The sequence below is a fragment of the Pseudomonas sivasensis genome (assembly GCF_013778505.1).
Taxonomy (GTDB): domain Bacteria; phylum Pseudomonadota; class Gammaproteobacteria; order Pseudomonadales; family Pseudomonadaceae; genus Aquipseudomonas; species Aquipseudomonas sivasensis.
This window is the reverse complement of the sequence record NZ_JAAOWU010000002.1, coordinates 57011-113475: the sequence shown is the minus strand read 5'-3', so window position 1 is coordinate 113475 and position 56465 is coordinate 57011. Positions and strand designations below refer to the sequence as shown.

Genomic DNA, 56465 nt, shown 5'->3' with positions numbered 1-56465 from the left:
TTTCAACGTCCTCGACAAGTACCATTCCCCTCCATTCAATGACTGTCGGGATAAGAATGACGGTGGCCATGGCGAATAGGCGTGACTGTCTTCCTTCAAAAGGAAGAAAGCGGCAGGTATGTCTGAACCCAGCAATAAAGGAGCTGTATTGCAGATAGCGTTCTGCTGCATCGAGCTTCTCAAACATGACGTAAAAGGTCAGCGGGATACTGAGTAGCATGATGCCCCCCGCGCACATGCCGATATATTCCAGAATCATTTAATTTTCCATCGCCCTGTAGAGGAGTGCACCCGTGTGCTCTCCTAACTTACTTCCAACCTTGCTTCCAACGAAGCCGCCTGCTGCAGTGCCGATGACCGCACATGCCAAGGCTCCTGTGCCCGCTGTAGGTATGCCAAAAATAATCATGCAGGCGCCCATGCCGATATAGAAGCCTGCAGATGCGCCGTAGGATGCTCCTCCGAGCCCAAGCGCTAACTTGGATCCTTCAACATATTTCGCTTGTGTACATTCTTGCTCACGCCCGGTGGAACACGCCTCTGCTATCTCCAATGCTGTCGACCCAACATCCAGCGCAAGACCAATGTAAGTGCCCTTCTTCAATATCTGCGACGCCTTGGCTATACGTTTTACCGTCGCTTCATACCCCTGAATCTCCCCATGATGCCAATAACTCTTAGTGGAAATCCCCAGCATCTTTTTAATCGAACCTTCGTTTTTCAGGCCCGTCCCCAACCGTGCCAACCCTGACAGTTGACCATCCAGCCTCGCAAACAACGCCCTACGCTTAACCAGAAATTCATTTCTCGCACTCACGGTACCGTTCCTCAGGTACTGCTTATGCAATTCATCGATTTCCTTGAGCGTCTGCTCTATCTGCGTCAGGTGCTTGCTCCAAGCACCGCTCACACTGCCGATGCCCAAAGACGCATGGGACATGATGGTCTGCAATTGATCGTAGTTTTTGATCATAAATTGATCAGCGGCGGAGTGTGCCAACAGCGCATGCTTGACGTTAGCGGCTGATTGCATCAAGCGAGCTTCTTCAGCGGTACAAGAAGCGGTCCGGCTGTCCCCGATAATGACCAGTTGCCCAGGCAGTACTACGGCGTTGCGAATGTGTTGGTTGAGGATGTCGAACTTGGTTTGGGTATTTGGGGTGAGAGAAAGGCTCAGTTTGAGCAACGGATAAGGCTTCGGCCGTTCATTGATAAATGCATAGGCTCCCTGCATCGCGTGCACCTCCAGGACTGTGGCGCACGACTATATGAAGACGCCAAGGCGGGTGTAAGACGCTGGCCGGGGCGCTGGTGGCGTTTCGGAAACGGACTACGAAAGATCAGGCTTGCACCTACCTTTTGTGGTGAGCGGGCTTGCCCCGCTATGGTGAAAAGAGGATTGTTGGGGGCCGGCGCGAGGCTACTGCGCACCCCCGAAGCAGCAAGTTCGGGGGAAGTACAACCTCCAATTGCTGCAGGTGATCAGCCTGGATGACGCGCCGCGTGTTTACGGCGAGTTTGATGCGGTTGTGCCGAAGAAGTTTGTGATTGATCCGCATAAGTTGTTTAGTGCGGCGTAGTTGATAGATAAGGGCGACTTAGAGTCGCCCTTTTTTATCGCAGATAAGTCTTATATAAAAAACCAACTGATAAACATGCCTGCAAAGGATAGGCAGGCAGTGAGTGTCGGTATCACCATCCAATACCTAAGGTGTCTTGGTATTCTTTCAACGTCCTCAACAAGCACCAGATGTTTCCATTGAAGTATTTTTGGAATAAGAATAATCGTCGCCATGGCGAATACGCGCTGGGGGCGTCCTTCAAAGTGTGAATTACGGAAGATATGTTTTTGCACGACTAGATAGGTGCTGTATTGCACATAGCCTTCTGCAGCATCCAGCTTTTTATACATGGCACAAAAGATCAGCGGAAAGCTCAATAGCATCAGGATGACTGAACCCATACCGAGGTAGAACCAGACCATTTAATCCCTCGCAGTCTTATAGATAAAATCGCCTGTGCTTTGCGCAAGTCCGGTTCCCAGCGCGGCTCCCCCTAGGCCGCCTGCGGCACCGCCGACGATGGCACATGCCAAGGCTCCGGCGCCAGCCGTGGGTATTCCAAAAACTAACATGCAGGCGCCGATGCCAATCGAGGCTCCAAGTCTTGCTCCCAAGTATGAGCCACCAACGCCAGCTACCAACTTGCCTCCTTAAACATTGAGCAACGGATAAGGCTGCGGCCGTTCATTGATAAATGCGTAAGGTCCCTGCATCGCGTACACCTCCAAGACTGAGGCGCAGGACCATAAGAAGGCACCTTAAGGGATGTAAGGCGTGTACAGGGAGGTTGGTAGCGTTTCGGAAACGGACTACATAAGTTAGGGCTGATGACTACAAATCAGCCCTACGCAGCGCAACGTTCATTGATGGTTGAACATGCATTTCAAGTTGTCATTAGCCTTGCAGTAGTTGGCTTCCCAGAACGTATTGGGCGCATGTGAGAACTGATGCACAGGTTTTAGTACCAGTCTCACGGCGTCATCGCCGGCCCCGGAGTAATCACAGATGACCGCAGGCATGCTGTTTCTCTCGTCGTTTATGGGCTTGTAGTTTGCCGCCGTGAATTCCAGGCTTGCCATGCGCAGTTCTTTAGCGGTCTCGTTCTCGCCGGCCCATTTCTGATCCAAAGGACCATCAGCCACATAGTGGTAGCCGCCTTTGTCCATCCGGTATTGCTTGATGTCGGCAGGCTTGGGGCAGGAAGAAGTTTGTGCAAAGACGTGACCGGTCACAGTGAGCATTGCCAATAGGCAAACAACACGGTTGAGGTTCATGAGAGAGACTCCCTTGTGCATTGGACTTGAATGCTGAGGGAGTTTTCATCAAGCATCTACTGTGAGAAATGACAGTGGCTTAGATTCAATTTTGATAAAAAACGGGGTGCTCAGAGCACCCTTGCGGCAATGGGCTCAGCGCGTTGCCAAAGCCCCCTGATAGACGGTCGGCCCCGTCGGTTGCTTGCTCACTGAGCCGCCTTTGCTCTCCGCACTCACCATCAACTCCACCGGTTTGCTGATCGAGGCCTGCTGCCTCGGGTTCAAGCCGATGATGCCTTCGCCATCCTCCGGTATCAGTCCAAGTGACACGGGCTTGCCGCCGTCGGGTATCGCCCACAGTTCCAGGCTCTGGTCCGGCGCGGGTGCGGTGATGGCGATGGGTTGCACTTCCAGGTAATCCTTGTGAGCCATGACCTGCGCCGCCGGCTGTTGGGTGGTGGTGATCAGGGTGGCGGCGGACTTGACGTTGTCCTGAGTGTAGAACGCGCCGCCGAGGCCGGCGATCACGGCCACGCAGACGCCGATAAACAGGCGTGGACGGCTCCAGAAAGGCGGCTTTGGCTCAATGATTGTGGGGCGTGTCGCGCTCATAACGTTGTTCCTGACAGGGCTTTCAGTGCTGTCATGGACTCTGGTTTGCGCGATGGGTTCCTGGCCCCCCTTGCAGGTCAAAGTGATGCCAATTGGCCCTGATACAGCACCGGTCCGGTGGGTTGCCCGGTGGGCGAGCCGCCGTGTGGTTCCAGGCTCACGGCCAAGGTCAGCGGTGCGGTAAGCAAGGCTCGCTGCGCTTCGCTCAGTTGGATTCGGCCTTTGCCCACTGCGGGCACCAGGCCCAGGGAGATCGGTTTGCCTCCGGGCTTGATGGCCCACAATTCCAGGTCCTGTGCCGACGTCACGGCGGCCAGTGACAAGGGTTCCACTTGCAGGTGGTCGGCAAAGGCCTTGATCTGCAACGCGGGTTGTTGGTTGGCGGCGACCAGTGTGGCGTTGTACTCCACACCCAGGTCGCGCTGGTACAACACGCCCACCAGCACTGCGATAACAATCCCGAACGCCGCCGCCCACAGTCGCAGGTTCGTCCACAACGGTTTCTTGGCCGGCATGTGCAGCACCTGCGGCTCGATCCGTGACTTGATGCCCGCCCACACATGCTCGGGCACCGGCCGCTCGGGCAATGCGCCGGTCATGCTGGCAAGCGCTTCCTGCCAATGGCCCAGTTCAACGCGCAGCGCGGCGTCTTCCAATAACAGCGCATCAAAACGCCGACGGGCGGTGGCGGGCATCAGTCCGATGGCGTAGTCGGCTGCCAGGGCGCGGCGCAGGGCTGTGGTTTTGTAGTTCATGATTCAAGGCACCTGCGCAGGCGCTCCATGCCGCGGCGAATCCAGGATTTGACCGAGCCCAGCGGCGCGGCCAAGTGTTCGGCCAACTCCGAACACGACAGGCCCTGGAAGTAAGCCACAGTGATCGATTGACGCTGCATGCCGTCGAGGGTGTCGAGGCAGCGGTTGAGCGCGCGGGCTTCGCGTTCGCTGTCGAGCCGTTCGTAGGCGCTGGGGCCTTCGTCGAGCAAGGCGTCCTGTTGACCGTCGGCCAAAGGCTGTTCGCGGCGTTTACGCAGTTGGTCGATGGCCAGGTTGCGGGTGATGTTGATCATCCAGGTCATCGGCGCCGCCAGGTGGGCTTCGTAGCGCGAAGCGTTGTACCAGATGCGTACGAAGGCTTCCTGCAGCACCTCTTCAGCCAGGTCCTGGCGTCCCATAAACACCATGGCGACCCCGTGCAGACGCGGCGAAACACTGCGATAGAGCGTTTCAAACGCTTGGCGATTGCCCAAGGCGCATTGGGCCAGCAGGGGCCGCAACGTGTCAGCATCAGTGAGCGTAATAGGGCTTCTCCAGGCTCTCGTTTGAGGGCGACGGGACTGCGCACGGTAGGCAGAGGTTAGTTCAGCTTGGGCATTCATTCCATCCAGCTCCGGGCAGCGTATGAAGCCTATACGTAGGGCAGGGCGATTCGGATGCGGGTGTGGGAACAATCCCCCGGAATGCCCAGTCAAACGCCTGCTTTCGCACCTATATCCAGAGGTTGTTTCAATGAAGATTTCACGCGGTTTCGCCCTTTCCTGCCTGATGACTCTGGCGGCCGGCCCCGTACTCGCCGCGGGCTTCAGCCTTGGTGATGCGGCCAATGCCATTTCCGGCATGCAGGGCGGTAGCAACAAAGCCGCTGCCGCCGCACCGTCGTCCGAGACGGCCGGTTTGCTGAGCGCGCTGACCTCGCAACTCAATATCACCCCCGAGCAAGCCGTTGGTGGCACCGGCGCGATGTTGGGCCTGGCCAAGAACAAACTGAGCGGCAACGATTATTCGCAACTGGGCAACAGTGTGCCGGGCCTGGATCAGCTGTCGGGCAACAATGCATTGGGCAGCCTCGGGGCCTTGAGCGGGATGCTCGGCCAGACCGGTGGCAGCAAGACCAGCGGCCTGGACGGCTTGCTGGGTAACGTGAAGAACACAAACGACCTCAACACCGCATTCAGCGCGTTGGGCATGGACAGCGGCATGATCGGCCAATTCGCTCCGGTGATCCTGCAATACCTGGGTGGCCAGGGCGCCAGCAGTTCGGTGCTGGGCAAACTGGCCCAGGCCTGGGGTACCGGCAGCTAAATACTCTGCGCGCGCAGTTGTTCGATGCGCGCGTCTTTCTCCTTCCAGAGCTGGTTGACCCAGTTCTGGACGGTCTGGCGAAATGCTGGATCGTTTTCGTAATCTCCCTGCCACAACGCCGGGTCCAGCTCACGGGTCTGGATGTCGATGATCACCTTCGGCACCGCGCCGCTGATCAAGTCCCAGAACCCCGGAATCTTCTGCTGCGGATAGACCACCGTGACGTCGAGGATTGCGTCCAGCTGTTCCCCCATCGCTGCCAGCACAAACGCCACACCGCCTGCCTTGGGTTTGAGCAACTGGGTGAACGGTGAGTCCTGCTGCGTGCGTTTGGTCTCGCTGAACCGCGTGCCTTCCAGGTAATTGACCACCGTCACCGGCTGGCGCTTGAACAGCTCACAGGCTTGTTTGGTGATCTTCAAGTCCTGGCCCGCCAGCTCGGGGTGCTTGGCCAGGAACGCCTTGGTGTAGCGTTTCATGAACGGGTAATCCAGCGCCCACCAGGCCAGGCCCAGGAAGGGCACCCAGATCAGTTCTTTTTTCAGGAAGAATTTAAAGAACGGCGTACGCCGGTTGAGCGCCTGGATCAGCGCCGGAATATCCACCCAGGACTGGTGGTTGCTGATGACCAGATAGGAGGTGTCCCTGCGCAAGTCGTCGCCGCCGCGAATGTCCCATTGCGTCGGGATGCAGCGGGCGAAGATCAGTTTGTCGATCTCGGCCCAGGTCTCGGCGATCCACATCACCGCCCATGACGCATAGTCACGGTAGCGCCCCGGTGCCACCAGCTTGAGCAGGGCGAACACCAGCAAGGGGCCGATCAGGATCAGCGTATTGAGTAACAGCAGCAGGGTGACCAAACAGCCGGTGAGCAGGCGGCGCATAAGCAACTCTTGGGATCTTGTGGGCGGATCATGATAAGCAAGCTGAGTCTAGAGGCCAAATCGCAAAGCGTCGGACGAATGTTTCACAATGTTCCGGGTATGTTGGGCTGACTAACTAACGGTCGCTTTTGCGGTCTAGAATCCGCCTACTTAATTCAAGGAAACCACCTACGTGAAATCTATCCTTGCCTTGCTTGCCCTCGTTGCGCTGCCTGTCATGGCGGCCGAACCGACCCTTTACGGTCGCTACGAATACATTCAACTGCCGGAGATCGGCGAAACCTTCAAGGCCAAGATGGACACCGGCGCGCTGACCGCCTCGCTGTCGGCCCGCGACATCGACACCTTCACCCGTGATGGCGATGACTGGGTGCGCTTCCGTCTCGGCGGCAAGGACGCCTCCGATAAGGTCTACGAACACAAAGTCTCGCGCATCAGCAAGATCAAGAGCCGCGCCGACGAAGACGACGACAAGGACGAAGCCAGCGTCGCCAAGCGCCCGGTGATCGACCTGGAAATGTGTCTGGGCAACGTCAAGCGGACCGTCGAGGTCAACCTGACCGACCGCAGCAGCTTCAATTATCCGTTGCTGATCGGCGCCAAGGCCTTGCGTGAATTTGGCGCAGCGGTAAACCCGGCTCGTCGGTACACTGCCGACAAACCGGACTGCTGATTTGAACCCATGCCCCACATCCTGATTGTCGAAGACGAAGCGGCGATAGCCGACACGCTGATATTCGCCCTGCAAGGCGAGGGCTTTACCACCACCTGGCTGAGCCTCGGCCAGGAGGCATTGGCCCATCAGCGGCAGACGCCCGCCGACCTGATCATCCTCGACATCGGCCTGCCCGACATCAGCGGTTTTGAAACCTGCAAGCAATTGCGCCGTTTCACCGAAGTGCCGGTGATGTTCCTCAGCGCGCGCGATGCTGAGATCGACCGGGTAGTGGGGCTGGAAATCGGCGCCGATGATTATGTGGTCAAGCCGTTCAGCCCACGGGAAGTGGCGGCGCGGGTCAGGGCGATTCTCAAGCGGGTCGGCCCCGGCGTTGCACCGGCGGTGTTCCAGGTGGACCTGGAACGCATGCAGATCACCTATCGGGGCCAGCCCCTGAGCCTCACGCGCCATGAATTCCGCCTGCTGCAGAGCCTGCTTGAACAACCCGAGCGGGTGTTCAGCCGCGAGCAATTGCTGGATGCCGTAGGCGTACCGGCGGATGCCGGCTACGAGCGCAATATCGACAGCCATATCAAAAGCCTGCGCAGCAAACTGCGTAGCGTCGCGGCGGACGCCGAACCGATCCAGACCCATCGCGGCCTGGGCTACAGCTACAGCCCGAGCAACAGCTGATGCGCCTGGGACTGCGGATTTTCCTGGTGTACGCGCTGTTTATCGGCCTCACCGGTTACTTCGTGCTCAGCACGGTGATGAAGGAAATCCGTCCCGGCGTGCGCCAGTCCACCGAGGAAACCCTGGTGGACACCGCCAACCTGTTGGCCGAGATCCTGCGCGATGACGTCAAAAACCGCACCCTCGGCCAAAGCCACTGGCAGGAATTGCTCAAGGCCTACGGGAACCGTCAGCCGGGCGCGACCATATGGGGCCTGCCGAAAAACCAGGTCAACCACCGCATCTATGTCACCGACGCCAAAGGCATCGTGTTGCTCGACTCCACAGGCGAAGCGGTGGGCCAGGACTACTCCAAATGGAACGATGTTTACCTGACGCTGCGCGGCGAATACGGCGCCCGCTCCACCCGCAGCCAACCGGATGACGCCACTTCATCAGTGATGCACGTAGGTGCACCGATCCGCGACAACGGCCAGATCATCGGCGTGGTCACCGTGGCCAAGCCCAACAGTTCATTGCAGCCTTATGTGGATCGCACTGAGCGGCGCCTGCTGTGGTACGGCGCCGGATTAGTCATCCTGGGCCTGCTGTTGGGCGCGCTGTTGTCGTGGTGGTTGAGCGTCGCGCTACGACGGCTGACGGCCTATGCCGAGGCGGTCAGCGAAGGCCGGCGCGCCGAGTTGCCTCACTACCGTGGCGGCGAGTTGAAGCAGTTATCCACTGCCGTTGAGCACATGCGCACGCAACTGGAGGGCAAGGCCTACGTCGAGCATTACGTGCACACCCTGACCCATGAATTGAAAAGCCCATTGGCGGCGATTCGTGGCGCGGCAGAGCTGTTGCAGGGTGATATGACCCGCGAGCAGCAGCAGCGTTTTGTCGGCAATATCGACAGTGAAAGCGCACGCCTGCAGCAGTTGATCGAGCGCTTGCTGAACCTGGCGCAAGTGGAACAACGCCAAGGCCTGGAAGAGCAGGTGAGTGTCCCGCTGGCAGCCTTGGTCGACGACGTGCTCAAGGCCCAATGTGCGCGGATCGAAGGCGCCGGCTTGCAAGTGGAGCAGACGATTGCGGCGGATGTGAAGGTGTTCGGCGAGCCCTTCCTCCTTCGCCAGGCACTGGGCAATCTGCTGGAGAACGCCTTGGATTTCACCCCCCCTGGCGGGCTGTTGGCATTCGCTGCACAGACGCACCATAACGATGTGCAGGTGAGCCTGTTCAACCAGGCCGCACCGATTCCCGACTATGCGTTGCCGCGCCTGAGCGAACGTTTTTATTCCCTGCCACGCCCGGCCAGCGGACGCAAAAGCACGGGGCTGGGCCTCAACTTTGTCGAGGAAGTGATGAAGCTTCACGGCGGCGCATTGCAGATCGGTAACGTCCCCGGCGGCGTGCGCGTAGAACTGCATCTCCACACAGTCTCCACATTGCCCACATAAATCCCCCACATGCGCGGCCCACTCTCTCTCCATCAAAACAGGGAGAGACCCATGAACCGCAGCCTGCTTTTCAAACTTGGCGCGATTGCGCTGCTGATCCTGCTGTTGCTGATTCCGTTGCTGATGATCAACGGCATCATCAGCGACCGCCAGCAACTGCGCGACGGCGTACTGATGGACATCGCACGCAGCTCCAGCTACGCCCAACGCCTCACCGGCCCGGTGATGGTGGTGCCGTATCGCAAGACCGTGCGTGAGTGGAAGCTCAATGAAAAGCTCAACAAGCGCTACGAAGAAACCCGTGAAGTGCGTGGTCGTTTGTATTTCCTTCCGGAGCGTTTTGAACTCGACGGCAAGGTGCAGACAGAACTGCGCGCACGGGGCATTTACCAAGCTCGGCTGTTCCACGCCGACAATCGCATCAGCGGGCGTTTTGTGCTGCCGGAGCAATGGGGCATCACCGAGAACTATGCCGATTACCGCTTTGAACCGGCGTTTCTGGCGGTGGGCATCAGCGATATTCGCGGTATCGAAAACGCGCTGAAACTGGAGCTGGGCAGCCAGCGCCTGGAGTTCTCGCCGGGCAGTCAGGTCGGTTGGTTGGGTGAAGGTGTACACGTCGAACTGCCGGCGCAGGACAACAAGAAACCGGCCGCCATGGACTTCGCCTTTGACCTGCGCCTGCAGGGCACCGAGCAACTGCAAGTGGTGCCGGTGGGCAAGACCAGCCAGGTCTCACTCGCGTCCAACTGGCCACACCCGAGCTTTATCGGCAACTTCCTTCCGGCTCAGCGTGAGGTCACCGACCAGGGCTTCACCGCCAACTGGCAGACTTCGTTCTTCTCCACCAACCTTGAAGAAGCCCTGCGTGGCTGCTTGTCCGAAAACAGCTGTGAGGACTTCAACAGCCGCAGCTTCGGCGTGAACTTCATCGATCCGGTGGACCAGTACCTCAAGAGCGACCGTGCGATCAAATACGCGCTGCTGTTCATCGCCCTGACCTTTGCCGGCTTCTTCCTCTTCGAAGTGCTCAAGAGCCTGGCAGTGCACCCGATTCAATACGCCTTGGTGGGTGTGGCGCTGGCGTTCTTCTACCTGCTGCTGTTGTCGTTGTCCGAGCACTTGGGTTTTGCCCTGGCGTACCTGATCTCGGCGAGTGCCTGTGTGATGTTGATCGGCTTTTATGTGTGCCATGTGCTGCGCAGCGTCGCCCACGGCCTGGGGTTTTCGGCGGGGTTGGCGGCGTTGTACGGCTTGTTGTACGGGCTGTTGAGCGCCGAGGATTACGCGCTGCTGATGGGCTCGCTGCTGTTGTTCGGCCTGCTGGGAACAGTGATGGTGCTGACGCGCAAACTGGATTGGTATGGCGTGGGCAAGCGCAAGGTGGTCGAGCCGTTGGCGTTTGATCTGGAGGCGGTGCAATGAGTGGGTTACGAGAGGATCGGCAAGAGCGGTCGCGGTTGGTGGAGAAAATTAACGCGCTGTTTCCCGCTGTTGTGGTGAGTGAGGTTTGCGTGGTGAGCGGGCGGGCTGTGGAGAGTGAGCGGTCTGTGGTGAGTGGACGGTCTGTGGAGGGTGGACGGTCTGTGGTGAGTGGATTTTTGGGGTGAAGGGGTTGTCTGTGGAGAGTGGATTTTTGGGGTGAAAGGGCTGTCTGTGGAGAGTGGATTTTTGGGGTGAAGGGGTTGTCTGTGGAGAGTGGATTTTTGGGGTGAAAGGGCTGTCTGTGGAGAGTGGATTTTTGGGGTGAAGGGGCTGTCTGTGGTGAGTGGATTTTTTGGGGTGAACGGGTTGTCTGTGGTGAGCGGGCTTGCCCCGCGCTGGGCTGCGAAGCAGCCCTAATCCAGACACCGCGTTTTTTCAGCAATACCCGATTGGCAGGTTTTGGGGCCGCTTCGCAGCCCAGCGCGGGGCAAGCCCGCTCACCACGGACAGCCCACTACCACAGACCGTCCACTCACCACAGGAAAGCTGAGCGGTTTGCTAGACCGGCGGCTGGGTCTCCAGCATCGAAGGTCGCTGGCTGACTTCGGCGTACCAGCCGGCAAGCTTGGGGTTGTCGACTCGCCACTGCATGTCCGGATGACGGAAGTCGAGGTAGCCCAAGGCGCAGGCCACGCTGATCGAAGCAATGTCAAAGTGGCTGGTCAGCTCGGCGATGGCATCCTGTTCCAGCTCGGCGAGGGCGCGGCGGATCTTGTTGCGCTGCTCGTCGAGCCAAGGCGCCCAATGTTTCTCCACCGGACGCAGGGTCGATTCATAACGCACCAGCACGGCGGCATCCATGATGCCGTCGGCCATCGAGGCCAGGGTCAGGCGGCGCCAGCGGGCCGCGCCGTCGCGGGGGATAAGTGGGTTGCCCACATGCTGGTGGTCGAGGTAATCAAGGATCACCCGACTGTCGTGCAACGCGCTGCCGTCCGCCAGGCGCAGCGCCGGGATCTTACCCACGGGGTTGCCTTGCACCACCTGCGCGTCCGGGTTGACCGGGGTCGGCATGCACCCTTGCAGGGCCACGCGATCCTGCTGGCCGGTTTCGATCAGCAGCACGCGGACCTTACGAACGAACGGTGACGCGGGGTTATGGAACAAGGTCATGCTGGGAGTGGACATGGGCAAACCTCAAAATTGACTGTGGCTAGCCTAGAGGGTTGCGCGGTGGCTGGCGAGGGGGAGTGCGGGTGTTTTTGAGGGCCTCATCGGGGCAAGTCGAATCGTCGCACCGCCCCTCCCACGGTTGACCGAGTTGTCATGACGAACGCGGAACACCTGTGGGAGGGGCTTGCCCCCGATAGCGCCCTCAGCCACGCCGCTTGAACAACGCCCACATGCCAATGGCGGCCGGTATCCCCAACCCCACCCAACTCAACGAATCCCACGGCCCATCACCCAGCAACGCCGCAAACAACCCGGCGGCGCTGAGCAGGCCAATCCCCAGCGGGATGCCAAATACCTTCCAGAAACTCGACTGTCTTGGCTTCATGCCTTGCCCGCCTTGCGCCGGACGATCCACAGATAAATCCCGCTGATCAGCACAACGATGGTCAACACATCCAGCACCGCCCAAAGGATTTTCATCGGCATGCCGCCGTAGTCACCGAAGTGCAGCGGCTGAGACATGCCCATGGCGTCCATGTACCACGGCCGTTCGGCAACGGCGGTGACGGCCAGGGTGCTCGCGTCGATCAGCACCGGCGTGAGCAGGTGCGAGGTCAGGTGGGTGCTGCCTTTCATGAACACCGCGTAATGATGCTCGCTGGAAAAGCGTGTACCAGGAAAGGCGATAAAATCCGGCTGCATACCAGGGGCGGCCTTGGCGGCGATGGTCAGCAGTTCCGTTGCTGGGGCACGCTGGGTCAGCGGCGGGGCATTCTTGTACGGTTCGATCATCGCGCTGAGGCTGTCCTGACGCCACGCGGCGATGATCAGGTCGGCGCAGGCGCTGATCACGCCGGTCACGCCCACCACCAGCGCCCAGGTCAGGGTGACCACGCCGATCAGGTTGTGCAGGTCCAGCCAGCGCAGGCGGGTGGATTTGTCCTGGCGCACAGTGGCGAACTTCAATCGGCGCATAAACGGCAGGTACAACACTGTGCCGGAGATGATCGCCAGCACAAACAACACGCCCATGAACGCCAGCAGCAACTTGCCCGGCAGCCCGGCGAACATGTCCACATGCAGACGCAGCAGGAACAGCGTGAAACCGCCATTGGCCGAAGGCATCTCCACCGACTCGCCGGTGCGCGCGTCGAGCATAAAGGTGTGGGACGAATTGGGCTCAGTGCCCGCAGTAGCGGCCATGATCGCGATCACACCGTTCTTGTCGTCCTCGTCCCACGCCAGGTATTGCATGGCTTCACCGGGGCGATGGGCCTGCGCCTTGGCGACCAGTTGCTCAAGGTTGAGCTGCGGCGTATCGGCAGGCATCTGCGCCAGTATGGGCTCGTTGCCCAGCAGATGGTCGATCTCATGGTGAAACACCAGGGGCAGGCCGGTGAGGGCGAGCAGCAGGAGGAATACGGTGCAGATCAGGCTGGTCCAAGTGTGGATGAAGGACCAGCGGCGGATGGTTTTGCTTTTCATTTTCTAACCTTCAGACACACCAAAGCCGCCCCAAGGAGGCGGCCTGGTTGTTAACTCAGCCGATTACCACTGGTAAGTGGCGCTGGCGACTACGCTGCGTTGGTCGCCGAAGTAGCAGTAGGAACCGTCACAGGTGGAAATGTAGTCCTTGTTGAACAGGTTGGTAGCGTTGAGTTTTACCGACGCGCCTTTGAGGCTGTTATCGATTCGGCCCAGGTCGTAGTGCACCGCGCCGTCGAATACGGTGTAGGCATTGGCTTTGCCGGTCCAGGTGTTGCCCTGGTCGCCATAGGTGTTGCCGGTGTAGCGCGCGCCGAAGCCGATACCGAAACCATCCAGTGGGCCGGTGTGCCAGGTGTAGTCGGTCCACAGCGAGGCTTGCTGATTGGGGATCAGTTGCAGGCGGTTGCCTTTATAGATGCCGGTTTGCACCTCGGACTTGGACAGGGTGTAGGCGGCAATCACCTTGAGGTTCTCGGTCACGTCAGAGACGGCTTCCAATTCCAGACCCTTGACCTTCACTTCGCCGGCCTGGTCGGTGATCGACTCGTTGCCTGCGCCGGTGCGGGTTACCAGTACGTTTTTCTGAGTCAGGTCGTAGACCGCCGCGCTCAGCAAGGTATTAGAGCCGGGCGGTTGGTACTTGATCCCCAGTTCCCATTGCTTGCCTTCGGTGGGTTTGTACGATTTGACCGGGTCGGTGCTGGCGTTGCTCGCTGGCTGGAAGGATTCGGCATAGGACAGGTACGGTACAAAGCCAGAATCGAATACATAGCTGATCGCCGCGTTGCCACTGAAGTTCTTGCTGCGGTCGGTGTTGGTCGCGTCTAGTTTGTTGAAGTACGTGGTGCCCTGGTGTACCCAATCTTCACGGCCACCCAGCGTCAGGCGCCACTTGTCGAGGGCCATCTGGTCTTGCACATAGAGGCCGGTCTGCACGGTTTTCTGGTTGTAGTCGTAGTAAGGCGTCACGCCGACCGGACGCACAGTCGGCGCGGTGTTGACCGGATCAAAGATGTTGATGTTCGATGCGGTGCCGTAGATGGTCCGGAACGAGGTATCGGTGCGCTGATGATCCAGGCCCAGCAGCACGGTGTGGATAATATCGCCAGTGGCGAAGTCAGCCTGGAAGTTGTTGTCCACTGCGAACTGACCGATGTTCTCGTCAACGTTCGTCGAAGAACGGGCGATATTGCCCGCCGCGTCAGCTGGTTGGTAGATATAAGAACCGACGGTCAATTGCTGGAACGACAGCTCAGACTTGGTATAGCGCAGGTTTTGTTTGAACTGCCACGTATCGTTGAAGCGATGTTCAAACGCGTAGCCCAGCGCGTAGTAGGTACGGTCGTAGAACTCGTAGTCCGGATCGCCCAGGTTCTTGTGGTGGGATACTTCGCCCAAAGACGATTTTATTTTGGTGCCCTGGATCGGCAGGAACTGGCTGGTGGTGCCGGTATCGTCGCGGGTGAACTGCGAGAGCAAGGTAAATTTGGTATCGGGGTCGATGTTCCAGGTCAGGCTCGGCGCAATGTTGTAGCGCTTGTTATCGATATGGTCGACCTGGGTGCCTGCATCACGCACCACACCGCTGACGCCGTAGAGGAACTGGCCTTCATCGTCGATCTTGCCGGTGCTGGCGAAGTTGATCTGGCGGTAGTTGTCGCTGCCGTATTGCACCTGGATCGCATTGCTCTGTTCAGCGCTGGGGCGGCGGCTGACCATATCCAGCAGGCCGCCGGGCGGTGTCTGGCCATACACCGAGGAGGCGGGACCGCGCAGCAGGGCGAGACGGTCGAGGTTCCAGGTTTCGGCTTTCGGGTTGGCGTAAACGCCGCGTGGCAGTGGCAGGCCGTCGAGGAATTGGGTCGGTTCGAAGCCGCGCACGCGCATCCAGTCGTAACGGGTATCGCTGCCATAGCTGGCGGAGACGATGCCGGGCATGTACTTCACCGCGTCATCCAGGTTCTGGACGTTGCGGTCCTGCATCTGCTCGCGGGTGGCGACGGAAATCGAACGCGGTGCCTCGACCAGTGCCGTGTCAGTCTTGGTACCGGCGGCTGTGCGGTTGGCCAGGTAGCCCTCGACCGGACCCCAGGCAGTTTCGGTATCGCCCTGACCAATGATGCTGGTCTCTGGCAACGCCACAACCCCCTCAGGAATCGCCACCAAGGTAAACGTCCCCGCACCACCCTGTTCCAATTGCAACCCAGTCCCACGCAACGCCTCGCGCAGTGCACCTTGTGCATCGAACTGGCCCTGGACCGGCGCCGAGGTCTTGCCGGCGGCCAGCGACGGGTTGAGGGTCAGCGCGAGGCCGGCCTGGCTGGCGATTTGGTTCAGGGTGGTGGCCAGCGGTGCAGCCGGCAGGTTGTAGGCGCGCACGCTGGACGCTTGTTCGGCGGCAAACAGTGAAGGGCTGGCCAGCGGGGCGCTGAGGGCTATAGCCACGGCTAACAGGCTGGGGCGCAACAAGGTGTCTAGCGAGCGGGACATGGGGCGGCTCCTGAATGGAAGTAATTCGCAATTGCCTATGTGCCGAACGAGAATCGAGAAGTGATAGGGCAGGATCAAAATATTTTTGCGGTGGGTGTGAGGGCCTCATCGGGGGCAAGTCGAATCGTCGATAGCGATAGCCCAGCCACCCCAGAACCTAAGGCTTACCCGTGACCGTTACCCACCACGGCGTGTGCTGCTCGATCTGCACCGGCAGGGTCGGCAGCAGAGCGTTGAGCGCAAGGGTGGTGTCGTGCAGCGGGAAGCTGCCGGTGATGCGCAGGTCAGCCACGTTTTTATCCACACCCAAGTAGCCGGTGCGGTAGCGGCTGAGCTCATCCACCACATCGCCCAGGCGGGCGTTGTCGACCACCAGCATGCCGCGGGTCCAGGCGTCGGTGGCAGGGGTGACGGCCAGCGCTGGGCCGAGGCCGTCGCCACGCATCAGCACTTGCTGGCCTTCCTTGAAAATCTGTTCTTGATGCAATGCTTGCGGCTGCGCCGCGACTGCCGATTGCAAGACGCTCAACCGCGTGGCGTCGTCTTCGCGCCTGACGATAAACCGCGTGCCCAGCGCCCGCAGGCTGCCGTCGCGGGTTTGCACGTAGAACGGGCGCGCGTCGTTGTGGCCGGTCTCGACGAGGATTTCGCCTTCCTGCAACACGATCAGCCGGCGTTTTTCATCAAAGCGTACGTCGATGGCGCTGTGGGTATTGAGGTTGATCTGCGTGCCGTCCGCGAGTTTCAGCGTGCGCTGTTCGCCAGTGGCGGTGCGTTGGTCGGCCAGCCAATAGTGGATCGGCACATAACGCTCGCCGGCAAACAACGCCAAACCGCACACCAGCGCGATACTCGCCAGGCCAGTACCGAGCTTGCGCACCCGTTGGCGAATACCTTCACGCGATTGCAACAACGCCGCCCGCGCCGGGCCCGAGGCCACGCCAAAGCGCTGATCGAGCATCCCCAGCTGGCGCCAGGCGCGAGCGTGTTCTTCATTGCTGGCCAACCATTTGCTGAACTCTTCACGTTCCACCGCGCTGCCGTCGCCGGAATCCAGGGACAGCTGCCAGGCAATCGCCGCATCCAGCACACGGGCCGAGACTGGTTTTGAGCTGATCGCACTCACAACGGTTCGCCATACAACGCGATGTAGCACTGGCGAATGCCCTGGGCCAGGTATTGGCGCACACGGGGTACTGACACGCCGAGGCGCTGGGCGATTTCCGCGTGGCCCAGGCCGTCGAGGCGGTTATAGAGGAACGCGGCGCGGGCCTTGCTCGACAGCTTGCCGAGCAGGCGGTCGATGGCCTTGAGGTCTTCCAGGATAAGTTGCTGTTCTTCCGCAGAAGGGTGTTCGCTTTCCGGGACTAGCATTAATTCGGCGAGATAGGCCTGTTCCAAGGCGGCGCGACGGAAGTAGTCGAACAGCAAGCCTTTGGCGATCGCCACCAGAAATGCCCGTGGCTCGCGGGGGGCGCGCAGCTCGTCACGGCCCAGCAGGCGCATGAAGGTGTCCTGACTCAGGTCTTCGGCGCGACTCGGGCAGGCCACATTACGCCGCAGCCAGGCCAACAGCCAGCCACGATGGTCGCGATACAACGCGCCAACAAGCTCACTGTGTGGGTTCTGGACCGACGACAAGGCATCACCGAATAAACAAGGGGTTTAAACTAACGAGAATTATTCGCGATTGTGTCAGAGGCGTGGGATGGGCGCAATTGGCGTCCGTCGGGTTGAAGGCTTAATGACATCTCATTGGTAGATGAGCGTTGCCTGGTGAGACGGGCTCTTTGTGGTGAGGGCTTTCTGTGGTGAGCAGGTTTTCTGTTGTGAGGGGGCTTTCTGTGGTGAGTAGGTTTTCTGTTGTGAGGGGGCTTTCTGTGGTGAGTAGGTTTTCTGTGGTGAGCGGGCTTGCCCCGCGCTGGGCTGCGAAGCGGCCCCAACACCTGTCAATGGGTTATGACTGAAGAAACGCGGTGCCTGGATTGGGGCTGCTCCGCAGCCCAGCGCGGGGCAAGCCCGCTCACCACAATGAAAGCTCATTCACCTAAAGGTCATTTATTTAAGTGGTTAGAAAGAGGCGCTTGCTTGCGCCGTTTCCATTGGCTCAAGCGTGGTGAGCAGGCTTTCTATGGTGACTGGGCTTTCTGTGGTGAGTAGGTTTTCCGTGGTGAGCGGGCTTGCCCCGCGCTGGGCTGCGAAGCGGCCCCAACACCTGCCAATGGGTTATGACTGAAGAAACGCGGTGCCTGGATTGGGGCTGCTCCGCAGCCCAGCGCGGGGTAAGCCCGCTCACCACAATGAAAGCCCTTTCACCTAAAGGTCATTTATTTAATTGGTTAGAAAGAGGGCGCTTGCTTGCGCCGTTTCCATTGGCTCAAGCGCTCCTGAAGCGCCTTCGGGGAGTCGATCTGCTGTTGTCGTGCACGACTGAATAAGATAAGCATCAGCTCCGCCGTGGCCAGGGCGTCGGCGCTGGCGTGATGGCGTTCGCCCACGTGCAGTTTGAAATGGTTTATCCAGTCGTCCAGTCCGGCTTCGCGGATAGGCGCCTCGGGGCACAGCAGTGGGGCGATGTCAGCCACATCCAGAAACGGATGCGCCAGGCGATAACCCAGGCTGTCCTTGAGTGCGCGACCGAGCATGTGCTGGTCGAACGGTGCATGGAAGGCCAGCAATGGGCTGTCGCCGACAAATGCCATGAAGTCCAGCAGCGCTTCCACCGGATCACTGCCAGCGGCGATGGCGCTGGGCCCCAGACCATGGATCAACACGCTGGGGCTGAGCTTTGTTTCGGCGCGCTGCAGGGTGCGTTCGAACAGCTGTGAAAAGTCCACCGCGCCGTCTTCGATCACCACCGCGCCGATGGACAGCACTTGGTCACGGTTGAGATTCAGGCCGCTGGTTTCCAGATCCACCACCACCCAGCGTTGGGTACGCAGTGGGTTATCGCCCAATGCCGCGGGCTTGGACAGTTGCTCCAGGCGCCGTTGTTGCGCGGCATCAAGGCCAGGTTTTTTCGCACGTAACCAGTCGAATAAACTCACAGTTGATACCGCAACGTCAGGCTGCTTTGCAGGCGTTGGGCCTGGCGCAGGGATTCGCGCAGAATGCGCCGGTCCAGGTGGTTGAGGCTATCGGGGTCGACGCGGTTGGAATACGGCTGGTTCTCGCGGGTCTGTAACTGGTGCTGCTGCATGCGGGTTTGCTGGATAAAGTGGTACGCCTCTTCATACGCGGCGCCGTCCAGCGGCTCGATGACTTCCTTGGCTACCAACTGGCGCAGACGCTCCAGGGTGTTGTTGGCGTGGATGCCATTGGCCAGCGCCAGCAGGCGCGCGCCGTCGACAAACGGTGTGAGGCCCTGCACCTTGAGGTCGAGCGTGGCTTTTTCACCGCTTTTGCGTGTCAGCACGAATTCGCGGAAACGTCCTACAGGTGGCCGTTGGCGCAAGGCGTTCTCGGCAAGCATGCGTTGAAACAGCCGGTTATCTGCGACCTGATCCAGGACGTTTTGGCGCAGAAAATCGCCCCCCTGTTCATCGCCCCACACCACCCGCAGATCAAAATAGATGCTCGAACCCAACAGGTTCTCCGGCGTTGCTTCACGAATAAACGCCGCAAACCGCCGCGCCCATTCCGCCCGCGATAGGCACAGCTCGGGGTTGCCGGCCATGATATTGCCCTTGCACAGGCTGAACCCGCACAGCGCCAAGCTCTGGTTGATCTGCTGCGCCAGGGGCAGCAACCGACCGCGAATCTCGGCGGCCTCCACCGCGTCCTTGGCCTCGAACAGAATGCCGTTGTCCTGGTCGGTGTACAGCGTCTGCTCGCGGCGGCCTTCGCTGCCGAAACACAACCAACTGAACGGCACGCCGGGGTCGCCTTTTTCGGCGAGGGTCAACTCGATTACTCGACACACCGTGTGATCGTTGAGCAGGGTAATGATGTGAGTGATCTGGGTGGATGACGCGCCATGGGCGAGCATCCGCTCGACCAACTGGCCAATCTCGCCGCGAATTGCCACCAGGTTCTCCACCCGGGGCGCATTGCGGATGGTGCGGGCCAGGTGCACCAGATCGACCCGTTGCAGGGAAAACAGATCGCGTTCGGATACCACGCCACACAGGCGCTGGTCCTTGACCAGGCACACATGGGCGATATGCCGTTCGGTCATGGCGATGGCGGCGTCGAATGCGCTGTGGTCCGGGGTCAGGAAAAACGGCGCCTGGGTCATGTGACTGTCGATCGCCTGGGTGAAATCGCTGGTGCCGTCGGCGACCACTTGGCGCAGGTCGCGCAGGGTAAAAATCCCCAGGGGCGACTGATGGACGTCGACGATCACAATGCTGCCCACCTGTTGCTCGTGCATCAGCGTCACGGCTTCGCGCAGCGGCGTGTCCGGGCTGCACATTACCGGGTGGCGCATGGCCAATTCGCCCAGACGGGTATTGAGCGAATACTGCGTGCCTAGGGTTTCCACGGCTTTTTGCTGCACTTGCTGGTTGACCTGATCCAGCAGGCTGCTGACGCCGCGCAGGGCAAAGTCGCGAAACGGGCTGGAGAGGGCAAACAGTTTGATAAAGGCGGGCTTGTTCAGTTGCAGGCAGAAGGTGTCTTCGGCGGCTTTATGCTCGGTGCGCGTGGCTCGTTCACCTAAAAGCGCAGCAAGGGGGAAGCACTCGCCAGTGGTGATTTCGAAGGTGGTTTCTGCCGAGTCCGGTCGTTCGCCCACGACGCGGCCTTGTTTGACGATGTAAAAGTGCTCCACCGGCCCGCCCGACGGCTTGAGAATGCTCTCGCCAGGGCCGAAGAAACGTAATTGACACTGTTCAACCAGAAATGCCAGGTGCGCATTTTCCATTTGATTGAATGGCGGGAAACGTTGCAGGAATTGCAAAGTGCCGTGGATGTTCTGCAACACGGCGGTTTTACCCGCCTGCGTGAAAGCATCAGCTTTACTCATAACAGTGACCGCAGTTTTTTTGTCGTTATCGTCCTGCATGGTCGACTCCTACGCGATAGGTGCCCATTGGACGTAAGTCTAGGTCGATGAAAACAGCGTAGAGCTAGGGAAAAACCTTACATGAATATCGTCCAAACCCCGTGGAACACCCACTAGTCAAACTTTCCGACGAAGTGCACATTGATCGCCCTTCCGCAGATGTCTGACGAGTGTGCTGGGAGATTGATGAAAATTGTTGAGAACCGTATGTCCGACCACGATATTTTGAGTGATGCCGAGCGCGAGGCCCTGAGCGCCGTGATGCTGGAGCCTGATTTACCGCCGCAACGCGTGCTGATTGTCGATGACGACAAGGATGCGCGAGAACTGCTGGCGGAGATCCTTGCTCTGGACGGTATTCGCTGCATGACTGCCGAGAGTGGTGAGGCAGCGTGGAATTTGTTGAAATCCAGCAGCTCCATCGGTTTGCTGATCACCGACTTGCGCATGGCACCGAGCAATGGCCTGGAGTTGATCCGCCAAGTGCGCGAATCCACCCGCGCGGCGCTGCCGATCATCATCATGTCGGGGGACGCCGAAGCGCCGGATGTGATCGATGCGATGCATTTGAGTGTGGTGGACTTTTTGCTCAAGCCGATCGACAGCGTGAAGTTAGCCAAACTGGTCAAGCGCGAGTTGGGGATGGCTTCCTGATTTTTGCGGTATCTGCACGGGCTTCATCGGGAGCAAGCCCCGTCCCACAGTTGACCGCGTACATCCACAACACAGCCCCAAAGAAAAAGCCCTGATCTCTCGATCAGGGCTTTTTCATTTACAGGCCGTTTTTAGCCTTGAACTCCCGACGCCGACGGTGCAACACCGGCTCGGTGTAACCGTTGGGTTGCTTGGTTCCTTCAATCACCAACTCCACCGCTGCTTGGAACGCGATGTTGCTGTCGAAGTCCGGGGCCAGTGGGCGATACAGCGCGTCCCCTGCGTTCTGACGGTCCACCACTGGCGCCATGCGCTTGAGGCTTTCCATCACCTGGGCTTCGTTGACGATGCCGTGGCGCAACCAGTTGGCGATGTGCTGGCTGGAAATACGCAGGGTGGCGCGGTCTTCCATCAGGCCCACATCGTTGATGTCCGGCACTTTGGAGCAGCCGACGCCCTGGTCGATCCAGCGGACCACGTAGCCGAGGATGCCCTGGGCGTTGTTGTCCAGCTCGTTGCGGATTTCTTCCTCGGACCAATCGGTGTTGCTGGCCAGGGGGATGGTCAGGATGTCGTCCACCGAGGCGCGCTCGCGCGTGGCCAGTTCGGCTTGGCGGGCGAATACGTCAACCTTGTGATAGTGCAGGGCGTGCAGCGCAGCCGCCGTAGGCGACGGTACCCAGGCGGTGTTGGCACCGGCCAATGGGTGAGCGATTTTCTGTTCGAGCATCGCGGCCATCAGGTCGGGCATCGCCCACATGCCTTTACCGATCTGTGCGCGGCCTTGCAGGCCTGTGCTCAAGCCGATATCGACGTTCCAGTTCTCGTAGGCGCCGATCCATTTTTCGGCCTTCATGGCGGCCTTGCGCACCATCGCGCCCGCTTCCATGGAGGTGTGGATTTCGTCGCCGGTACGGTCCAGGAAGCCGGTGTTAATAAACACCACGCGCTCGCTGGCCGCCTTGATGCAGGCCTTGAGGTTGACCGTGGTGCGGCGCTCCTCGTCCATGATCCCGACCTTGAGGGTGTTGCGCGGCAGGTTCAGCACGTCTTCGATGCGACCGAACAGCTCGTTGGTAAACGCGGCTTCTTCCGGACCGTGCATTTTCGGCTTCACGATGTACACCGAGCCGGTGCGGCTGTTCTTGCGGGTGTTGTTGCCGTTGAGGCTGTGGACCGCCGCCAGGCTGGTGACCAGGCCGTCGAGGATGCCTTCCGGCACTTCATCGCCGTTCTTGTCGAGGATCGCGTCGATGGTCATCAAGTGACCAACGTTGCGCACGAACAACAGCGAACGGCCATGCAACGTCACGTCCTGACCGTCGATGCCGGTGTAGACACGGTCAGGGTTCATGGTACGGGTGAAGGTCTTGCCGCCCTTGGCCACTTCTTCGGCCAGGTCGCCTTTCATCAGGCCGAGCCAGTTGCGGTAGATCACCACTTTGTCGTCGGCATCCACGGCGGCGACGGAGTCTTCGCAGTCCATGATGGTGGTGAGCGCAGCTTCCATCAGTACGTCTTTCACGCCGGCGGCGTCGGTCTGGCCGACCGGGGTGCTGGCGTCGATCTGGATTTCGAAGTGCAGGCCGTTGTGTTTGAGCAGGATCGCAATCGGCTCGGCCGCCGGGCCCTGGAAGCCGATCAGTTGCGCATCGTCACGCAGGCCGCTGTTGCTGCCGCCTTTGAGGCTGACGATCAACGTGCCGTCGCCGATCTTGTAACCGGTGGAATCGACGTGGCTGCCGGCGCTGAGCGGCGCGGCTTCGTCGAGGAAGGCACGGGCGAAGGCAATCACTTTGTCGCCACGCACTTTGTTGTAACCCTTGCCCTTCTCGGCGCCGTCGGCTTCGCTGATGGCGTCGGTGCCATACAGCGCGTCGTACAGCGAACCCCAACGCGCATTAGAGGCGTTGAGGGCGAAACGGGCATTCATTACCGGTACTACCAGCTGTGGGCCGGCCATACGGGCGATTTCGTCATCGACGTTTTGGGTCGAAGCCTGGAAGTCTGCGGCTTCTGGCAGCAGGTATCCGATGTCTTGCAGGAAGGCTTTGTAGGCCACCGGATCGTGAGCCTGGCCGGCATGGGTCTGGTGCCAGGTATCGATGCGCGCCTGGAAATCGTCGCGTTTGGCGAGTAGGGCTTTGTTCTTCGGTGCCAGGTCATGGATGACCTTGTCGGCGCCGGCCCAGAACTGGTCGGCAGTGATGCCGGTACCGGGAATGGCTTCGTTGTTCACGAAGTCGAACAGGACTTTGGCGACCTGCAGGCCACCGACTTGAACGTGTTCAGTCATTGCTTGCCTCACTCTGCGGAGCTTATGCGCTTTTTCAGATTTTCATTATGTAGTGCACGGTTGGGCATACTACATGATGACTTGCGGTTGTGAAAATTAGACTAAATACGTCGTTTAGCGACCCACTTTGGTCGTACGGTCACAGCGGAGAACAGGATGTTCTCAAAAAACTATTAGATTGTTCCAGATAAATATAAAAATGGTACACGATTTGTTTTCGTGGGCCCCCGGGTCCACCTTGTAGATTGAATTCAGAGGGCTTCGCCATGGACCATCTTGTACTCACAATTATCGCCGCCGACAAACCCGGCCTGGTCGAGCGCATCGCGCAGAACATTGCCGCCCACGGTGGCAACTGGCTGGAAAGCCGCATGGCCCATATGGCCGGGCAGTTTGCCGGGATCCTGCGGGTCAGCGTACCTACGGAAAGCCGTCAGGCGTTATTGGGGGCGCTGGAGGACTTATCCACACACGGCATTCGCGTGTTGGTGGGTGAGGGAAGCACTGGGCAGGCCTCGGCGTCCAAACCAATTGTGATGACATTGGTGGGCAATGACCGTTCGGGCATCGTGCGTGAGATCACGGCGTTATTGAGTCAGCAGGGCGTGAACCTGGAGCGCTTGAGCACGGATGTGCGCCCGGCCCCTATGAGTGGCGACCCGCTGTTCACAGCTGAAGCGTTGTTGCAGGTGCCACCATCGTTGTCCCTGGAGAGCTTGCAGCAATCCCTGGAAACCTTGGCCGATGACTTGATGGTGGAGCTGCGTAACGAGGAATAATTTGTCCACAAGGTTATGCATGGAAATCTTGCATGGGCCTGTGGATAACCTTGGGGTGAATGCCTGCAAGCCATGCGGGCTGTGGCTTGCAGGATGCTGTACGTTATTTGATCAGCGTTTGCGCACGGTCAGCCAGGCGTCCACGCTGTAGACCACCAACCCAGCCCAGATAAAGGCGAAGGCAATCAGCGTGCTTGGCGCCAGGTGTTCGCCGAACAGCAGTACGGCTTCGAGCAACACCAGGGTCGGCGCGACGTACTGCAAGAAACCCAGCGCGGTGTACGGCAAATGCCGTGCGGCGGCGTTGAAGCACACCAGCGGGATGAGCGTTACCGGACCCGCGGCCACCAGCCACCAGGCTTCGGACGTACTCCAGAACGCCAGTTGCGCACTGTGGGCGGAGGGGTTGAACAGCAGCCACGCGACGGCAATTGGCACCAGCATCCAGGTTTCCACCACCAGCCCTGGTAGCGCCTTGACCGGTGCCTGTTTGCGGATCAGGCCGTAGAACCCAAAGGTCAGCGCCAGCACCAACGACACCCACGGCAAACTGCCCACTTGCCACACCTGTTGCGCCACGCCCACTGCGGCCAGGCCCACGGCAGCCCATTGCAGGCGACGCAAGCGTTCGCCGAGAAGCAACATGCCCAGCAGTACATTCACCAACGGGTTGATGTAGTAACCCAGGCTGGCTTCCAGCATGCGGCCACTGTTCACCGACCACACATACGTCAGCCAGTTACCGGCAATCAACGAACCGCTGAGGGCAAGGATCGCCAGGCGCTGGGGGTTGTCGCGCAGCTCGCGGAACCAACCGGGATGCTTCCACACCATCAACAGCAAGCCGCCGAACAACGCCGACCACAGCACACGGTGAACGATGATCTCGGCGGCGGGTACGCTGGCGATGGCTTTGAAGTAGAGCGGGAACAAGCCCCAGATGACATAGGCGCTCAGGCCCAGGATGTACCCCTTGCGGGGGTTGGCGGCGTGCATTGCAGAATCCTTGCTTAGGCAGCTAACAAAGCGCGATTGTAAGGATATTTGTCAGGCAATGGGACTGGCTTGGTAATGCGGTCTGCTTTGTGTAGGAGGGTGCAAGCCCCCTCCCACGTTCACAAGCAATCAGAAGAGTTTGAGCGGCTCTTCATTGAGCGCCGAAAGCTGCTCGCGCAGTGCCAGCACCTGATCACCCCAATAACGCTCGCTGCCGAACCACGGGAAGCTGTGGGGGAAGGCGGGATCGTCCCAACGCCGCGCAAGCCAAGCGCTGTAGTGCATCAGGCGCAGGGCGCGCAGCGGTTCGATGAGTGCCAATTCCCGCGGGTCGAAATCGTGGAACTCTTGATAGCCGTCCATCAACTCGGACAGTTGGCCCAGGCATTCCTGACGGTCGCCAGCGAGCATCATCCACAGGTCTTGCACTGCCGGTCCCATACGGCAGTCATCCAGGTCGACGATATGGAACATCTCGTCGCGGCACATCATGTTGCCGGGGTGGCAATCGCCGTGCATGCGGATGTTCTTGTGCGGTGTGGCCTTGTAGACCTCTTCCACACGCTTGAGCAGGTCGCGGGCAACGGACTCGTAGGCCGGCAGCAGGCTTTTGGGAATGAAATTGCCTTCGAGCAGCGTGTTGAGTGAATCGTGACCGAAGTTCTTCACGCCCAGGGCTTCACGGTGTTCGAACGGGCGGGTCGAACCCACCGCGTGCAAACGGCCGAGCAGTTGCCCGAGTCGATACAGTTGATCAAGGTTGCCGGGCTCTGGCGCACGGCCGCCACGGCGAGGGAACAAGGTGAAGCGGAAACCGGCGTGTTCGAACAGGCTCTCGCCGTTGTGGATCAATGGCGCGACTACTGGCACTTCGCAGTCGGCCAGCTCGAAGGTGAAGCGGTGTTCTTCAAGGATCGCGTCGTTGGTCCAGCGTTGAGGGCGATAGAACTTGGCGATCAGCGGTTCACCGTCTTCGATACCCACCTGATACACGCGGTTTTCGTAGCTGTTGAGCGCCAGAACACGAGCATCGCTGAGGAAACCGATGCTTTCGACGGCGTCGAGCACGAGGTCAGGGGTGAGGGTTTCAAACGGATGGGCCATGGGAACTCCTGCGGGCAGCAGGGCGCCGCTTCCGGCCGGGTATGGTAACGCACCAAGCCTGAGATAGGGGGCGCCTGTGCCATTGTCATCGGGGGCAAGTGCCCTCCCACAGGTGACCGCGTTTATCCTGTAGGAATGCGGTCTGATGTGGGAGGACGCTTGCCCTCGATAGCGGCCTATCAGGCGCCGACAATCCCTCCATCATCTCGCCGAATCGCTATCACCGACGAACGCGGCTTGCCATTCGGCAGATGCTCCGGCCAAGTCGAGCCGCCGGTTTCCCCCGGATGCTGAATCCCCACAAACAACGTTTTCTGATCTGGTGAGAAGCTGATACCCGTCACTTCACACGCCACCGGCCCGACCATGAAGCGGCGGATTTCTCCGGTGACTGGGTCGGCGCAGAGCATCTGGTTGTTGCCCATCCCGGCAAAGTCGCCCGCGTTGCTGTAATCGCCATCGGTGAGGATCCACAGGCGTCCGGCCTTGTCGAAGCCCAGACCGTCGGGGCTGTTGAACATGTTCTGCGGGTTGATGTTGGACGATCCGCCCTTGGGCTTGCCCGCGTGCACCCCGGGGTTGCCGGCGACCACAAACAAATCCCAGCTGAAATCGGCCGCACCGTGGTCATCGGCATTGGCTTTCCAGCGCAGGATCTGGCCGTAGACGTTCTTTTCCCGTGGGTTGGGGCCGCCTACCGGTTGGCCGTCTTCGCCGCGCTTGGCGTTGTTGGTCAGGGTGCAGTAAACCTGGCCATCGGTGGGGCTGACCACGATCCATTCCGGGCGGTCCATGCGCGTGGCTTTGACCACACTGGCGGCCAGGCGCGCGTGGATCAGCACTTCTGCCTGGTTGGCGAAACCGCTGCTGGCATCGATACCGTTTTTTCCATGGGTCAACTCGACCCACTGGCCTTTGCCCTTTGGATGGTCGGCATCGCCGTTGCCCGCGTCGAAGATCGCCACGTACAAGGTGCCGTGGTCGAGCAAGTCTTTGTTGGCCTTGGGGTTCTTGTGGTTGATCTTGTCGCGGCTGACGAACTTGTAGATGAACTCACCGCGCTCGTCGTCGCCCATGTAAACCACCGCGCGGCCGTCGCGGGTTTCAGCGAGGGCGGCGTTTTCGTGCTTGAAGCGGCCCAAAGCCGTGCGTTTGGCCGGGGTGGATTGCGGGTCGAATGGGTCGATTTCCACCACCCAACCATGACGATTGAGTTCGTTGGGGTTCTTGGCCAAGTCGAAGCGTGGGTCGTGCTGGTGCCAGTTGATGTCTTTACTGGCGGCCACCACGCCGTAGCGTTTCTGTGCGGTGTCGAAAGTTTGTTGTGGGTTGCTGCTGCCGAAGCAGTCGGTGAAGTTCTCTTCACACGTCAGATAAGTGCCCCAGGGTGTCTTGCCGTTGGCGCAGTTCTGGAAGGTACCGAGGGCTTTCTTGCCGGATTTGTCGGCGCTGGTTTTCAGCCAGTCGTGGCCAGCAGCGGGGCCGCTCAGGCGGATTGGCGAGTTGCCGTGGATACGGCGGTTGTAACGCGAGTCCTGGACGAACTGCCAGGTGTCACCCTTGCGCCGCACTTCAATTACCGACACGCCTTCGCTGGCCTGGGCCTTGTGCACATCTTCCGCCGATTGCGGCGCGCCGCCGTGGGCGTAGAGATAGCGGTAATTGGTGTATTCGTTGTTGATCGCCATCAGCGCGCGGTTGTCGTCGCCGGGGAAGGCGAACAGGCTCATGCCATCGTTGTTGTCGCCGAATTGTTGTTCCTGGGCCTTGGCCGTGCCGTTGCCGGAAGGGTCGAAAGCCGGCGCGCTCTTGTGCAGCGGTTGGCCCCAACTGATCAGCACCGAGGCGCTGTAGCCCGGCGGCAAGGTGATGGTGTCGCTGGTGGCGGCAGCGATGCTGGCAAACCCCAGCAGCGGGCTGGCGGACGCGGCGTTCACGGCCAGGGCGCTGCGGCTCAGGAGGTTGCCGCCCAGGAACATCGCGGCACCGCACAGGGCGCCGGCGCCGATGAAGCGGCGGCGGGTGAGGCCAACCATCTGTTCAAGGTCGGTGGCTTGGTTTTCTTCTAATAGGCTCATCTCAGGCTCCCTGCGGTTTTTGCAGACACCATAAGGAGCGGGTGTGACGAAGTTGTTGCAGTTTGAAGAACTCTGCGGCTCAGACCGGTGTGCCGAGCAGCACATGACTGGGGGCAAATTGCACTTGGATCGCCTGGCCTTCGGCGGCGTCCAGGGCGATGAGTACGTCGGGCTGCGCCAGGGCGCATAAAACCTGGCCATTGGGCAGGGCGATACGCACTTCGCTGGGACCGTCCTCGGCGTGGAGAATGGCGTCTAGTGTCCCGCTCATACAATTGTGTCCGAGTGTTACGGCGCCATCCGGTGCCAGCAATTCCAGCCAGCCAGCCTTGATCAGCGCGACGACTTCCACGCCGATCTCCAGCTCCAGCCGTTGTGTGCTGTCGTGGGTGATTTGCGCGGCGAGGGTCAATCCACCCGCGAGTTGCAAATGAATCAGGTCGTTGCGGCCATGGCTTTCAATTCTGATGACCAGGCCATGCAACTGATTGCGCGCGCTGGTTCGTAGCATCAGACGGCCCAGCAGATTGAAGTCACTGGCGGCTTCGTCCGAGCCCAGCACCTCAGCCTGCAAGGCTTGCAGGCGTTGATAGAGGCGCAATACCCGTTCCCCTTCAGCCGTGAGCCTGGCGCCGCCGCCGCCTTTGCCGCCGACGCTGCGTTCTACCAGCGGTTTTTGCGCGAGGTTGTTCAGTTCATCAATGGCATCCCAAGCGGCCTTGTAGCTCAAGCCAGCACTCTTGGCGGCGCGGGTGATGGAGCCCTGTTCGGCGATATGCCCCAGCAGGGCGATGCGTTGGGGGCGGCGGACGATATGTTGGCTCAGTAAAGTCGGAAGAGACATGGGCATACGCTGTGTTGGGATGAGCGGACGTTGCGGCTGTGAGGCATGAGAGTCAAGTGCCGGGCTTGGGTGTGCGGGCCAAGCAGTACACGTCCACCTGTCGCGCGCCGGCGTTGATCAACAGCCGCGCCAGGCTGTGGGCGGTGGCGCCGGTGGTGAGCACGTCGTCCACCAGCGCCAGGTGGCGGCCTTGTACAAGGGCGTCAGGGGTCAGGGCGAAGGCGTTGAGCAGGTTGCGTTTGCGCGCCTTGGCGTCGAGGGTCTGTTGCGCCATGGTTTCATGGGGGCGTAATAACAGGTGTTCATCGTAGGGGATATTCAGGTCGGCACTGAGCCAGCGCGCCAGCATCAGCGCCTGGTTATAACCACGCTCGCGCAAGCGCTGGCGGGCCATGGGTACCGGCAGCAGAACGTCTGGGCGGGTGAGTTCGTTGTTGTCGAAGCGATCCCGCAGGTGTTGCCCCAGCAAGTGCCCCAGTAGATGCCCGAGGGGCCAGCGCGCCTGGTGCTTGAAGCGACTGATCAAGGTGTCCACGGGAAAGCTGTAGGTCCAGGGGGCGATTACTTGTTTAAAGGCGGGGGGGTGTTTCACGCATTGGCCGCAGATCAAACCGTCCATCGCCAAAGGTAGCGCGCAGGTCTGGCAGTGCTCCATCAGCCAGGGCAGCTCGGTTTCGCAGACGTTGCACACACAATCGTCTGTTTCTGTGGCCTCATCGCAGATTAAACAGGTGCGTATGTTTTTTAACCAGATGTAAACTTCGTGTTTGTATCTTGGTTGACAGTGCATGAATCTTCCTTAAATATGCCGAGCATCCGTGTCGCGCCTGTGGGTATTGCCCTTCCCGCAGCGTTTGCCAAAGCATAATCAAGGAATCGCCCATGAGCGCCAGCATCACCGCCACCTTGCGTCACGATTGGTCCCTGGCTGAAGTCAAAGCACTGTTTGTGCAGCCGTTCAATGACCTGTTGTTCCAGGCGCAGACCGTACACCGTGCGCATTTCGACGCGAACCGTGTGCAGGTGTCGACCCTGCTGTCGATCAAAACCGGCGCCTGTCCGGAAGATTGCAAATATTGTCCGCAGTCGGGCCACTACAACACTGGCCTGGAAAAAGAAAAGCTGATGGAAGTGCAGAAGGTCCTCGAAGAGGCTGCCCGCGCCAAGGCCATCGGTTCGACGCGCTTCTGCATGGGCGCCGCCTGGAAACACCCGTCGGCCAAAGACATGCCGTACGTGCTGCAGATGGTCAAAGGCGTGAAGGCCATGGGCCTGGAAACCTGCATGACCCTCGGCCGTCTTGACCAGGACCAGACCGAAGCCCTGGCCCAGGCCGGCCTCGACTACTACAACCACAACCTGGACACCTCGCCGGAGTTCTACGGCAGCATCATCACTACCCGCACCTACAGCGAGCGCCTGCAAACCCTGGCCTATGTACGTGATTCGGGGATGAAGATCTGTTCCGGCGGCATCCTCGGCATGGGCGAGTCCCTCGACGACCGTGCCAACCTGCTGATCCAGTTGGCCAACCTGCCGGAGCATCCGGAGTCGGTGCCGATCAACATGCTGGTGAAAGTGGCCGGTACGCCGCTGGAAAACGCCGAAGACATCGACCCGTTCGACTTCATCCGGATGCTCGCCGTGGCGCGCATCCTGATGCCTCAGTCCCATGTGCGGCTGTCCGCCGGCCGTGAAGCCATGAACGAGCAGATGCAGGCCCTGGCGTTTTTCGCCGGCGCCAACTCGATTTTCTACGGCGACAAACTGCTGACCACCGCCAACCCGCAGGCCGACAAGGACATGCAACTGTTCTCGCGCCTGGGCATCCTGCCGGAAGCCCGTGAAGAGCACGCCGATGAAGTGCATCAAGCGGCGATTGAGCAGGCGTTGGTCGAGCAGAAGAGCAGCGAGCAGTTCTACAACGCTGTCGTCTGATTGAAATGAAAGGCCAATGTGGGAGGGGGCTTGCCCCCGATTAGGGAGTGTCAGTCGATAAATAAAGTGACTGGCCCACCGCTATCAAGGGCAAGCCTCCTCCTACAATTTGATCGAGTTAATCCTGCTAGTCCGAGGCCTGCATGTCTTTTGATCTATCCGCGCGCCTCGCTGCCCGCCGTGCCGAACACCTTTACCGTCAGCGGCCACTGCTGCAGAGCCCCCAAGGCCCTGAAGTGGTGGTCGACGGCCAACCGTTGCTCGCCTTCTGCAATAACGACTACCTGGGCCTGGCCAATCATCCTCAAGTGATCGAAGCCTGGCGTGCCGGTGCGTCCCGTTGGGGCGTGGGCGGTGGCGCATCGCATTTGGTGGTCGGGCACGCCACGCCGCACCATGAACTGGAAGAGGCCCTGGCTGACCTGACCGGTCGCCCCCGTGCGCTGCTTTTTACCACGGGCTACATGGCCAATATGGGCGCAGTCACGGCGCTGGTGGGGCAGGGCGATACGGTGCTGCAAGACCGTCTCAATCACGCGTCCTTGCTGGATGCGGGCTTGCTGTCCGGTGCGCGGTTCAATCGCTACTTGCATAACGACGCCGCCAGCCTGGCCAAGCGCCTGGAGAAAGCCACCGGTAATACGTTGGTGGTCACCGATGGCGTGTTCAGCATGGACGGCGATTTGGCCGACTTGCCCGCGCTGGCCCGTGAGGCCAAGGCCAAAGGCGCCTGGCTGATGGTGGACGACGCCCATGGTTTCGGCCCGTTGGGGGCCAACGGCGCAGGGATCGTCGAGCATTTTGGCTTGAGTCAGGAAGACGTGCCGGTACTGGTCGGCACCCTGGGCAAAGCCTTCGGCACCGCCGGCGCGTTTGTGGCTGGCAGTGAAGAATTGATCGAAAGCCTGATCCAGTTCGCCCGGCCGTATATCTACACCACCAGCCAACCACCCGCGTTGGCCTGCGCCACGTTGAAAAGCCTGGAGCTGCTGCGCACCGAACATTGGCGGCGTGAACACCTCAATGGCCTGATCCGCCAGTTCCGGCAGGGCGCCGAGCAGCTCGGCCTGGACTTGATGCACAGCTTTACGCCGATCCAACCGATCCTGATTGGCGACAGCGCCAGAGCCGTGCGTTTGTCCCAGATGCTGCGCGAGCGCGGCTTGATGGTCACCGCGATCCGACCACCAACGGTACCCGTCGGCAGCGCCCGTTTGCGCGTGACATTGACGGCGGCCCACAGCGAGGCGCAGGTGCAGCTATTGTTAAACGCATTGGAAGAGTGTTTCCGCTTGCTAGGCGCCCTGGAGCCCGACCATGCGTGATCGACTGATATTGCTGCCCGGCTGGGGCCTCGGCGTATCGCCGCTGGAACCTTTGGCCGCCGCATTGCAAGGGCTGGACGAACATTTGCACGTACAGATCGAGCCGTTGCCGGTGCTGGACTCCAGCGATCTCGGCGAATGGCTGGATGAACTCGACGCCACATTGCCGGATAACGCCTGGCTCGGCGGCTGGTCCCTGGGCGGCATGCTGGCCTCGGAATTGGCGGCGCGACGTGGCGAACGCTGCTGCGGGTTGCTGACCCTGGCGAGCAATCCATGTTTTGTCGCCCACGAGGGTTGGCCGAGAGCGATGCCTGCGCAGACGTTCGATTCCTTCCTCGCCGGCTGCCACGCCGATTCCCAGGTCACCCTCAAGCGCTTCGGATTGTTGTGCGCCAAAGGTGCCGAAGACCCTCGCGGGCTGGCGCGTTTGTTGGTCAGCGGCGCGCCGCAGACGCTGTCCGGCGCGTTGATGACCGGTCTTGAACTGCTTGCGCAATTGGACACCCGCGAAGCCTTGCTGGCCTATCGCGGCCCGCAGTTGCATCTGTTTGCCGGTATGGACGGGTTGGTGCCTGCCGAAGCCGCCAGCGACCTGCTGACGCTGCTCCCCGATGTTGAAATCGGTCTGATTGAACAGGCCGGTCACGCTTTTCTTCTGGAGGATCCCCACGGAGTAGCGGGGGCCATCCAGGCTTTTTTGCATGAGTGCGTTGATGACTGATTTATCCCACCCCCCTCTGCCGGGTGCCTTGCCGGACAAGCGCCAAGTAGCGGCGTCATTTTCCCGTGCGGCGGCCAGTTACGACAGCGTCGCCGAGCTGCAGCGAGCGGTGGGGCATGAACTGCTGTCGCGCCTGCCGTCAGCGTGCGCGCCACGACGTTGGCTGGATATGGGATGCGGCACTGGGTATTTCAGTCGCGTGCTGGGTGAGTTATTGCCGACCAGCGAGGGCGTGGCGCTGGATATCGCTGAGGGCATGCTCAACCATGCGCGGCCTTTAGGCGGCGCGGCGCATTTCATCGCGGGAGATGCCGAGCGTTTGCCCGTGCACGATGCAAGCTGCGGGCTTATCTTCTCCAGCCTTGCGGTGCAATGGTGTGCCAACTTCGATGCAGTGCTCAGCGAGGCCCATCGCGTGCTGCAACCGGGCGGGGTATTGGCCTTTGCCAGTTTGTGTGTGGGTACATTGGATGAGCTGCGCGAAAGCTGGCGCGCCGCCGATGGCCTGGTGCACGTCAATCGCTTCCGTACCTTCGAGGCTTACCAACAACTGTGTGCGGCCAGCGGCCTGCGTGTGGTCAGCCTGGAGCGCCAGCCCCATGTGCTGCATTACCCGGATGTACGCAGTCTGACCCATGAATTGAAGGCTCTTGGTGCACACAATCTCAACCCCGGACGCCCCGGAGGGCTGACGGGCCGCGCGCGAATTGTTGCACTGGTCGAGGCTTATGAGCGATTCCGCCAGTCCCAAGGCCTGCCGGCGACTTATCAAGTGGTGTACGCCGTACTGGAGAAACCTCTATGAACGCCGCTTATTTCATTACGGGCACCGACACCGATGTCGGTAAGACCACCATCGCCGCCGGCCTCCTGCATGCAGCCGGCCAAGCCGGCAAAAGCACCGCCGCTGGTAAACCTGTCGCCTCCGGTTGCGCAGTAACCCCCGAGGGCCTGCGCAATGCCGATGCATTGGCGCTGCTGGCCGAATGTTCATTGCCGTTGAGTTATGCCGAGGTCAATCCGGTGGCTTTCGAGCCCGCCATCGCCCCGCACTTGGCAGCAAGGGAGGCAGGGGTTTCGCTGACGGTGCAATCGCTGCTCAAGCCCATGCAGCAGATTCTGGCGCGGCAAGCGGATTTCACCTTGATCGAGGGCGCAGGTGGCTGGCGCGTGCCGTTGGCTGACCAGGCCAATCTGTCGGACCTGGCCATCGGGCTCAAACTGCCGGTGATCTTGGTGGTAGGCGTGCGCCTGGGCTGTATCAGCCATGCTTTGCTCACCGCCGAAGCCATCGCAAGGGATGGTCTGTCGCTGGCGGGCTGGGTGGCGAACATCATCGACCCCAAGACCTCCCGTCTGGAAGAAAACCTCGCCACCCTGGCCGAACGGCTACCTGCTCCGTGCCTGGGTCGAGTGCCGAAACTCAAGCACGCCAGCGCCGAAGCCGTGGCGCAATACTTACAGTTGGACTTGCTTGACTGATTTTGGCTATCGCTAAGGCATTATGCCATTAGTGTTTTTGACGGGCGTTTTGCCAGGTTCTCTGCTTCAATCAGCATTCACGATTCTCTAAAGGCAGGCTTACGCCATGGAAATCTCTGGAAGCAGCGCGTTTTATTCGGGCCTGAACACCATTCAGTCCGGGCAGAGCCGTGTCGACCAGGCCGCTGGCAAGATCGCCAGCGCAGCCACCAGCCAACCTTCCGATGCCCAGAATGATCGCTTGCAGGCGATCAACCGTGGCCAGCCGACCGATTCCGCCAGCAATATGGTGGAACTGGCAGAAGGCAAGTTTCAGGTGGAGCTAGGCGTCAAGGTCGCCAAGGCTTCCGACGAAATGCTCGGCACCTTGATCGACACCTACGCCTGATCTGCTGGCGCTCGAAATGTGAGAGGGGCTCGTCCCCCTCCCACATTTGTCCTGTTTTATTCTGATCCCTCTCTACACTCTCCCCGATGTGGCATCTCGCCTCAGGCCTTGTTGCGCCTGGGTTGACGTGCGTCATGACAGACGGCATCTGCCCGACGCTTGACATCCCCAGGTCGTAAACGTATGTTTCAAACACCTGTTTGACCGCCACAACAAATCCACGCGGTTGTTCATTCCAGCTACATCAGCAGAGGTTTATCGCTATGCCTGACTACAAGGCCCCCTTGCGTGATATTCGCTTCGTTCGTGACGAACTGCTCGGTTATGAAGCGCACTATCAGAGTCTGCCGGCTTGCCAGGACGCTACTCCGGACATGGTTGACGCCATCCTTGAAGAAGGCGCCAAGTTCTGTGAACAAGTGCTGGCACCGTTGAACCGCGTGGGCGACATCGAAGGGTGCACCTGGAGTGAGTCAGGCGTTAAGACGCCGACGGGTTTCAAAGAAGCCTACAAGCAATTCGTCGAAGGCGGCTGGCCTAGCCTGGCCCACGACGTGGAGCACGGCGGCCAAGGCCTGCCGGAATCCCTGGGTCTGGCCGTGAGCGAAATGGTCGGCGAAGCCAACTGGTCGTGGGGCATGTACCCAGGCCTGTCCCATGGTGCGATGAACACCATCTCCGAGCACGGCACCCCCGAGCAGCAAGAGGCCTACCTGACCAAGCTGGTATCGGGCGAATGGACCGGCACCATGTGCCTGACCGAGCCACACTGCGGCACCGACCTGGGCATGCTGCGCACCAAGGCCGAGCCTCAGGCCGACGGCTCCTACAAAGTCTCCGGTACCAAGATCTTCATCTCGGCCGGTGAACACGACATGGCCGACAACATCGTCCACATCGTATTGGCCCGCCTGCCGGACGCACCGGCCGGCACTAAAGGCATCTCGCTGTTTATCGTGCCCAAGTTCATGCCTAACGCCGACGGTTCGGTGGGTGAGCGCAACGCGGTGACCTGTGGTTCCCTGGAACACAAGATGGGTATCCACGGCAACGCCACCTGCGTGATGAACTTCGACGCGGCCACCGGTTTCCTGATCGGCCCGGCGAACAAAGGCCTGAACTGCATGTTCACCTTTATGAACACCGCTCGCCTGGGCACTGCGCTGCAAGGCCTGGCCCATGCCGAGATCGGCTTCCAGGGCGGCCTGAAATACGCCCGCGATCGCCTGCAAATGCGCTCCCTCACCGGCCCGAAAGCACCGGACAAGGCCGCTGACCCGATCATCGTGCACCCAGACGTGCGCCGCATGTTGCTGACCATGAAAGCCTTCGCCGAAGGCAATCGCGCAATGGTGTACTTCACGGCCAAGCAAGTGGATATCGTCAAGTACGGCACCGATGACGAAGCCAAGAAACAGGCCGATGGCCTGCTGGCTTTCATGACGCCAATCGCCAAGGCCTTCATGACCGAAGTCGGTTTTGAATCGGCCAACCATGGCGTGCAGATCTACGGCGGTCACGGCTTCATCGCCGAGTGGGGCATGGAGCAGAACGTGCGCGACAGCCGCATTTCGATGCTGTACGAAGGCACCACCGGTATCCAGGCGCTGGACCTGCTCGGCCGTAAAGTGCTTATGACTCAAGGCGAGGCGCTCAAGGGCTTCACCAAGATCGTGCACAAGTTCTGCCAGGCCAATGAAGGTAACGCGGCCGTTCAGGAGTTCGTTACACCGCTGGCTGCACTGAACAAAGAGTGGGGCGAGTTGACCATGAAGGTCGGCATGGCCGCGATGAAAGACCGTGAGGAAGTCGGTGCCGCTTCGGTGGATTACCTGATGTATTCCGGTTACGCCTGCCTGGCTTACTTCTGGGCCGACATGGCACGCCTGGCGGCCGAAAAACTGGCTGCCGGCACGACCGAAGAGGCGTTCTATACCGCCAAGTTGCAGACTGCGCGCTTCTACTTCCAACGCATTCTGCCGCGTACTTTGGCGCACAAAGCCACCATGCTGTCGGGCGCCAACAACCTGATGGACATGAAAGAGGAAGACTTCGGCCTGGCTTACTAAGCCTCACCGGGTTTGCCTGAACCGCCGCTTCCCTCGGAAGCGGCGGTTTTTTATGGGCGATAAAAAACACAGCGCAGCGCTCAGGGATTGTCGCCGCCTGCCGTTACAGTGATGGCAATGTGATACGTGACAGGCAGGGTGTGCTTAACTGTCCGCGCTAAGGCACATAGCCATCATTTTTGCGGGTCGGAGTTCTACCCTTGTCACGCGTGTCCGCTGTTCGTTTCAGTCATTTCCTCCCTTCGTTGCTGCTCTTGCTGGCCGGGCTCTCGGCTGCGTACGTCAAGGACCTCAACGTCTTCTTCACGTCACTGTTCAATGTGTTGCCAACCTTGGTGCTGTTGCTCGGCGGTTCGTACTGCGCTGTGTATCGGCGCCAGCGTGAGCTGTTTTTGATGATCACGGTGTACATCGCCTACTTCCTGCTCGATACCCAGACCGATTTCTATCGCGACAACGGCCGCGTGCGCGAAGACGCTGCCGTGGTGTTTCATCTGTGTTGCCTGCTGTTGCCGCTGCTGTTCAGCATCTACGCGCTGTGGCAGGAGAAAACCCATCTGTTCCGCGACTTCGTGGCCCGTTGCGCTGTGGTACTGGCGATAGGCAGCGTGGCGCTGGCCCTGGAGCAAAGTTATCCCCAAGCGGTGTTGAACTGGCTGGCGGAGATTCGCTGGCCGGCGCTGCACGGGACCTGGATGAGCCTGATCCAGTTGTCGTATCCGATGTTCCTGATCGGTTTTCTCACCCTCGCCGCCCAATACTGGTACCAGCCGCGCCCGCTGCACGCGGCGCAATTGGTGGGATTGCTGGGGCTGTTCTGGATGCTGCCGAAAACTTTCATCCTGCCGTTCACCCTGAACATCATGTGCAGCCAGGTGATGTTGATGATCGCGGCCGGCGTGGCCCATGAGGCCTATCAAATGGCGTTCCGCGATGAGCTGACCGGCCTGCCGGGACGCCGCGCCCTCAACGAGCGCATGCAGCGGCTGGGGCGCAACTATGTGTTGGCGATGACCGACGTCGACCACTTCAAACGGTTCAATGACACCCATGGTCACGATGTGGGTGACCAAGTGCTGCGCCTAGTGGCGAGCAAGTTGTCCAAGGTCAATGGCGGTGGACGCGCCTACCGCTACGGCGGTGAAGAGTTCGCCGTGGTGTTTGCCGGCAAAACCCTGGATGAGTGCATGCCGCACCTAGAGGAAATCCGCGAAATTATCGCCAACTATGACATTAAGCTGCGCAACTCGGACCGTCCCCAGGATGATCAACAAGGCCGTCAGCGCCGGGCGGGCAGCGGCGCGACGAGTGTGTCGGTGACGGTCAGTATCGGCGTGGCCGAACGCCAGGCCGAGCAGCGCAGCTCCGAAGAAGTCCTCAAGTCCGCCGACCAGGCGCTGTATGCGGCCAAGGGCGCCGGGCGTAACTGCGTGATCGCCGCCGGGCAGACGCGCCGTGGCGCGGTGCGTATGGACAGCGCTGCCGGTTAAGTAATGGCGGTGTATTCAGCGGTTCTACAGTGATTGTTTGCGACGCTGGCCAGCAGTAGGTTGAGACCATCTGCTGCCGGAGACATGACCATGCCTGAGTACAAAGCTCCCCTGCGCGACATGCGCTTTCTGATCGACAACGTATTTGATTTCCACGGTCACTACGCCACGCTGGGCGCAACCGACGCCAGCCCGGACATGGTCAGCGCTATCCTCGAAGAGGGCGCCAAATTCTGCGAGAACGTGCTCTCGCCACTCAACCGCAGCGGTGATGAAGAGGGCTGCCATTTCGACAATGGCGTCGTGACCACGCCCAAGGGCTTCAAGGAAGCCTTCGCCCAATACGTCGAAGGCGGTTGGCACGGTGTGGCGTCGGATCCGGCCTACGGCGGCCAGGGCTTGCCGCAATCGTTGGGCCTGGTGCTCAGCGAGATGATCGGCTCCAGCAACACCTCATGGGGCATGTATCCGGGCCTGACTCACGGCGCGATGTCGGCGATCCACGCCCACGGGACGGAAGAGCAGAAGGCCACGTTCCTGGGCAAACTCACCGCAGGCGAATGGACCGGCACCATGTGCCTCACCGAAGCCCATTGCGGCACCGACCTGGGCCTGATCAAGACCCGCGCCGTGCCCCAGGCCGATGGCAGCTATGCGATCACCGGCAGCAAGATCTTCATCTCGGCCGGTGAGCACGACATGAGCGCCAACATCATCCACCTGGTGTTGGCCAAACTGCCGGATGCACCCGCGGGCACCAAAGGTATCTCGCTGTTTATCGTGCCCAAGTTCCACGCTGACTCCGGCGAACGCAACGCGGTGCACTGCGGCTCCATCGAGCACAAGATGGGCATCAAGGCCTCGGCCACCTGCGTGCTGAACTTCGACGGCGCCAAGGGCTTTTTGATTGGAGAGGCCAATAAAGGCCTCAATTGCATGTTCACCATGATGAACCACGCGCGGCTGGGTACCGGCATGCAGGGCCTGTGCAACGGCGAGGCGAGCTTCCAGGGCGCGATCAAATACGCCAACGACCGCCTGCAAATGCGCTCCCTGACTGGCGCCAAGGCGCCGAACAAAGCCGCCGACCCGATCATCGTGCACCCCGATGTGCGTCGTATGCTGCTGACCATGAAAGCCTTCAACGAAGGCAATCGCGCGCTGACCTACTTCACCGCGCAATTACTCGACACTGCACACCTGAGCAGCGACGCCGCTCAACGCCAGGAAGCCGAAGACCTGCTGGCGTTCCTCACGCCGATCTGCAAAGCCTTTATGACCGACACCGGGCTGGAAGTGACCAACCACGGCATGCAGGTATTTGGCGGCCATGGCTATATCCGCGAATGGGGCATGGAGCAGTTGGCTCGCGATGCGCGGATTGCGCCGATCTATGAAGGCACCAACGGCATTCAGGCACTCGACCTGCTGGGGCGCAAGGTGCTGGGCAGCCAGGGCAAGTTGCTGCGCGGGTTTACCAAGATTGTGCATAAGTTCTGCGCCGCGAATGCCGAACATCCGCAGTTCAAGGCCTATGTGGCGCAGCTCAATCAGTTGAACCAGGAGTGGGGCGAGTTGACCACCCAGGTCGGCATGGCCGCGATGAAAAATCCCGACGAAGTGGGCGCCGCTGCCGTGGATTACTTGATGTACAGCGGTTACATCGTCCTTGCCTACCTGTGGCTGCGCATGGCGATTGCGGCGCAGGCCCATGACGATGTCGAGTTTGCCAAGGCCAAGCTGGCCACGTGCGAGTTCTACTTCAAGCGTCTGCTGCCGCGTACCACAACCCACCGCGCCGCTGTGCAAGCGGGCAGCGAATGCCTGATGAGTCTGCCAGCGGAGGCATTTGCACTGTAGTGACTTAAAAATACCAATCAGTCACAAGTGGACCCTATGTGTCTGAAAAGTTGTTCGGGTACACTCGGAGCCTGTAAAACCGATCCTATCGAATCACTTTTCCCGTTCTCACGAGGTTTGCCATGGCTGATTACAAAGCGCCGCTGCGTGATATGCGCTTCGTCCTCAACGAAGTTTTTGAGGTCGCCAATACATGGGCCCAATTGCCGGCATTGGCAGACAGCGTTGACGCCGAAACTGTCGAGGCGATCCTCGAGGAAGCCGGCAAAGTCACCGCCAAATCCATCGCCCCGCTGAGTCGCGGTGGCGATGAGCAAGGCTGCCGCTGGGACAACACGGCGGTGTTTACCCCGGACGGTTATCCACAGGCCTACAAAACCTACGCTGAAGGCGGCTGGGTCGGTGTCGGCGGCGATCCGGTGTTTGGCGGTATGGGCATGCCCAAGGCGGTGTCGGCCCAGGTTGAAGAGATGATCAACTCGTCGAGCCTGGCGTTTGGCCTGTATCCGATGTTGACGTCTGGCGCGTGCGTATCGATCAACACCCATGCCAGCGAAGAGCTCAAGGCTGCCTACCTGCCGAAGATGTATTCCGGTGAATGGGCCGGTTCCATGTGCCTGACCGAGGCCCATGCCGGCACAGACTTGGGGATTATCCGGACCAAGGCCGAGCCTCAGACGGACGGCTCCTACAAAATCAGCGGGACCAAGATCTTTATCACCGGTGGCGAGCACGACCTCACCGAAAACATTATCCATCTGGTCTTGGCCAAGCTGCCGGATGCGCCGGCCGGGCCTAAGGGGATCTCGCTGTTCCTGGTGCCCAAGTTCATGGTCAATGCCGACGGCAGCCTCGGCGCGCGCAACCTGGTGAGCTGTGGTTCCATTGAACACAAGATGGGTATCCAGGCGTCCGCTACTTGCGTGATGAACTTCGACGAAGCCGTGGGTTACCTGGTGGGCGAGCCTAACCGTGGGCTTGCGGCGATGTTCACCATGATGAACTACGAGCGTCTGGGTGTGGGTATCCAGGGTCTCGCATCCGGCGAGCGTTCCTATCAGAACGCGATTGAGTATGCGCGTGATCGTCTGCAAAGCCGCTCACCGACAGGCGCTCAGGCGAAAGACAAAGCCGCTGACCCGATCATCGTCCATCCGGACGTGCGCCGCATGCTGCTGACCATGAAAGCTGCGAACGAAGGCGGCCGCGCGTTCTCCACCTACGTGGCAACGCAGCTGGATATCGCAAAGTTCAGCGAAGACGCCGCAGCCCGTGAGCGTGCGGATAACCTGGTGGCATTGCTGACGCCGGTGGCCAAAGCGTTCCTCAGCGACCTGGGCCTGGAAACCACCGTGCTCGGCCAGCAGGTGTTTGGTGGCCACGGCTACATCCGCGAGTGGGGCCAAGAGCAACTAGTGCGTGATGTGCGCATCACCCAGATCTACGAAGGCACCAACGGCATTCAGGCCCTGGACTTGATGGGGCGCAAGATCGTGGGCAGCGGCGGGGCGTTCTACACCTTGTTTGCCGACGAGATCCGCCAGTTCATTGCTCACTCGAACGCCGACCTGGCTGAGTTCACCAAACCGCTGAGTGCGGCGGTGGACAACCTCGATGAGTTGACGGCCTGGGTGCTGGATCGCGCCAAGACCAACCCGAACGAAATCGGTGCGGCCTCAGTGGAGTATTTGCATGCGTTTGGATACATGGCCTACGCCTACATGTGGGCGCGTATGGCCAAGGCCGCATTGGGCAAAGAGGCTGAAGAAGACTTCTACGCCAGCAAGCTGGGGACCGCGCGCTTCTACTTTGCGCGCCTGCTGCCGCGTATTCACTCGCTGAGTGCGTCGGTAAAGGCCGGTAGCGAATCACTGTTTTTGATGGATGAGGCACTGTTTTAAGGGGGGCGAGGGCGTGTAAGCATTCTCTTACATGACGTGCTGCTATTCGTCCTCTATCGCCAAATTGGATCCACGGATAATCTACTTCACATGGACGTCGCGCAGGAAGCGCAAAGAAACAACACGGACACGTAGGATTCTGCCAGGACGGCGGAGTGAAATGGATGTCAGGGAAACAGTCTGCAAAGCCCCGCTTCGGCGGGGTTTTCTTTTGCCCGCGAAAAAGTCAGGCCGGCGCCTGCGGGGCATTCATCACGTCTTCAAGCAAGGTGCGCAGCAGCGCCACTGTTGCTTGCTGGCGCTGCACGTCACGGCACACCAAGCCTACTTTCAGCGGCACCCTCGGTTCACTCAAGGGTTTCCACAGCAGCATCTGGCTGTTGTGTTCGTCCTGGGAGCGCCCCGGCAGCACCGTTGCCAGTTTGGTATGGGGCAGGCTGTCGAGAATCCCCACCATGGTGTTGAGCTCAGCCTGGACTTGTGGCCGTCGCCCAAGGTTGGCGAGTTGGCCCTGCCAGATCTGCCTGATTTGAAACTCTTCCCCCAGCAACAACATCGGCAACTCGGCCGCCTGTTTCAGCGAGACTTTCTTGAATTCGCGCAGGGGATGATCGTCCGGAATGACCACTTTCAACTCATCTTCATACAGCAGCACGCCATGTAATCCCGGCTGACGGGGTGGCAGGTAACTGATGCCGATGTCCAGCGAACCATTGAGCAGCCGCCGTTCAATCTCAAGCCCGGTCAATTCGTAAATCTGCACCACCAGATGCGGCTGGGCCTTGCGTACGCGCTCAAGCATCTGCGGCACCAGGCTGGTGTGCACGGTTTGCAGCACGCCGATAGCCAAGGTGCGCAGGGCCTGGCCCTTGAAGTTGCGCAGCGCTTCGACGGCTTGCTGCATGCCATCTATCAACGGCAACGCGTGGTTGTACAGCGTGTGAGCGGCCAGGGTTGGCAGTAGACGTTTGCTGCTACGCTCGAACAAGCTCACATCCAGGTTCTGCTCCAGTTGGCGAATCTGTTGCGACAAAGCTGGTTGGGAAATCGACAGACGTTCGGCGGCACGGCCTACATGGCCCTCTTCATACACCGCGACGAAATAACGCAGTTGCTTGAAATCCATAAGTCTTTCTTATCGAAAAAGCTGAAAAATCGAAATGGCTGTTAGCCCTTTAGGCGCCTAGTCTAGCGCCTATTCGCAGGGCTTACAGGGCCAGATCAGGCAATGAACAATGTTTGTGTTGATAGCGTTTACATAGGCAATTCAAAAAATTCACAGGCAGTCTTCGCGACTTGCTCGGTTGCTATCGGGGGGGATCTGTGAACTTGTTCTCTATTCGCCGCCCCGCGCCTAGCCTGGACGATTTGGTCTTGGATACGCAGCACGATGATCCGTCCAGCGAATCCTTGATGCCCACGGTGGCGAGGCCGCCGCAAGTCTTCGTGCGTGGCCAAGGTTCCTGGTTGTGGGACAGCGACGACCGCGCTTACCTGGACTTCAGCCAAGGCAATGGCGCCAATAGCCTCGGCCATAGCCCCCAGGTGTTGATCAAAGCGCTGAGTGACCAGACCCAAGCGTTGATCAACCCCGGCGTGGGTCTGCATAACCGTGCCCAACTCAACCTCGTCGACCGTTTGTGTCACCGTACCGGCAGCGACCAGGCTTATCTGCTCAACAGTGGCGCGGAAGCCTGTGAAGCGGCGATCAAGCTGGCGCGCAAATGGGGTCAGCTGCATCGTGGTGGCGCGTACCGCATCATCAGTGCCAGCAACGGTTGCCATGGCCGCAGTTTCGCGGCGCTGGCTGCATCGGCCGGTACTTTGGAAAACCGTTTCGAACCGCAATTGCCTGGTTTCAGCCATGTGCCTTTCAACGACCTGCCGGCGCTGCACGCTGCTGTCGATGCTCAAACCGTAGCCATCATGCTCGAACCGATCCAGGGTGCCGGCGTAACCCCTGCGACGGAGCGCTACCTCAAGGGCGTTGAGCGCTTGTGCCGTGAACTGGGGATCCTGCTGATCCTTGACGAAGTGCAGACAGGCCTCGGTCGTTACGGCACGTTGCTGGCCGAACAACAGTACGGTGTACGCGCCGACATCATCACCCTTGGCAAAGGTCTGGGCGGCGGCGTGCCCCTGGCGGCGCTGCTGGCACGTGGCAAGGCGTGTTGTTTCGAAGTAGGTGAATTGGAAGGCACTCATCACGGCAATGCGTTGATGGCGTCAGCCGGCGCGGCGGTGCTCGATACGGTGCTGGAGCATGGCTTTCTTGAGCATGTGCGCGAGTCCGGCCTTTATCTTGGCGAAGGCCTCACCCGTCTGGCCTATCGCTACGACCACGGCCAACTGCGCGGCCAGGGCCTGATGTGGGGGCTGACGTTGTCGGATGATTCTGCCGATGCCGTAGTAAGCGCCGCACTGCAAGAAGGCCTGATCCTCAACGCCCCGCAACCTGACTGCCTACGCTTCACGCCAGCGCTGACGGTGAGCAAAAGCAACATTGACGAAATGCTCCTGCGCCTTGCTCGCGCGTTCTCCCGCGTGCGTACCGCACAGCTGCAATGCCGCAAGGGCATCGCTGTTTAACCCCATTTTTCTGAACCGTCTCGCGGTATACGCGGCGCCTCCAGCCTGATTCTTTTGGCTGGGGGCGTTTTTTTTGCCTGCTCGTTACAGGATGGCTCAATGCCAGAATTCACTGAACCCTCACGAATGGCAAAGGTCGATTAGCTACACGGCTCGCACGAGCCGATTTTTTGGAGCTGACCCATGGACATCATTCGTATCATCATCGCCATTCTGCTGCCGCCACTGGGTGTGTTTCTGCAAGTGGGCTTCGGCGGCGCGTTCTGGCTGAATATTCTGCTGACGTTGTGCGGTTACTTCCCTGGGATCATCCACGCGGTGTACATCATCGCCAAGCGCTGAGGCTGTTAGCCTTTTGCGATGAGCCGTGAATTGCGCTCATTGCGAAAGGCCAGTTGCTCGATGGTCTGGGTGGCGTGTTCGGCTTCTTCCCGCGCCTTGAGGATGATGCCGTGCTGCTCGGACTTGCTGCACACTGGGTCGGCATTGCTCGCATCCCCCGTGAGCATGAAGGCCTGGCAACGGCAGCCGCCGAAGTCCTTTTCCTTCTCGTCGCATGAGCGGCATGGCTCCGGCATCCAGTCGTAGCCGCGAAAGCGGTTGAAGCCAAACGAGTCGTACCAGATGTGTTGCATGCTGTGGTCGCGCACATTCGGAAACTGCACCGGCATCTGTCGGGCGCCGTGACAGGGCAGGGCGGTTCCGTCTGGCGTGACTGTAAGAAAGATACTGCCCCAACCGTTCATACAGGCTTTTGGGCGTTCCTCGTAGTAATCCGGCGTTACGAAGATCAGCTTGCACGGATGGCCTTCGGCTTCGAGCTTGGCGCGGTATTCGTTGGTGATGCGTTCGGCGCGCACCAACTGCTCCTTGGTTGGCAACAGCCCAACACGATTGAGCTGCGCCCAGCCGTAGAACTGGCAGGTCGCGAGTTCAACAAAGTCCGCTTCCAGCGCGATGCACAACTCGATGATGCGGTCGATCTTGTCGATATTGTGCCGATGGGTGACGAAGTTCAGCACCATCGGATAGCCGTGGGCTTTCACCGCACGAGCCATTTCCAATTTTTGCGCGAAGGCTTTTTTCGAGCCGGCCAGCAGGTTATTTACCTGTTCGTCGCTGGCCTGGAAGCTGATCTGGATATGGTCCAGGCCGGCCTTCTTGAAGTCGCTGATCTTCTGCTCGGTGAGGCCGATGCCGGAAGTGATCAGGTTGGTGTAGAACCCCAGTTTGCGAGCCTCGGCGATCAACTCGGCCAAGTCCTGACGCACCAGCGGTTCACCGCCGGAAAACCCCAGCTGCGCGGCGCCCATTTCCCGGGCTTCGCGAAATACCTTGATCCACTGCTCGGTGCTCAGTTCCTTGCCCTGCTCGGCAAAGTCCAGCGGGTTGGAGCAATACGGGCACTGCAGCGGGCAGCGGTAAGTCAGCTCGGCCAGCAGCCACAGCGGCAGGCCAATGGCCGGCTTTTCAGGCAAGGGTGATCCAGTGCTCAGCACGGGCGACCTCCATGAATTGCTCGATGTCATCACCGAGCTCAGGCACACCTGGGAATTGTTTATCCAACTCGGCGATGATTGCGGCCACGTCGCGCTCGCCGTCGATCAAACCACCGATCAACGCGGCGCTGTCATTGAGCTTGATCATGCCCTCAGGGTAGAGCAGCACATGGCCCTTTTGCGCAGGCTCGTACTGGTAGCGATAACCCTGGCGCCAGGTCGGTGTTCTGCTGCGATCAAAGCTCATAGGGTGATCCCTTTATGCCAGACCCGCTGCTCGGTCACGCTGTGATACGGCGGGCGTTTGAGTTCGTAGGCCATGCTCATGGCGTCCAGCATGCTCCACAGGATGTCCAGTTTGAACTGGAGAATTTCCAGCATGCGCTCCTGGCCTTCGCGGGTGGTGTAGTGCTGCAGGGTGATCGCCAGGCCGTGCTCCACATCGCGACGGGCCTGACCCAAGCGAGTGCGGAAATATTCGTAGCCGGTTGGGTCGATCCACGGGTAATGCTGCGGCCAACTGTCGAGGCGCGACTGGTGGATCTGCGGCGCGAACAGTTCGGTCAACGAGCTGCTGGCGGCCTCCTGCCAACTGGCGCGACGGGCGAAGTTGACGTAGGCGTCCACCGCAAACCGTACGCCGGGCAGCACCAATTCCTGGGAGCGCAGTTGGTCCGGGTCGAGGCCGACAGCCTCGCCCAGGCGAAGCCAGGCTTCGATACCGCCGTCCTCACCGGGAGCACCATCGTGGTCGAGCAAGCGCTGGATCCACTCGCGACGGATCTCGCGGTCCGGGCAGTTGGCCAGAATCGCGGCGTCCTTCAGGGGAATGTTCACTTGATAGTAGAAGCGGTTGGCGACCCAGCCCTGGATTTGTTCGCGGCTGGCACGGCCTTCGTACATCGCCACATGGTAAGGGTGATGGATATGGTAGAAGGCGCCCTTGGCGCGCAAGGCGGCTTCGAATTCGGCGGTAGTCAACGGTGTGTCAGTCATGTCGTCTGCTCCTACAATTCAATGCTCATGCCGTCGTAAGCCACTTCGACATTGCGCCGCACCAGCTCCGCCCGCTCGGGAGAATCTTCATCGAGGATCGGGTTGGTGTTGTTGATGTGGATAAGCACCTTGCGCTGCTCCGGCAGTTGCTCCAGCACTTCCAGCATGCCGCCGGGGCCGTTTTGCGCCAGGTGGCCCATCTCGCGACCGGTGCGGGTACCCACGCCACGGCGCTGCATTTCATCGTCGTCCCACATCGTGCCGTCTACCAGCAGGCAGTCGCTGCCGGCCATGATCTCCAACAGTGGCGCTTCGACTTTGCCCAGGCCCGGGGCGTAGAACAGTTTGCCGCCGGTGCGCAGGTCTTCAACGATCAGGCCAATGTTATCGCCGGGGTGCGGGTCGAAACGGTGCGGCGAGTAAGGCGGCGCAGCGCTGCGCAGTGGCAATGGAGTGAAGCGCAGATTCGGGCAGGCCGGGATGGTGAAGCTGGCGTCCAGTTCGATGCGGTTCCAGGCCAGACCGCCGTTCCAGTGGGTGAGCATGGTGAACAGCGGGAAGCCGGTGCTCAGGTCTTCATGGACCATGTCCGTGCACCACACCTGGTGCGGGCAGCCTTCGCGCAGGCTCAAGAGGCCCGTGGTGTGGTCGATTTGGCTGTCCATCAGGATGATCGCACTGATGCCGGTGTCGCGCAGGGCACGGCCCGGTTGCATCGGCGCAAAGCCTTGCAGCTGTGCGCGAATATCCGGGGAGGCATTGCACAGCACCCAATTCACACCATCGTCGGAGATCGCGATGGACGACTGGGTACGTGCCTGGGCCCGCAGGCTGCCATCACGAAAACCTGCGCAGTTCACGCAGTTGCAGTTCCACTGCGGGAAACCACCGCCGGCGGCGGAACCTAGAATCTGGACGAACATGGTTACTCCATCACGCAAAGCTCAAAACAAAAACGCCCCGGGCGAACCGAGGCGTTGTATTACCCAGCGGATTAACGGCTGGCGAAGTACATGGTGACTTCGAAACCGATGCGCAGATCAGTGTAAGCAGGTTTGGACCAAGTCATATTCTTACTCCTACGAAGTGATGGGACGTTTACTACCAAGTAATACATATAGTCCACCTCCAGTCGGAGATGTTCAGATGTGTGCGTAGGAATGTTACTCAATTCTTGTCAGGTTAGCGCTGTCTTGGTGGAAAAAGCCTGTTGCAGGGTTGGCAATGATCAGCCTGCTGGCGTTCAGGCGCTCAACGTCTCCGGGCCGTTGGCTACGTAGCGCCAGCCACCTAGGGCGTCATTCAATTGCTGGGCGGCCAGCAGCAGGTCTTCACGGCTAACGCTGTGGATCAGTTGCTGAATGTGCGTGAGATAACCCGACGGATGGCCGGCCAAGTGTGCGTGCCACAGCAGCTCGGCAGCTTGGGCGACCGGCAACGCCTGATGTGAAAACTGTTGAGCCAGGGCAAGGTTGCCCAGATCTTCGAAACTGCCGACCAACGCTGGCAGTTGGGCCAGGAAAGTTTCCAGGTGCTCAACGATGCCTTCCAGGGACACGCTGGGAGACTGCACGCCAAACAATAGGCCGGTTTGCCCGTTTATCTGTCGGACTGCGCTGAATACTGCGTAGCCCAACTGCAGTTCAACCCGCAGGCGTTGGTAGAAAGGAGCTTGGAGCAGGTGTCCAAGCAGTCGCCACGACGCTTCATCGGCCAGGGATTGGCTCGGGGTCGGGCAAAACAGCAGCAAGGCGGCTTCGGTGGAGCTGGTTTTTATCTCATGCCACACGCGTTGACCACTGAGGTTTTGCAGTGTTTGTTCGATGTGGGCAGGTTGCCCAGGCAGACGGGCGGCGGCCGCTTTGATCAACGCTTGAGTTGCGATGGGTAAACCCAGGCCCAGGCCATGCCAGCGTGCGGTGGCCCAGGATGCAGGCTGCTCGTGGGGGGCGACATTACCAGCGGCGCAGCACGAGGGCAGCGCCTTGAGCAACGCTCGGATTGGGATCATGGGCGGTGGCGCGATGACAGCTTCTTGCGGCTGATTCAGTCTTTGCGCCAAGACCTCCAGCACGGCCGGCATGGGCTCGTGCAGGCCGGTCATTTTCACCAGCCAGTCACTACCGGTGGCTTCAAAGGACACTTCAACACCCGCCTGACGTGCATTTTCAAGCAAGGGCTGCAAGCTGCTTTCCACCCCGGCGGCAACTGGCGAGCCAAACCGCCATTGCAGGTACAGCGCGCCTTCGTCGCTGTCATCCGCCAAGGCCTGGCTGAATGTTAGCGCCGCTACCTCCCGGCGACCCCGCGAGCGATCCTGGGCAAAGGTTCGCAGCCCTCGGTGGGCGCTGGTTTGGCCGCGGATCAGGCCTGCGCGCTCTTGCTTGACCGGTGGGCGCAGGAACGAATTGTTCGATGGGAGTTGCCAGCGATGTTCGGCGGGCGGTAGTTGCAGTGATTCAAGCAGGGCCTTGAGCGCGGCGATGCCTTGCTCACCCAGATCGTCGCTGTCGTTTCGGGCCAATGTCAGGGCGCCTTGGATCTGTTGTTGTCGCACGTTCAGCAGCGCGAACTCTTCGCGCAGCGGAGTCCAGTCGCTGTGTGAGAAAAAGCTCAGCCAGTCGTGCAACAGTGCCTCAATGTGTGTCGCCGGTTTGTCTGCGGTACCGAGCGTAAAGTCGATATCCAGCACTGCTTGTCCGGCCGCGTGGTACAGCACTGACGCCTGCAGTGCGCTGACCAATTGCCGTGCTTTCAACTCAGCGAGCAGCCCGCCCGGTGCAGAGGCGTTTAGCCAAGTGCAGAGGAAATCCAGTGCTTCGCGGGGTACGTCACAGGTGATGACGTGGTGCAGGTGTCCGCCTTCGGTGTGCTGATACCGCCGAGCCTGGCCTTGCATCAGGGCCGGTGGCGACGCCTGCGGATGTTGCGGGCCAGAGACCAGTTGCACACTGAACTGCTGCGCCAGGGCTTCCAGCTCTTGCAGCGACTGCGGACCGGCAAGGCTCAAAGTCATCTGCCCGCTCTGATAGAAATGTGTGTGGAATTCCCGCAAGGCTTGTTGAAACGCCTCGCGCTCCACCGGCAGGCTGTCGCGGTTGCCGGCATGAAAACCACGCAACGGATGATCCGCCGCCAAGCCTTCGAACAGCGCGACCTGTTGCTGAGCCTTGGCATCTTGAGACCAGGCGACAAACTCTGCGTGCAGCACTTCGCGCTCGCGCAGTTGATCCTCCAGCGTCAGGCGCGGATGGGTCAGCATGTCGGCCAGCCGTTCAAGTCCCTCTGCAAAGGTCGGAACGGGCAGTTCAAAGAAGAAGTCCGTGGTGCGTTCGCGGGTGCTGGCATTCACTTGGCCACCGTGACGTTGTACGTAGGCCATCAACCCTTCGCCGCTGGGAAACCGCTCGGTGCCGAGAAACAACAAATGCTCAAGAAAATGCGCCAGACCCGGCCAAGCCAACGGTACGTCATGGCTGCCGGCAGCCACCCTTAACGCTGCGGCGCAACGCTTCAAACGTGGCGCATGGCGCAGGCAAACCCGCAGGCCGTTGGCCAGGGTCAAATGAACGGGATAAGGGTGGGCCGGGACAGGCATGGGCACTTCCAGAGCGGGGCAAGTGCCTATGCTAACAAACCCATCGGATCAGGGCTTGTGCAGCGGGCCGTAAAGCTCGGGGCGACGGTCTTGCAGGTAGTGATTGGCGGCGCGGGCGTCGAGGATCGATTGGTGATCCAACGTGCCGACAATCAAGGCTTCATCCAGACCGGCCTGGGCGATGCGCTGGCCATCCGGTGCGGCGATGCTGCTTTGGCCACAGTACTGAATCTCGCCTTCGTGCCCGCAATAGTTGGCATAGGCCACGTAGCACTGGTTTTCAAAGGCCCGCGCCCGCACGGTGACGTCGGCAACGAAATCGAACGGCACCATGTTGGCGGTGGGCACCAGTATTAATTCGGCCCCGGCCAAGGCCAGGCGTCGGGTGTTTTCCGGGAACTCCAGGTCGTAGCAAATCAGGAATCCCAGCTTCCAACCGTTGAGCTCCACCAGTGGGAAGTCATCGTCGCCGGCACTGAACATCGAATGGTCCAGATCCCCGAACAGATGGGTCTTGCGATAGTTGCAGAGGCGCTGGCCGTTGGCGTCTATCAGCTGCACGGCGTTGTAGATCTGCCCATCGTCGGCCCGCTCAGGATAGCCATACAAAATGGCCAGTCCGGCGCTTTGCGCGATGTCGGCAATGGTCTGGGCAGACTCGCCATCCCGCGCTTCGGCCAATGCCCCGACGGCTTCTGCGCCGATGTTGTAACCGGTCAGGAACATCTCCGGCAGCACTAGCACATCGGCGCCGGTCGCTTCGTGTGCGAGCTGGCGCAGGCGCTTGAGGTTGCCCGCCACTTCCAGTGGCAGCGGCGGGCATTGGTACAGGGCGACACGCATGGCGTAACTCCTTATTCGGCCAGGGCGATTGGCCCGATGTCATCGAACACGTCGCCCGGCCCTGGGTTCTCGGCGTGAGTACTGCCACCGAAGTGGGTCATGATGCCCCACACCGCGTTCAGCGAGGTTTGTACTGCGCCTTCCACCCAGGCAGGTGTCCAGGAAACGTCGTCGCCGGCGATAAAAATCCCACGCTGTTCGGCCGGCATGTCCTTCTGCATAAAGTGCGCATACATACGCTGGTTGTAACGATAGTGGCCAGGCAGCGCGCCTTTGAAGGCCCCGAGGAAATGCGGGTCGGCCTCCCAGGACACGGTGATCGGATCACCAATGATGCGCGCCTTGATATCGACTTTCGGGTAGATCTTGTTCAAGGCATCCAGGGCCAGCTTTACCCGCTTTTCGATAGGCTGCGGAAGCATTTTTAGCGCGTCGCTCATCCACGAGTACGACAAGCAGATCACCCCTGGTTTGTCGTCGCCGTTGTCGAACAGGTAAGTGCCGCGGGTGAGGCGGTCGGTGAGGGTCATGCTCATGAGGTCGCGGCCGGTTTCCGGATCTTTGTCTTTCCAGAAGGGGCGGTCGACCATCACGAAGGTTTTCGAGGATTGCATGTAGCGGGTGCGGTCCAGGGCCATCCACATCTTTTGCGAGAACAGGGTTTCATCGCATTCGATTTGGGTAGTCAGCAGCCAGCTTTGGCAGGTGGTGAGGACGGCGGCATATTCGCGGGTGTCGCCGTAGTTGTCGGTCACCGCGAAGCGGCCATCGGCTGCATGTGCAATGCGCTTGACCCCGGCTCTCGGCGCGCCGCTGTGCAACGAGCTGAGGCTGGTGCCGGCCGGCCAGTGGGCGCAGCGTTCCGGTACATGGCGCCAGATACCCATTGGCACTTGGGCCACGCCACCGACCACCAAGTGTTGGTGGTCGTCGCAGTTGGTCATCACTACGCGGAAGATTTCCAGCATCGAGTTGGGAAAGTCCGAGTCCCAGCCGCCGGTGCCGAAACCGACTTGCCCAAACACTTCACGGTGATGAAACGACAACTTGGCGAACGCCTTGGACGTGGCGACGAAATCGTAGAAGGTGCGGTCGTCCCACAGGGGCACCAGCTTATTCCACAGCGCTTTGAGACGCGGTACGTCGCGGTCGCGAATGGCTTGCTGGATATCACCGAACTGCGAGCCGGCTTCCAGGGCGTCGGCCCAAGCGTCAGCCACTTCCTGGAACAGTGCAGGCAAGTCGGACAGCTTTTGTGCGTAGTGGGTTTGGCCTTCGAGGTCGATCACGGTGCTGCCGGAGGCCGGCGTCAGTGGGTTGGGGAACGGTTTGGTTTCCAGTCCCAGCTTGTCCACATAGTGATAGAAGGCGGTGGACGACACCGGGAAGCGCATGCCGCCCAGCTCGGCGATGATGCCTTCGGCACCTTCGAAAGCCTGGGAGCGCAAACGGCCACCCATTTTCGAGGCTTCGTACACCACGGGTTTGAGGCCCAGCTTCATCAGCTCATAGGCGGCAACCAGCCCGGCGATACCTGCGCCGATGATGGCTACTTCTGCACCATGGTTGGCGGCGGGGATGCTGCCCAAGCCTGCGGGGTGCTCGATCCAGTCATCAAAGGCAAACGGAAAATCCGGGCCGAAGATGGTGATGGGCTTTTTACCGTCTGCAGGGTGGCGACTGTTTTTGTTCGACGTATTCATGGCTGACCTGGCTGGATACCCGGCGGGGCACGACCCGCTGAGTATAGGAAAAGATGGCAGCCAGTTTAGGGAGCGTTGCGCTCGTTAATAAGACGCAATGTGTCGTCGGAATGAATTGTTTTCAGTCGAAGTGACGAGGTTGCTGGTCATATTGGTTGTCCGCGATCCAATTTGTTACTGAGGATGATCGAGGTGGTGGTTTTCTCTACACCATCGACACTGCCGATCTGGTCCAGTAACTGATCCAGTTGCTCCGGCGAATCCGTCCGTAGCCAAGCCACGTAATCAAACTCGCCGCTCACCGCGCACAACTGTTGCACCTGAGCCATGGCACTCAGCCTGCGCAACACTTCTTTGCCTGAGCGAGGTTGCACAGTGATGCCCACGTAGGCCTGCAAACCACCGTCCGCCACCCGTTGGCCCAAGCGCACGCCATAACCGGTGATCACTTGGGTTTTCTCCAGGCGCGCCAGGCGGGAGGTCACCGTGGTGCGCGCGATGCCCAACTGCCGCGCAAGCATGGCTACGCTTTCGCGGGCGTTGATCTGCAAGGCGGCGATCAGTTGGCGATCGATTTCATCGAGGACAGGCAAGGGAGGCTCCGTGACGGGCTGCAATGGGAACGCATGTTACAGGCTTGAATCGTCCAGCAGGCAGCGGGCAAACAGTTGTGGCACTGGTAAGTGCCGTTGGCTATAGCGACTCAGTAGGATGACCTCTCGGTAAAACGTCAGGTTGCCCAGCGGGATTATTCTTACTTGGGGCGAGCGCTCCAGCCACAGTCAGAGTTTCTTCGGCCACCCATTGGTCATCCCCGAACATCCGAAAACCGCCTTCCAGGACGCGGCCCACACCAATGCCGTCGACGTCCACGATGTCCCCGTGCCGTATTTCGGCGTGGTATTGGGCTGTGAAGATTGGCACGTACTGGCGGAACGCTTGCAGGCGCGAGGTACGACGTTTGCGCTGGAGTTGCATATTTGGTTCAAGGGCCAAGTAGGAGGGTGGCGACATTGTTCCTGTTTGACCCGTGCGTTAATGCGCTTGATTTCAAAGCATCCAGGGATATTGGTCCGTTGTTTGCGAAGTGAGGCGGTGGACGTTGTGTGGACAGTCCGGACACTGAGAGTGGGTCTTCAGACACACAAAAGCCGCGCAATGCGCGGCTTTGGAGTTGGTGGGCCCACACGGACTTGAACCGTGGACCAAAGGATTATGAGTTGCTGGACGAGGTGATATGCCTAGAGAAATCGTTCGTAGGTGAACGTAAGTTGGCATAGCTGGAGGCCCCGTAGTACGTGGTGTTAAGCGTAATTTTGAAAAGGTTGCTCAAGCTGAGTACTGTACCGTGGTTGTACTGATTTTGCGCCCTTTGAGTTTCGCAATTTGCCCCGCAGTGAATTCTTCGCCCACGATCTTCTGTAGTGCCCCCGGGCTAATTCTCTTGCATCTCAAAACCACGTTCCATTCACAGATCGAGAAGCAAAGCGCGACTTGGCCTAAGGCATGCGTATAGTCTGACTTTAAAAGGTTGGCGATTGCGGTGACCTTTCATGTGCGCTAGATCCGTGCTTTCTAGGATCAGAATTAGGCCGCGCCCGCAGAGTTGGCGAGGCTGGTCAATGTGGCATTACACATTTCCGACTGCACCTGGTCTGCGTTACAGCCGCCACCCATCATTTATCAGTGATTTTGGCGGCATCTAACCTACGTTAGGAGTTACCAGTATGTTCAAAGTAACCCCCCAATCCGCTTGCAAGGTCCAACGCTAAGATTATCGATCAACGCGCTGTTGATCGACTGTTGTCCCATATGATTTTGGGTCAGAGACGGCACCGAGAAATCGTGCCAGGGCTTCAGTCCCCCCCCGTGAACCGCCGCCGCGTCAGGAAAAGCACCACGCCCAGCGGCACGGCCAGCAGTGCTAGCAGCTCCAGGTCAAAGCCCAGCACCTGCTGCTCACCAACCTTGAAGATGCTGACCAAGCCCGTTGCCAGCAGCGCCAAACCCAGCCACTTGCGCAGCGGGTATGGTTTCAGAAACTGAACGAGGATCGCGCCCAGCACCAGAAGGAAGACAGTTTGCATGATGTAGGGCATGTGCAGTTCCTCAGACCTTGATGACCAGCGTCACGACAGAGCGCTGTGGGCCAATCCCGCCATGTACCTCTCCCTCGATGCTGACCAGCACGTCACCTGCATGAAGGTTCGGTAGGGCCCCTTTGAGGTACCAGTTGACACCTGTCGTCACGACTGCACCTGAAGCCCAACCAATGAGCGGCCCGCCCAACGCACCTACCTTCCCGGCAACGCCACCTGAGGCCGCAGCAATTCCCTTGGCGACGTTGCCGCGCATAGTAGTGATAGCGTCGGCCTGCTGCCGGATCAGGGGATTGGAAATGCAGACTGTCAGCAGGCATGGCAGGTTTCGAGCCTGCATTCGGTCGTACATATCGACGACGATGCTGTTGACTTGGTAATGGGCGCGTTTCGCTTCGCCAAAGTGCAGCTCGCGCAGGCGACCTCGGTCGCTTTCCATGAGGG

General features: G+C 59.9%; 53 protein-coding genes and 3 pseudogenes (2 of these 56 running past the window's edge). 21 read left to right on the top strand and 35 right to left on the bottom strand.

Annotated elements, in window-relative coordinates:
- Positions 1-259, bottom strand: the 5' portion of a protein-coding gene (locus tag G9Q84_RS04050; RefSeq protein ID WP_181642926.1) for a hypothetical protein. It extends 101 nt beyond the left edge of the window; the window shows 259 of its 360 coding nt (coding positions 1-259); the start codon lies at positions 257-259; its stop codon lies off the left edge, out of view.
- Complete coding sequence (locus G9Q84_RS04045; protein WP_181642925.1) at positions 260-1234, bottom strand: hypothetical protein; 975 nt, start codon at positions 1232-1234, stop codon at positions 260-262.
- 220 nt (positions 1235-1454) lie between these two features.
- Here G9Q84_RS04045 and G9Q84_RS29705 point away from each other — a divergent pair.
- Positions 1455-1580 (top strand): annotated as a pseudogene (locus G9Q84_RS29705) (formaldehyde dehydrogenase, glutathione-independent); the annotation flags it as partial.
- A 50-nt stretch (positions 1581-1630) separates the two neighbouring features.
- Here the strand turns inward: G9Q84_RS29705 and G9Q84_RS04040 are convergent.
- From G9Q84_RS04040 to G9Q84_RS04020, 5 genes are all read right to left on the bottom strand, one after another.
- Complete coding sequence (locus G9Q84_RS04040; RefSeq protein ID WP_032883970.1) at positions 1631-1984, bottom strand: hypothetical protein; 354 nt, start codon at positions 1982-1984, stop codon at positions 1631-1633.
- 438 nt (positions 1985-2422) lie between these two features.
- A complete protein-coding gene (locus G9Q84_RS04035) occupies positions 2423-2836 on the bottom strand; it encodes a DUF3757 domain-containing protein (RefSeq protein ID WP_163033279.1) in 414 nt (137 codons plus the stop codon).
- 135 nt (positions 2837-2971) lie between these two features.
- A complete protein-coding gene (locus tag G9Q84_RS04030; RefSeq protein ID WP_032883966.1) occupies positions 2972-3430 on the bottom strand; it encodes an anti-sigma factor in 459 nt (152 codons plus the stop codon).
- Between the two features lie 77 nt (positions 3431-3507).
- The gene (locus G9Q84_RS04025) at positions 3508-4185 is read right to left on the bottom strand and encodes an anti-sigma factor (protein WP_181642924.1); all 678 of its coding nucleotides are present in this window, start codon (positions 4183-4185) and stop codon (positions 3508-3510) included.
- The gene (locus G9Q84_RS04020) at positions 4182-4808 is read right to left on the bottom strand and encodes a sigma-70 family RNA polymerase sigma factor (RefSeq protein WP_122754275.1); all 627 of its coding nucleotides are present in this window, start codon (positions 4806-4808) and stop codon (positions 4182-4184) included. The genes G9Q84_RS04025 and G9Q84_RS04020 overlap by 4 nt, the downstream gene beginning before the upstream one ends.
- Positions 4809-4938: 130 nt before the next feature.
- On the opposite strand from G9Q84_RS04020, the gene G9Q84_RS04015 reads away from it, so the two are divergent.
- Positions 4939-5511 carry a DUF2780 domain-containing protein gene (locus tag G9Q84_RS04015; RefSeq protein ID WP_032883963.1) on the top strand — a complete coding sequence of 191 codons (573 nt, stop codon included), beginning with the start codon at positions 4939-4941 and terminating at the stop codon, positions 5509-5511.
- Here G9Q84_RS04015 and G9Q84_RS04010 read toward each other — a convergent pair.
- Positions 5508-6395: an acyltransferase gene (locus G9Q84_RS04010; protein WP_181642923.1), complete on the bottom strand. Its 888-nt coding sequence runs from the start codon at positions 6393-6395 to the stop codon at positions 5508-5510. The two genes, G9Q84_RS04015 and G9Q84_RS04010, sit on opposite strands and share 4 nt — an antisense overlap.
- A 172-nt stretch (positions 6396-6567) precedes the next feature.
- Here G9Q84_RS04010 and rloA2 point away from each other — a divergent pair, with 172 nt between their 5' ends.
- From rloA2 to creD, 4 genes are read left to right on the top strand one after another with little or no spacing between them, the layout of a single operon-like run.
- Positions 6568-7068: a retropepsin-like aspartic peptidase RloA2 gene (rloA2, locus tag G9Q84_RS04005; protein WP_032883961.1), complete on the top strand. Its 501-nt coding sequence runs from the start codon at positions 6568-6570 to the stop codon at positions 7066-7068.
- Positions 7069-7077: 9 nt separating this feature from the next.
- Positions 7078-7746, top strand: a complete 669-nt coding sequence (gene creB, locus G9Q84_RS04000) for a two-component system response regulator CreB (RefSeq protein ID WP_032883959.1) — start codon at positions 7078-7080, stop codon at positions 7744-7746.
- Positions 7746-9185, top strand: coding sequence for a two-component system sensor histidine kinase CreC (gene creC, locus G9Q84_RS03995; RefSeq protein WP_181642922.1), 1440 nt, complete (start codon positions 7746-7748; stop codon positions 9183-9185). The genes creB and creC overlap by 1 nt, the downstream gene beginning before the upstream one ends.
- A 51-nt stretch (positions 9186-9236) precedes the next feature.
- Positions 9237-10610 carry a cell envelope integrity protein CreD gene (gene creD, locus G9Q84_RS03990; protein WP_099601655.1) on the top strand — a complete coding sequence of 458 codons (1374 nt, stop codon included), beginning with the start codon at positions 9237-9239 and terminating at the stop codon, positions 10608-10610.
- Between the two features lie 558 nt (positions 10611-11168).
- Here the strand turns inward: creD and G9Q84_RS03985 are convergent.
- From G9Q84_RS03985 to G9Q84_RS03950, 8 genes are all read right to left on the bottom strand, one after another.
- Complete coding sequence (locus tag G9Q84_RS03985; protein ID WP_095185068.1) at positions 11169-11798, bottom strand: glutathione S-transferase; 630 nt, start codon at positions 11796-11798, stop codon at positions 11169-11171.
- 187 nt (positions 11799-11985) lie between these two features.
- Positions 11986-12168 carry a hypothetical protein gene (locus tag G9Q84_RS03980; RefSeq protein ID WP_095185067.1) on the bottom strand — a complete coding sequence of 61 codons (183 nt, stop codon included), beginning with the start codon at positions 12166-12168 and terminating at the stop codon, positions 11986-11988.
- Positions 12165-13268 carry a PepSY-associated TM helix domain-containing protein gene (locus G9Q84_RS03975; protein WP_181642921.1) on the bottom strand — a complete coding sequence of 368 codons (1104 nt, stop codon included), beginning with the start codon at positions 13266-13268 and terminating at the stop codon, positions 12165-12167. Before G9Q84_RS03975 ends, G9Q84_RS03980 begins: the two co-directional genes overlap by 4 nt.
- A gap of 63 nt (positions 13269-13331) precedes the next feature.
- Positions 13332-15761, bottom strand: a complete 2430-nt coding sequence (locus G9Q84_RS03970; RefSeq protein WP_181642920.1) for a TonB-dependent siderophore receptor — start codon at positions 15759-15761, stop codon at positions 13332-13334.
- 157 nt (positions 15762-15918) lie between these two features.
- Positions 15919-16887, bottom strand: a complete 969-nt coding sequence (locus G9Q84_RS03965) for a FecR domain-containing protein (RefSeq protein WP_032883941.1) — start codon at positions 16885-16887, stop codon at positions 15919-15921.
- Entirely contained in the window at positions 16884-17402 is a 519-nt protein-coding gene (locus tag G9Q84_RS03960; protein ID WP_032883939.1) for an RNA polymerase sigma factor, read from the bottom strand. The genes G9Q84_RS03965 and G9Q84_RS03960 overlap by 4 nt, the downstream gene beginning before the upstream one ends.
- Before the next feature lie 698 nt (positions 17403-18100).
- Positions 18101-18808, bottom strand: coding sequence for a 3'-5' exonuclease (locus tag G9Q84_RS03955; protein ID WP_032883937.1), 708 nt, complete (start codon positions 18806-18808; stop codon positions 18101-18103).
- Positions 18805-20727, bottom strand: a complete 1923-nt coding sequence (locus G9Q84_RS03950; RefSeq protein WP_177434275.1) for a putative nucleotidyltransferase substrate binding domain-containing protein — start codon at positions 20725-20727, stop codon at positions 18805-18807. The genes G9Q84_RS03955 and G9Q84_RS03950 overlap by 4 nt, the downstream gene beginning before the upstream one ends.
- A gap of 246 nt (positions 20728-20973) precedes the next feature.
- On the opposite strand from G9Q84_RS03950, the gene G9Q84_RS03945 reads away from it, so the two are divergent.
- Positions 20974-21420 carry a response regulator gene (locus tag G9Q84_RS03945; RefSeq protein ID WP_032884510.1) on the top strand — a complete coding sequence of 149 codons (447 nt, stop codon included), beginning with the start codon at positions 20974-20976 and terminating at the stop codon, positions 21418-21420.
- Between the two features lie 118 nt (positions 21421-21538).
- Here G9Q84_RS03945 and G9Q84_RS03940 read toward each other — a convergent pair whose 3' ends face one another.
- Positions 21539-23716, bottom strand: a complete 2178-nt coding sequence (locus G9Q84_RS03940; RefSeq protein ID WP_181642919.1) for a malate synthase G — start codon at positions 23714-23716, stop codon at positions 21539-21541.
- Between the two features lie 266 nt (positions 23717-23982).
- Here G9Q84_RS03940 and G9Q84_RS03935 point away from each other — a divergent pair, with 266 nt between their 5' ends.
- Positions 23983-24495 (top strand): glycine cleavage system transcriptional repressor, encoded by a 513-nt coding sequence (locus tag G9Q84_RS03935; protein WP_032883932.1) that lies wholly within the window; start codon positions 23983-23985, stop codon positions 24493-24495.
- Positions 24496-24606: 111 nt separating this feature from the next.
- On the opposite strand, the gene rarD is transcribed toward G9Q84_RS03935, so the two are convergent.
- The 5 genes from rarD to G9Q84_RS03910 all read right to left on the bottom strand — a co-directional run bounded on the left by rarD (position 24607) and on the right by G9Q84_RS03910 (position 30307).
- A complete protein-coding gene (gene rarD / locus G9Q84_RS03930; RefSeq protein ID WP_032883928.1) occupies positions 24607-25491 on the bottom strand; it encodes an EamA family transporter RarD in 885 nt (294 codons plus the stop codon).
- Between the two features lie 129 nt (positions 25492-25620).
- Positions 25621-26595, bottom strand: a complete 975-nt coding sequence (locus tag G9Q84_RS03925) for a serine/threonine protein kinase (RefSeq protein ID WP_032883927.1) — start codon at positions 26593-26595, stop codon at positions 25621-25623.
- A gap of 179 nt (positions 26596-26774) precedes the next feature.
- Positions 26775-28673 (bottom strand): PhoX family protein, encoded by a 1899-nt coding sequence (locus tag G9Q84_RS03920; protein WP_181642918.1) that lies wholly within the window; start codon positions 28671-28673, stop codon positions 26775-26777.
- A gap of 79 nt (positions 28674-28752) precedes the next feature.
- Entirely contained in the window at positions 28753-29517 is a 765-nt protein-coding gene (locus G9Q84_RS03915) for a TOBE domain-containing protein (protein WP_095185062.1), read from the bottom strand.
- A gap of 52 nt (positions 29518-29569) precedes the next feature.
- Positions 29570-30307 (bottom strand): ComF family protein, encoded by a 738-nt coding sequence (locus tag G9Q84_RS03910; protein ID WP_095185061.1) that lies wholly within the window; start codon positions 30305-30307, stop codon positions 29570-29572.
- Between the two features lie 92 nt (positions 30308-30399).
- Between G9Q84_RS03910 and bioB the strand changes: the two genes are divergently transcribed.
- The 10 genes from bioB (at position 30400) to G9Q84_RS03860 (ending at position 42694) form a co-directional block, all read left to right on the top strand.
- The gene (gene bioB, locus G9Q84_RS03905) at positions 30400-31455 is read left to right on the top strand and encodes a biotin synthase BioB (RefSeq protein WP_032883922.1); all 1056 of its coding nucleotides are present in this window, start codon (positions 30400-30402) and stop codon (positions 31453-31455) included.
- A 143-nt stretch (positions 31456-31598) separates the two neighbouring features.
- Complete coding sequence (bioF, locus tag G9Q84_RS03900) at positions 31599-32780, top strand: 8-amino-7-oxononanoate synthase (RefSeq protein WP_181642917.1); 1182 nt, start codon at positions 31599-31601, stop codon at positions 32778-32780.
- Positions 32773-33504, top strand: coding sequence for an alpha/beta fold hydrolase (locus tag G9Q84_RS03895; protein ID WP_181642916.1), 732 nt, complete (start codon positions 32773-32775; stop codon positions 33502-33504). Before bioF ends, G9Q84_RS03895 begins: the two co-directional genes overlap by 8 nt.
- On the top strand, positions 33497-34309 hold the full coding sequence (gene bioC / locus G9Q84_RS03890; RefSeq protein ID WP_095185059.1) for a malonyl-ACP O-methyltransferase BioC: 813 nt from the start codon (positions 33497-33499) through the stop codon (positions 34307-34309). Before G9Q84_RS03895 ends, bioC begins: the two co-directional genes overlap by 8 nt.
- Entirely contained in the window at positions 34306-34986 is a 681-nt protein-coding gene (gene bioD / locus G9Q84_RS03885; RefSeq protein WP_032883918.1) for a dethiobiotin synthase, read from the top strand. Before bioC ends, bioD begins: the two co-directional genes overlap by 4 nt.
- A gap of 106 nt (positions 34987-35092) precedes the next feature.
- Positions 35093-35374 (top strand): hypothetical protein, encoded by a 282-nt coding sequence (locus G9Q84_RS03880; RefSeq protein WP_032883917.1) that lies wholly within the window; start codon positions 35093-35095, stop codon positions 35372-35374.
- Between the two features lie 263 nt (positions 35375-35637).
- A complete protein-coding gene (locus G9Q84_RS03875; RefSeq protein ID WP_032883916.1) occupies positions 35638-37443 on the top strand; it encodes a phenylacyl-CoA dehydrogenase in 1806 nt (601 codons plus the stop codon).
- 200 nt (positions 37444-37643) lie between these two features.
- On the top strand, positions 37644-38933 hold the full coding sequence (locus G9Q84_RS03870) for a GGDEF domain-containing protein (protein WP_179179810.1): 1290 nt from the start codon (positions 37644-37646) through the stop codon (positions 38931-38933).
- Positions 38934-39023: 90 nt separating this feature from the next.
- Positions 39024-40793, top strand: coding sequence for an acyl-CoA dehydrogenase C-terminal domain-containing protein (locus tag G9Q84_RS03865; RefSeq protein ID WP_095185057.1), 1770 nt, complete (start codon positions 39024-39026; stop codon positions 40791-40793).
- A 122-nt stretch (positions 40794-40915) separates the two neighbouring features.
- A complete protein-coding gene (locus G9Q84_RS03860) occupies positions 40916-42694 on the top strand; it encodes an acyl-CoA dehydrogenase C-terminal domain-containing protein (protein WP_032883911.1) in 1779 nt (592 codons plus the stop codon).
- Positions 42695-42920: 226 nt separating this feature from the next.
- Here the strand turns inward: G9Q84_RS03860 and G9Q84_RS03855 are convergent, their stop codons facing one another.
- Positions 42921-43820, bottom strand: coding sequence for a LysR family transcriptional regulator (locus G9Q84_RS03855; protein ID WP_032883909.1), 900 nt, complete (start codon positions 43818-43820; stop codon positions 42921-42923).
- A gap of 197 nt (positions 43821-44017) precedes the next feature.
- On the opposite strand from G9Q84_RS03855, the gene G9Q84_RS03850 reads away from it, so the two are divergent.
- Positions 44018-45283, top strand: a complete 1266-nt coding sequence (locus G9Q84_RS03850) for an aspartate aminotransferase family protein (protein ID WP_032883908.1) — start codon at positions 44018-44020, stop codon at positions 45281-45283.
- A 183-nt stretch (positions 45284-45466) separates the two neighbouring features.
- The gene (locus G9Q84_RS03845; protein ID WP_003194776.1) at positions 45467-45625 is read left to right on the top strand and encodes a YqaE/Pmp3 family membrane protein; all 159 of its coding nucleotides are present in this window, start codon (positions 45467-45469) and stop codon (positions 45623-45625) included.
- Positions 45626-45630: 5 nt separating this feature from the next.
- Here G9Q84_RS03845 and pqqE read toward each other — a convergent pair whose 3' ends face one another.
- The 10 genes and pseudogenes from pqqE to G9Q84_RS29125 all read right to left on the bottom strand — a co-directional run.
- Complete coding sequence (gene pqqE / locus G9Q84_RS03840) at positions 45631-46812, bottom strand: pyrroloquinoline quinone biosynthesis protein PqqE (RefSeq protein ID WP_185159994.1); 1182 nt, start codon at positions 46810-46812, stop codon at positions 45631-45633.
- Positions 46754-47029 (bottom strand): pyrroloquinoline quinone biosynthesis peptide chaperone PqqD, encoded by a 276-nt coding sequence (gene pqqD, locus G9Q84_RS03835; RefSeq protein ID WP_095185054.1) that lies wholly within the window; start codon positions 47027-47029, stop codon positions 46754-46756. The genes pqqE and pqqD overlap by 59 nt, the downstream gene beginning before the upstream one ends.
- Positions 47026-47778: a pyrroloquinoline-quinone synthase PqqC gene (gene pqqC, locus G9Q84_RS03830; protein WP_099601639.1), complete on the bottom strand. Its 753-nt coding sequence runs from the start codon at positions 47776-47778 to the stop codon at positions 47026-47028. Before pqqC ends, pqqD begins: the two co-directional genes overlap by 4 nt.
- Before the next feature lie 11 nt (positions 47779-47789).
- Positions 47790-48701, bottom strand: a complete 912-nt coding sequence (gene pqqB, locus G9Q84_RS03825) for a pyrroloquinoline quinone biosynthesis protein PqqB (protein ID WP_181642915.1) — start codon at positions 48699-48701, stop codon at positions 47790-47792.
- Positions 48702-48772: 71 nt separating this feature from the next.
- On the bottom strand, positions 48773-48847 hold the full coding sequence (pqqA, locus tag G9Q84_RS03820; protein WP_003194766.1) for a pyrroloquinoline quinone precursor peptide PqqA: 75 nt from the start codon (positions 48845-48847) through the stop codon (positions 48773-48775).
- Between the two features lie 174 nt (positions 48848-49021).
- A complete protein-coding gene (pqqF, locus tag G9Q84_RS03815; protein ID WP_181642914.1) occupies positions 49022-51376 on the bottom strand; it encodes a pyrroloquinoline quinone biosynthesis protein PqqF in 2355 nt (784 codons plus the stop codon).
- Positions 51377-51424: 48 nt separating this feature from the next.
- Positions 51425-52219, bottom strand: a complete 795-nt coding sequence (locus tag G9Q84_RS03810) for a carbon-nitrogen hydrolase family protein (protein ID WP_095185051.1) — start codon at positions 52217-52219, stop codon at positions 51425-51427.
- 11 nt (positions 52220-52230) lie between these two features.
- Positions 52231-53922, bottom strand: a complete 1692-nt coding sequence (locus tag G9Q84_RS03805) for a flavin monoamine oxidase family protein (RefSeq protein WP_032883896.1) — start codon at positions 53920-53922, stop codon at positions 52231-52233.
- A 146-nt stretch (positions 53923-54068) separates the two neighbouring features.
- Entirely contained in the window at positions 54069-54515 is a 447-nt protein-coding gene (locus tag G9Q84_RS03800) for an Lrp/AsnC family transcriptional regulator (protein ID WP_032883895.1), read from the bottom strand.
- Between the two features lie 36 nt (positions 54516-54551).
- A pseudogene (locus G9Q84_RS29125) lies at positions 54552-54704 on the bottom strand (LysR family transcriptional regulator); the annotation flags it as partial.
- Positions 54705-54708: 4 nt separating this feature from the next.
- Here G9Q84_RS29125 and G9Q84_RS29120 point away from each other — a divergent pair.
- Positions 54709-55013 (top strand): annotated as a pseudogene (locus G9Q84_RS29120) (VOC family protein); the annotation flags it as partial.
- Between the two features lie 765 nt (positions 55014-55778).
- Here the strand turns inward: G9Q84_RS29120 and G9Q84_RS03795 are convergent.
- The gene (locus G9Q84_RS03795) at positions 55779-56021 is read right to left on the bottom strand and encodes a hypothetical protein (RefSeq protein WP_181642913.1); all 243 of its coding nucleotides are present in this window, start codon (positions 56019-56021) and stop codon (positions 55779-55781) included.
- Positions 56022-56031: 10 nt separating this feature from the next.
- A protein-coding gene (locus tag G9Q84_RS03790) for a hypothetical protein (protein WP_181642912.1) crosses the window boundary here: on the bottom strand, positions 56032-56465 show its 3' portion. 67 nt of this gene lie beyond the right edge of the window; the window shows 434 of its 501 coding nt (coding positions 68-501); its start codon lies beyond the right edge, outside the window; it ends in the stop codon at positions 56032-56034.

Excerpts from the sequence above, each read along its gene's own strand:
- G9Q84_RS03795 (WP_181642913.1), bottom strand. The coding sequence starts at position 56,021 with ATGCCCTACATCATGCAAACTGTCTTCCTTCTGGTGCTGGGCGCGATC.
- pqqD (WP_095185054.1), bottom strand. The coding sequence starts at position 47,029 with ATGAGCTTTGATCGCAGCAGAACACCGACCTGGCGCCAGGGTTATCGC.
- G9Q84_RS03945 (WP_032884510.1), top strand. The coding sequence starts at position 20,974 with ATGTCCGACCACGATATTTTGAGTGATGCCGAGCGCGAGGCCCTGAGC.
- G9Q84_RS03980 (WP_095185067.1), bottom strand. The coding sequence starts at position 12,168 with ATGAAGCCAAGACAGTCGAGTTTCTGGAAGGTATTTGGCATCCCGCTG.
- G9Q84_RS04040 (WP_032883970.1), bottom strand. The coding sequence starts at position 1,984 with ATGGTCTGGTTCTACCTCGGTATGGGTTCAGTCATCCTGATGCTATTG.
- G9Q84_RS03875 (WP_032883916.1), top strand. The coding sequence starts at position 35,638 with ATGCCTGACTACAAGGCCCCCTTGCGTGATATTCGCTTCGTTCGTGAC.
- G9Q84_RS03810 (WP_095185051.1), bottom strand. The coding sequence starts at position 52,219 with ATGCGTGTCGCCCTGTACCAATGCCCGCCGCTGCCACTGGAAGTGGCG.
- G9Q84_RS03845 (WP_003194776.1), top strand. The coding sequence starts at position 45,467 with ATGGACATCATTCGTATCATCATCGCCATTCTGCTGCCGCCACTGGGT.
- G9Q84_RS03950 (WP_177434275.1), bottom strand. The coding sequence starts at position 20,727 with ATGAGTAAAGCTGATGCTTTCACGCAGGCGGGTAAAACCGCCGTGTTG.
- pqqF (WP_181642914.1), bottom strand. The coding sequence starts at position 51,376 with ATGCCTGTCCCGGCCCACCCTTATCCCGTTCATTTGACCCTGGCCAAC.
- G9Q84_RS03985 (WP_095185068.1), bottom strand. The coding sequence starts at position 11,798 with ATGTCCACTCCCAGCATGACCTTGTTCCATAACCCCGCGTCACCGTTC.
- pqqB (WP_181642915.1), bottom strand. The coding sequence starts at position 48,701 with ATGTTCGTCCAGATTCTAGGTTCCGCCGCCGGCGGTGGTTTCCCGCAG.
- bioF (WP_181642917.1), top strand. The coding sequence starts at position 31,599 with ATGTCTTTTGATCTATCCGCGCGCCTCGCTGCCCGCCGTGCCGAACAC.
- G9Q84_RS03975 (WP_181642921.1), bottom strand. The coding sequence starts at position 13,268 with ATGAAAAGCAAAACCATCCGCCGCTGGTCCTTCATCCACACTTGGACC.
- creD (WP_099601655.1), top strand. The coding sequence starts at position 9,237 with ATGAACCGCAGCCTGCTTTTCAAACTTGGCGCGATTGCGCTGCTGATC.
- pqqE (WP_185159994.1), bottom strand. The coding sequence starts at position 46,812 with ATGACATCGAGCAATTCATGGAGGTCGCCCGTGCTGAGCACTGGATCA.
- creC (WP_181642922.1), top strand. The coding sequence starts at position 7,746 with ATGCGCCTGGGACTGCGGATTTTCCTGGTGTACGCGCTGTTTATCGGC.
- G9Q84_RS03865 (WP_095185057.1), top strand. The coding sequence starts at position 39,024 with ATGCCTGAGTACAAAGCTCCCCTGCGCGACATGCGCTTTCTGATCGAC.
- G9Q84_RS04045 (WP_181642925.1), bottom strand. The coding sequence starts at position 1,234 with ATGCAGGGAGCCTATGCATTTATCAATGAACGGCCGAAGCCTTATCCG.
- G9Q84_RS04010 (WP_181642923.1), bottom strand. The coding sequence starts at position 6,395 with ATGCGCCGCCTGCTCACCGGCTGTTTGGTCACCCTGCTGCTGTTACTC.
- G9Q84_RS03880 (WP_032883917.1), top strand. The coding sequence starts at position 35,093 with ATGGAAATCTCTGGAAGCAGCGCGTTTTATTCGGGCCTGAACACCATT.
- G9Q84_RS03920 (WP_181642918.1), bottom strand. The coding sequence starts at position 28,673 with ATGAGCCTATTAGAAGAAAACCAAGCCACCGACCTTGAACAGATGGTT.
- pqqC (WP_099601639.1), bottom strand. The coding sequence starts at position 47,778 with ATGACTGACACACCGTTGACTACCGCCGAATTCGAAGCCGCCTTGCGC.
- G9Q84_RS04020 (WP_122754275.1), bottom strand. The coding sequence starts at position 4,808 with ATGAATGCCCAAGCTGAACTAACCTCTGCCTACCGTGCGCAGTCCCGT.
- G9Q84_RS03855 (WP_032883909.1), bottom strand. The coding sequence starts at position 43,820 with ATGGATTTCAAGCAACTGCGTTATTTCGTCGCGGTGTATGAAGAGGGC.
- G9Q84_RS03940 (WP_181642919.1), bottom strand. The coding sequence starts at position 23,716 with ATGACTGAACACGTTCAAGTCGGTGGCCTGCAGGTCGCCAAAGTCCTG.
- G9Q84_RS04015 (WP_032883963.1), top strand. The coding sequence starts at position 4,939 with ATGAAGATTTCACGCGGTTTCGCCCTTTCCTGCCTGATGACTCTGGCG.
- bioD (WP_032883918.1), top strand. The coding sequence starts at position 34,306 with ATGAACGCCGCTTATTTCATTACGGGCACCGACACCGATGTCGGTAAG.
- G9Q84_RS03860 (WP_032883911.1), top strand. The coding sequence starts at position 40,916 with ATGGCTGATTACAAAGCGCCGCTGCGTGATATGCGCTTCGTCCTCAAC.
- G9Q84_RS04035 (WP_163033279.1), bottom strand. The coding sequence starts at position 2,836 with ATGAACCTCAACCGTGTTGTTTGCCTATTGGCAATGCTCACTGTGACC.
- G9Q84_RS04030 (WP_032883966.1), bottom strand. The coding sequence starts at position 3,430 with ATGAGCGCGACACGCCCCACAATCATTGAGCCAAAGCCGCCTTTCTGG.
- G9Q84_RS03935 (WP_032883932.1), top strand. The coding sequence starts at position 23,983 with ATGGACCATCTTGTACTCACAATTATCGCCGCCGACAAACCCGGCCTG.
- bioB (WP_032883922.1), top strand. The coding sequence starts at position 30,400 with ATGAGCGCCAGCATCACCGCCACCTTGCGTCACGATTGGTCCCTGGCT.
- creB (WP_032883959.1), top strand. The coding sequence starts at position 7,078 with ATGCCCCACATCCTGATTGTCGAAGACGAAGCGGCGATAGCCGACACG.
- G9Q84_RS03805 (WP_032883896.1), bottom strand. The coding sequence starts at position 53,922 with ATGAATACGTCGAACAAAAACAGTCGCCACCCTGCAGACGGTAAAAAG.
- G9Q84_RS03895 (WP_181642916.1), top strand. The coding sequence starts at position 32,773 with ATGCGTGATCGACTGATATTGCTGCCCGGCTGGGGCCTCGGCGTATCG.
- bioC (WP_095185059.1), top strand. The coding sequence starts at position 33,497 with ATGACTGATTTATCCCACCCCCCTCTGCCGGGTGCCTTGCCGGACAAG.
- G9Q84_RS03925 (WP_032883927.1), bottom strand. The coding sequence starts at position 26,595 with ATGGCCCATCCGTTTGAAACCCTCACCCCTGACCTCGTGCTCGACGCC.
- G9Q84_RS03970 (WP_181642920.1), bottom strand. The coding sequence starts at position 15,761 with ATGTCCCGCTCGCTAGACACCTTGTTGCGCCCCAGCCTGTTAGCCGTG.
- G9Q84_RS04025 (WP_181642924.1), bottom strand. The coding sequence starts at position 4,185 with ATGAACTACAAAACCACAGCCCTGCGCCGCGCCCTGGCAGCCGACTAC.
- G9Q84_RS03910 (WP_095185061.1), bottom strand. The coding sequence starts at position 30,307 with ATGCACTGTCAACCAAGATACAAACACGAAGTTTACATCTGGTTAAAA.
- G9Q84_RS03915 (WP_095185062.1), bottom strand. The coding sequence starts at position 29,517 with ATGTCTCTTCCGACTTTACTGAGCCAACATATCGTCCGCCGCCCCCAA.
- rarD (WP_032883928.1), bottom strand. The coding sequence starts at position 25,491 with ATGCACGCCGCCAACCCCCGCAAGGGGTACATCCTGGGCCTGAGCGCC.